Raw genomic sequence first — 56,025 nt, 5'->3', positions numbered from 1 at the left:
GCGGCGCGTCCGGGCCGGCGGGCCGCGTACCGCAGCAGTGCCCAGCCGACGCCCGCGCCGCCGTCCGCGAATCCGGGTACCCCGTCGGCGTCGGCCGCCGTGGCCAGCAGCCGGTCCGCGACCGCGTCCGCCAGCCGCAGGGCGGCGGTCGCCCCGGTCGCCTCGTGCACCGCGACCGCGGCGGCCAGCGCTCCGGCCGTACCGCCGGCCAGCCCCGGATCGGGGCAGGCCGCCACGGCGTGGCCCAGCGCGGTCAGTGCATCCGGCAGACAGTCCGTCAGGTTCCCGTCCAGCAGGGCCGACAGCCGCACCAGGGCGTACAGGATGCCGCCGAGCCCGTCGTACGCCCCGGGACCGGCCGCCGCACTCGACTCGGGATCGGCGGCCAGCGCCTTCAGCAGAGCCGGCAGGGGCGTCACGGCCTCCCGCGCCAGCGGCGCGTACCTGCCGCCCCCGGCCAGCGCGTCCGCCTGGGCCAGGAACAGCGCGACCCCGCAGTAGCCCTGCGCCAGTCCGGCGCCCATCGGCAGCACCGCCCAGTGCGGGCCCGAAACCCGCTCCAGACCCAGCCAGTTGGTCCGGCCTTCCGAACGCACCGCACGGGCGGCGATCTCGTCGGCGATCCCGCAGGCCGCGGCGAGCAGCCGGGACGGCTCGGGCACGACCGCGGGCACCGGTGCCACGGTCAGCTCGGACCTGGGCCGGTCCTGCGGAGCATGGGCGCCGCGGGCCGCGAGCGTGGCGGCCACGATCCACTCCTGGTCGTGGCAGTCCACCTCGTCCATCCGGGCGATCTTCTCCCGGACCGCGGTCAGACTCGCCACCGGGAGCAGACCGGGAAGCCAGGTCCCATCGGCCGCCCGGACCCCGGTCCCGGACGGCCGATGGGCGAACAGGGGTACGTCGCCGCGCCAGAGGTCCGCCGTCTCGTGCTCGACGAGCCGCCGGCGCGCCTCGTCCTGTTCGGACTCGGTCCACAGGACGGCGAACACACCTTCCCGGGCCAGTGCGTCACCGAGCAGCGACGGATGGGTGGACTCCTCCAGCAGCGTCGCGTACAGCCGGGTCGAACGGACGATGAGGCGCGCCGGGCTGTCCGCCCGTGCGGCCAACGGCCCATCGACGCCGACCAGTTCACGGCCGTGTGCGGCGATGGCCGCGTAGCCGGTGCGGAAGCCCTCCAGCAGGGCGGCCCGGTGGTCGGCGCCGTCCAGCGGACGACCGTCGGGCAGCGGCTGGTTCTGCGCGGCCGGGCTGAGCACCGGGGCGCGCACGGCCCGCATGGTGTCCGTGCCGCTGTCCACCCAGCGCAGCCCCTCGCTCGGGTAGGTGCCGTCGGTGGACCGGCCGAGCGCGGAGATGTCGAGCGCCCCGTGCTCTCCGATCAGCAGGTGGGGCAGCAGGCAGGTGCGGTGCACGGAGGCGTGCAGGGCGTCCGCGGCCGGGTCGGCACCGGCCGTCATGGCCTGCGCGAGCCCGGTGTGCAGCAGCGTCTCGGCGTCCACCAGGACCGGCTGGTCGCCGCAGGCGATGACGTTCTCGTAGTGCATGTCCGCGCCGTCCACCGCGTACAGCAGCGCCAGCAGCGCGCCCTGCCGCCGGTAGAAGGCGTCGGTCTCGGTCACCGACCGGCACCAGCGGTGTTCCACGAACTCCAGCCAGCCGTAGCCGTCCCGGCGCAGTCCGCGCGGGCTGCGCAGTCCGAGCCCGGGCACCCTGGCGTTCAGCCAGGCCACCAGGTCGTCCAGGAGAGCGTGCTGCTCCAGCGGCCGGGGCTTGTACACGACCCGGTCGCCGCTCGCGAAGTACAGGATCGCCACCGCCCGGTTGCCCTGGTGCGCGTCACCCAGGCCGAGATCGGCGCGGGTGAGCGCGCCGGGGACCCGGCCGTGGAGGAGACCGGCGGTCAGGTCGTCCCGGTCGGCCCGGAACCGTCGTACGAGTTCGACGGCGGCCTCGGCCGCGTCCAGCGCGGTCTGCCCGAGCATCCGGGCCAGCACCGGGTAGGCGGCGAACAGCCCGCCCAGACCCTGCCGGGTGCGGGTCAGGGAGAGGAACGAGGTGAACCGCTCGCGCGGTCCGGCTCCGGCCAGCCGGCCGGCCCGCCGCGCCGCGGTGAGCTCGTGGACCAGGGTGCGTGCGGCCTGCCGGACCAGCTGGTACGTCAGCCGCTCCTCGAACGCGCCGCGCCAGACCGCCCGTTCGGCCTCCGGCAGCCCCTCCAGCAGGCTGTCCAGCCGAGCGGCGGCCGGGGCGACGAGCGGCCGTACGACAGGGGCGAAGGCATCGGGTCCCGCGCCGCCGTCCGTGCTCCCCTCCACCGCCTCCTCGGCGGCCGCGTCCAGGGACTGTTCGACGTAGCACGCCCAACGGGGCCTGTCCGCACGGGCCGCCAGCCGCTCGGCGGGCTCCAGCGCGAGCGCCGCCGCCGTGCCCGCGTCCACTCCGAGGTGGGCGAGCCGAGCGGCGAAGCCCTCCGCGTCACCGACGGCCCAGGGGGCGCGGACTGCGGCGGGCCCGGCCGGCGCCTCGGGAAGGTCCGGGGCGGCGAGCCGTTCCGCGAGGGACAGCGCCGGGGCCCACCAGTCGAGCGGCAGGCCGGCGCTCCGGGGAGTCGGGAGGCAGGCGGTCTCAGTCACGAGACGAAGGTCGCAGAACCGGTACGCCCCCCACATGGGGAAGTGACCCCCATATTCTCCCGGGGCCCCCACCCCACTGGGGGACGGCCCCACCCCGGGCGGAAGAAACCGCAGGCCGGCACGGGTGCCCGCGTAACCCCCAGGTACGGGTGCCGAGTTCGCCCCGGGCTCGTGACGACCCGGCTCACCCGCCGGTACGGCCCCCGCACCCGCCCCTCGGACGGCGTGCGACCCCCATGTCCCCGCACTCCGCACCCCCACCAGGCCTTCGCGCAACCTCCCCGGACTCGCTCGACACCGCCGTGACCGGCTCCCTCCCGCCTTCCGCCGGGGGCAGGCACCCACCGGTCGGGAAAGGTGGGGGACTACTACCGATGCTCCGTACCGGCCGGCGCAGCAGGGTGTTGTGCAGTACCCCAGACCGCCCGCCGTTCTGACGACCGGGCGGACGACCTTCCAAGGAGAGCAGATGGGAGCACCCGTACCCGTCGGTGTGGTCGCCCTCGACCCGGTGCTGGAGGCCGGCACCCGCAGTTCCCTGCTCGTGTGCCCGGGGCTGGCCGTGTGCGAGCCCGGCGACGCACGGGTCGCGGTCCTGACCGTGGACCGGCTCGGACCCGCCGAACTCGACATGGTGCGAACGACCCGCGCCCACCCGAACCGCCCGGCCGTCGTCCTGGTGGCCGGCGCCCTCGCCTCCGGCGACGCCCTGCACGCCCTCGCCGCCGGCGCCCGCGGCCTGCTGCTGCGCCGGGAGGCCGACTCCGCGCGCCTCGCCCACGCGGTGCTGGCCGCCGCCCGGGACGACTGCACCCTGCCCCCCGATCTGCTCGAACAGGTCCTCGACAGGCCGGGCTCGGCCCGGCACGCCACGGGTGGCTGGGCGGGCAGCGCCCTTTCGGAGCGCGAGCGCTCGGTCCTGCAACTCGTCGCCGACGGCCACGAGACGGCGGAGATCGCCCAGCGCCTCGCCTACTCCCCGCGCACGGTGACCACGGTCGTCCACGACATCACCCAGCGCTTCCGGCTGCGCAACCGCGCCCACGCGGTCGCCTACGCACTGAGGGCGGGCCTGCTGTGACGACTGCCTTGACCGCCCCCGCCACCGGCGGTGCGCTCCGCATGCGCGTCCTGTCGCCGCGCCACGCGGACCGCGTCCGCACCCTCGCCCGCCGCGCCGGCCTGCACCAGACGCCCGGCCCCGATTCCCCCGCCCCCACGGTGATCGTCGCCGACGATGCCGAGCAGGCGCTGCGGGGAGTCCGTGACCCCGGACCGCTGCTGCTCGTCTGCGACAACGTCACGCGCAGGGGCCTGATGCTGGCCCTGCGCGCCGGAGCGGTCGTGCTCAGGGCCGCGGACCTCACCGAGGACACCCTGACGGCAGCCCTCCGCAGCACCGGCCACCCGTACCGGAGCATCCCCTACCCGGTGCTGTCCCAGGTCCTCACCAACGGTCCGCAGCCCGGCGCGCCGGCGCCGACCGGGGCGAATCCCGCCCTGACGGCCCGGCAGACCTCCGTGCTGCGCCTGATGGCCGAGGGGAACGCCAACGCGGACATCGCCCGGCTGCTGTCCTGCTCCGAACACACCGTCAAGAACGTCATCTACGAGGTCATGTCCCGCCTCCAGGCCCGCAACCGCGCCCACGCGGTGGCCCACGCGGTACGCCACGGCCTCATCTGATGCCGTGCCGCCGGCCTGCCGACGCCCCGAAGGCGCCTCAGAACGACGGCGTCGGCAGCAGCCGCGGCTCGATGCGCTCCTCGACCGCCCGATCGCCCTGCCGGGAGACCAGATAGGCGCCCTTGCCCGGCAGTTCCGTCACGGCCTCGACCAGCTCGGTTCCCCGGTAGACCAGCCCCACCCCGTCGTCGGTGCAGTGGGAGGCCGGCAGGGTGCCGTCCGCGACGAGGCGGTGGATCAGCGGGCGCCGGCCCTCGTCGGAGTCGTAGTGCACGCCGTTGCCGTACGGCAGCAGGCCGAGGGCGTCGGTGACCGGACGCAGCTCGGGCCCGTAGGAGTCCGTCGCGCCGCCCCGGAACCAGCAGATGGAGCCCGCGCTCACCCCGGCGAGCACCACGCCCGCACGCCAGGCGCGGCGCATCACGGTGTCCAGGCCGTGCACCCGCCACACGGCGAGCAGGTTGGCCACCGAGCCGCCCATCACCCAGACCACGTCATGGCCGAGGACGGTGTCCTCGACGTCGTCGACGTTCGGCATGGGGAACAGCTGCAGCGGCGTGAGGTCGAAGCCCGCCACCCGGGCCGCCTCGGACACCCGCGCCGTGACGTGTTCCGCGTCCCCCGTGGCCGTGCCGACGTACAGGATCCGCGGGCGCCTGCCGTGCACGCCGGAGAGATCGACCGCGTGGTGGACCAGGGCGTCGAAGAGCACCCGGGTGCGCCCGCCGACGCGGTGCCCTCCCGAGGTGGCGAGGATGGTCGGTTCGGGTGCCGTCACGTGCGTGATCGTATCGCGGTGACTCCGGGGCAGACATGGAGGAATCGTGGAGGTGAACATCACGAGGTTCGGGTGTCGCGCTCGAACAGCCCAGTGGGGGCCGGTCGTCGGACCGGCCCCCACTGCTCCCCTCCGGTGAGCTTCTCCTACGGACTGCGCAGGGCCACGGCGGCCGCGTACCCGGCCGGCACGAGGACGTCCCGCAGGGTCCAGTCCGCCGCCGGTGCGACCGGCAGCGGTCCGGTACCGACGTAGTCCAGCGCGGGATCGCGCACCAAGCCCGTGCCCAGCCCCTTCAGATAGGCCTCCTTGCGGACCCAGGCCCGGGTGAACGCCGCCGGACGCTCGTGCGCGGGCAGCAGGGCCAGCTCGTCCCGCTCCGCCACGTGCAGCGCGGACTGGGCGCTCAGCACCGCCTGCGCCGTGGCCAGCCCCTCCACGTCGACGCCGACCGGAGCGGCGGCCAGCGCCACCAGCACCAGACCCCCGCTGTGCGACAGGGAGAAGTGCACCCCCGGCGTCCGCAGCGCCGGCCGGCCGTGCGGTCCGCCGCAGCCCGCGCACGGTTCGCGCACCAGCGGCAGCGTATCGGCCCGTATGCCCAGCAACACGCTCAGGACATTGCGCAGCGCCGCGTGCGCCACCACGTAGGCGTCCCGGTCCCGGGCGTGCCGGAACGCGCGGGCACGCGCCCGCTCCTCCGCGTCCAGCAGCTCCTGCGCACAGCGCAGCGCGTGTTCGTCCAGGGCACCGACCTGAGCCTGGTACAGCTCCAACGGCCCGTCCAGCGTCCGGGACCGAGGCACGTACGCCTGGCGCCGCAGACCCGACAGGTCCAGCACGGCGGGGCAGAGCCGGCCCGGCGGCGGGGCGTTGGCGGGGCGGGTCAGGAGCGGACCCGGGAGGCGCTCAGACATCAGCCCCGGCCAGCCGGCGGCGCAGGCTGAGCGGGCGCATGTCCGTCCAGATCACGTCGATGTGGTCCAGGCACTCCTGCCGGCCGCCCCGCCGGCCCTCCGGGTACCAGCCCGCGGGCAGTTCGCGGTCCGCGCGCCAGATCGAGTACTGCTCCTCGTCGTTGCGCACCACGAGGTACACGTCGTCGCTGTCCGGCCCGGCCTCCTCGCCGCCCGTACCGGTCGCCAGGTTGTCGTGCGTCACGGTGAACCTCCCGCAGATGATGGGCCGGCCGCAGGTCAGGGGCCGACGAGGTCAGCGTGCCCGCGGCCGCGCACCCCGGGCAGGGACGAACGCGCCGATCCGGTGGCGCGCGTTGCTGCCGGATCTTCTCTGGTGGCGGGTGGCCGTACCGCGGGACGGTGCTGACCGGTCGCGGGGAGCCCGGTACCCGGAACACCCCCGGCGGCGCCTGCCGCCCGGCCGAGCCACGCGATTCCCGCGCACCCCCTTTCCGGAAGGAGCCACGCGATGTCGGACGAGCACGCACCTGTCCTGCTGCCGGGCGGAGGCTGGCGGCTGTGGGAACAGTTCGCGCTGCGAGGCCCGGGCTTCCCCGCCGACGGCGTCCTGCGCCTCGCCCCGCCCGGACTGGCCGAGGCCGCCGACAAGTTCGGCCCCGACACGGAGCTGTCCGGCACCGAGTGGCAGGCGTTCGCCCAGGACGTCGCCGAGGCTGCCGTACGCACCGCCCGCCACCTGCAGGAGATCGCCGCCCAGCCGCGCTTCCAGACGGCCCTGGCCTGGCAGAACCCGGCCGTCCTGCGTACCGGTATCGCCCCGTTCCTGCGCTGGACGCCGACGGCCGAGAGCCGTAGCAGCATGCCGCGGCAGCGGGAGGAGCTGGTCGCGCACTACTGGCAGAGGTTCTGCGTGAAGAACGACACCATCGGCTTCTTCGGCCCGGTCGGCTGGGGCCGCTGGGACCTGTCCACCCCGCAGGCCGTCGCCGTCGACCCCGGACAGGGCTTCCTCGCCGCGTCGGAGGTGTACTTCTCCGGCTGGGCGATCGACGCCCTTGCGAAGGTGCTGGCCGAGGACCGGGACCTGATGCGCTGGATGCCGCCCCGCCGGGTGTCCTTCGTGCGCGGCGCGGACGGCGCGGTGCGGGTGCCGGGGCGGCCGGCCCAGCAGATCGGCGCCGCCGAGCTGGCCGTGCTGGAACTGTGCGACGGCACCCGCCACCCGGACGCGATCGCCGGCGCCCTGGGCATCGAGCCGGGTGAGGCGGCCCGGATCGTGGGCGAACTGGTCTCCCGCCGCTGGGTGCACTGGAAGCTGGAGGTCCCCGCCGCCACCCACCCCGACCGCGCCCTGCGCCGCATCCTGGAGCGGGTACCCGACGAGGCGGCCCGCGACCGGGCGCTCGCCAAGCTCACCGTGCTGGAACGGGGGCGGGACGCCGTACGGGACGCCGGTGCCGACGCCACCGCGCTGACCGCGGCGGTCGGCGCCCTGGAAGCCGACTTCGCCGCGCTCACCGACAGCGAGGCCCAGCGGGCCAAGGGCGAACGCACCGCGCCCTGCCGGGGGCTGGTGTACTCCGACGCCCGCCGGGCGGCGACCGCCACCGCCGGCGCCGGACTCCTCGCCCAGCTGGAGCCGCTCCAGCTGTGCCTGACCGCCGCCCGCTGGATGACCAACCGCTTCGCCGAAGCCATCCGGACCCGCCTGCGCACCGTCCACGACCGGCTGCACGCCGACGGCGCGCCCGTGGACCTCGGTTCCCTGTGGCTGCACACCCTGCCCTCCCCGCATCCGGACGCCGGCGACCTCATCGACACCGCTCAGGCCGAACTGCGCGCCAAGTGGGCGAGGATCCTCGATCTGCCGCCGGGGGCGCGCCGGGTCCGGCTGTCCACGGCGGAGCTGGCCGAGCGGGTGCGGCGGGAGTTCGACGAACCGGGCGACGGCTGGTCGCTGGCCCGGTACATCAGCCCCGACGTCCTGGTGATGGCCGAGGACGACGAGGCCCTCGCGCGCGGCGACACCGAACTGGTCCTGGGGGAGATGCACTGCGCGCTGAACACGATGGGCGCCTCCCTGTTCGTCCACCAGCACCCCGACCGGGAGGCGCTCCTCGCCGAGACCAGCCGCGACTTCCCCGGCCCGCGCCTGCTGCCCATGCTGCCGAAGGAACTGCCCCTGAAGTGGTCCTCGCGCAGCCGCCCCGCCCTGGACCGGCCCGAGGACCACTACGTCGCCCTCGTCGACCAGACCGGTGACCCGCACCGGCCCCGCACCGTGCTCGGCGCGGACGTCACCGTCGAGGACCGGGCCGGCCGGCTCACCGCCGTCCTGCCCGACGGCACGGCGTACGACCTCCTCGACGTGTACGCCAACACGCTCACCCAGCGCGTCATGGACCGCTTCACCCTGCGCCCGGAGGGCGAGCACACCCCGCGCATCACCGTCGACCGCATGACCATGGCCCGCGAGACCTGGCAACTCCCCGTAGCCGGAGTGGACTTCGCCGACGAGAAGGCGGAGGCCGCCCGCTTCGTCCGCGCCCGCCACTGGCAGCGCCGACATGACCTGCCCCGGTTCGTCTTCGTCGTCTCCCCGACCGAACCCCGCCCGTTCTACGTCGACTTCGACAGCCCCGTATACGTCACCATCCTCGCCAAGGCGGCCCGCAGGCTCGCCCGCAAGGACCCCGGGGCCCGGCTCAAGGTCAGCGAGATGCTGCCCACCCCGGAACAGGCCTGGCTCACCGACGACGAGGGCCGCCGCTACACCTCCGAACTCCGGTTCGTGGCAGTCGACCAGACCGTCGTCGGCACCGGGGAGGCGTGATGCGCACCGTAGCCGACGACATCGACGCCCATGCCCGGCGTCACCCGCGGCGGATCGCGCTCACCACGCCGTCCGGTGACGTGCCCTACGCCCGACTCGCCCGGCACATCGAGGAGACGGCCCGGATCCTGCGGGCCCACGGCGTCGGCCCGGAAACGGTGTGCGCCGTGGCCGTCGGGCACGGCACCCGGGCGGTGGCGGCCATGGCAGCGGTCCTGCGCTGCGGGGCGGCCTTCCTGACGCTCGACGTGGGTCAACCACGCGATCGGCTGGCCGCGTTCACCCGCAGCGCGGACGCCACCCTGCTGCTGACCACCTCCGGCCTGGCCCCCGCCCTGGGCCTGCGGATGCCGACCGTCCTCCTCGACCAGCCGCACCCGGTGACCCCGCACCACACACCGCCCGGTCCCGTCGACCCCCGCGCCCTCGCCTACGTCAGCCACACCTCGGGCAGCACCGGGGAGCCGAGTGCCGTCCTGGTCGAACACCGAGGTCTCGACGCCTACTTGCGCGACACGGCCTCCGCGTTCGGCCTCGGCGAGGACACGGTGGCCCTGCAGACGGCACCCCTCGGGTACGACGCCTCGATCCGGGACACCTTCGTCCCGCTGCTCGCCGGCGCCCGCCTGGTGATCGTGGACCGGGCCCGGCTGCTGCGCCCCGAGGAGTTCGTCCGCACCGTCCGCGAGAACGGCATCACCGCCGTGCTGAGCACCACCCCTTCCTTCCTGTCCCATCTGCTGGGGCAGCAGGGGCCGGGCGAACCGCTGGCGGGCGTCGGCCTGGTGGCGTCCAGCGGGGAGTCGCTGCGGCCCTTCCTCGCCGCGGGCGGCCGCTCCCTCGTGCCCGGCACGCTGGTCAACCAGTACGGCCCGACCGAGTGCACGATGACGACCACCCGGTACGCCGTTCCCGCCCGGCCCGACCCGTCCGCCGACCCGGTGGGTACGCCCCGCGCCGGAGCCGTGATCCGGATCCTGGACGCGGGCCTGGCGCCCGTTGCCGACGGAGCGGTGGGCGAGGTGTACATCGGCGGAGCGGGCCTGGCCCGTGGCTACGGCGGGCGGCCGGGCCGGACGGCGGAGTGCTTCGTGCCCGACCCCTACGGTCCGCCCGGCGCCCGCCTCTACCGCACCGGCGACCTGGGTCGGTGGGGACCCGAGGGCCTGCACTACGCCGGCCGCACCGACCGGCAGGTGAAGATACGCGGCTACCGCGTCGACCCGGCCGAGATCGAGGGCGCGCTGCTGGCCCACCCGGCGGTCACCGGAGCCGTGGTCACGCCCCACTCCGACGACCGGGGCCGCGCGTATCTCCTCGCCCATGTCACGGGTGAGCTGACCGGCACCACGGACACCGCGCTGCGCGCCCATCTCGCCCGTCTGCTGCCGCCGCACCTGATGCCCCGCCGCTTCGCACGACTCGACACGCTGCCCACCACACGAGGCGGTAAGGCGGACCGCAGGTTCCTTGCCGACGCGGGGAGGGGCAGGAGAGCGGGAAATGCAGGGAGTGCCGGGAACGCGGGGAGTGCGGGGCCAGTCGGGACAGCCGAGCGAGCCGGGAGCGCCGGGCGAGTCGGGAGCGCCCGATGACCGCCACCGACCTGCGCCAGGGGGAGGCCGTCCGCCGCCCGGCATCGGCCGAGGTGGGTTCCGCCCTCCCCGCCCGGCCCTCCGCCCTCCCCGCCCGGCCCTCCGCCCTCCCCGCCCGGCCCTCCGCCCTCCCCGCCCGGCCCTCCGCCCTCCCCGCCGGGCCCTCCGGCCCGGCCACTCCACCCCTCGGCCCCGCCGACCTGCGTGCCGCCGCCGAGCGCATCGCCCCGTACGTCCTCCGCACCCCCTTGCTGCCCGGCCCGGCGACGGCGGTGGACGGCCCGCGTCTGCTGCTGAAGGCCGAACACCTCCAGCCCGCCGGCTCGTTCAAGGTGCGCGGCGCCGCCAACGCCGTTCTCGCGCTGGGCGCCGACCGGGTCGTCACCGGATCCTCCGGCAACCACGGCATCGCGCTGGCCAGGCTCGCCCGCACGCTCGGCATCCGGCTGACGGTGGTCCTGGCGGCGGGCGCGGCTCCCGCGAAGGCCGCCGCCATCCGGGCCCTGGGTGCCCAGACCGTGCGGGTGGGCGGCGGGGTGGCCGAGCGGGAGGAACGCGCCCGCGCCCTGGCCGGCGAGCAGGATGCCGTCCTCGTCCCCTCCTCCGACCATCCGCTGGTCGTCGCCGGACAGGGCACGGTCGGCGCGGAAGTGCTCGCCGACGCCCCCGACACCCGGACGGTCTACGTCCCGACGGGCGGCGGCGGACTCCTCGCGGGAGTCTGCCTCGCCGCCGCCGGCCACCCGGTGCGTGTGGTCGGTGTCGAGCCCGCGGCCACCCCTCGCTACGCCCGTTCCCTGGCCGCGGGCCATCCGGTCCAGCTGGCACCCAGCGCCACCGTGGCGGACGGGCTGCGCGGACAGCGCCCCGGATCCGTTCCCTATCCGATCATCCGAGACCGCGTCGACGACCTGATCGCCGTCGGCGACGCGGAGATCCTCGCCGCCGCGGCCCTGCTGCGCCGGTACGGCATCGACGCCGAACCCAGCGGGGCGGTGGCCCTGGCCGGTGCCCTGCGCGCCGGCCGCCGCGAACGCGCCGTGGCCGTCGTCTCCGGCGGCAACACGCCCGCCCGCCTGCACGACCTGCACCTCACCCACCCTCACCCGAAGGAGCACACGTCATGACCACGAACACCGCCACCAGCACCCTCGACCTGCTCGTCGGCATCTTCCAGGACGTCCTGGCCCTCGCCGACCTCACCGCCGACACCGACTTCTACGAGGCGGGCGGCGACTCGCTCACCGCCTTCCAGATCACCGGCCGGCTCCAGGAGGCACTCGGCGTGGACCTCCCGGTCTCCCTGGTCTTCGCCTACCCCACGCCCCGCGACCTTGCCGAGGTCGTGGACACGGACTACGGCGCCGCCTGACGGCCCCGGGGTGCGGTCGCCGGGTCGCACCCCTCACGGCCAGGAAGGCCAGGAAGGCCAGGAAGGCCAGGAAGGCCAGGAAGGCCAGGAAGGCCAGGAAGGCCAGGAAGGCCAGGACAGTCCACCCGCGTTCGTCAAGGAGAGCCCTGCCATGACCGAAGACCTCGTGCCGTCCCTCGGCCGCTGGCGGCTGTGGGAGCAGTTCGCCCTGCGCGGACCGGGCTTCCCCGCCGACGGTGTGCTGCGCCTCGCCCCGCCCGGACTGGCCGAGGCCGCCGACAAGTTCACCGCCGGTGACGCCCTGGACGGTGTCCGCTGGACGGACTTCGCCCACCTCTTCGCCGAGGGCGCCGTGGAGACCGCCCACGTCCTGCAGAACATCGCCCGCATCCCCGCCTTCCGGGAGGCGGTCGCCTGGCAGAACCCGACCGTGCTGCGCACCGGTATCGCACCGTTCCTGCGCTGGACGCCGACGGCCGAGAGCCGTAGCAGCATGCCGAGGCAGCGGGAGGAGCTGGTCGCCCACTACTGGCAGCGGTTCTGCGTGAAGAACGACACCATCGGCTTCTTCGGCCCGGTCGGCTGGGGCCGCTGGGACCCGGGCGCACCGGGCGTCGCGCTCGACACCGGGCGCGGCCTGATCGCCGACTCGACCGTCTACTGGGCCAGTTGGGGAATCGACGCGCTGGCGAAGACCCTGGACGCCGACCCCGCCCTGCGCGCGTGGATCGCACCCCGGCGCGTGCCCTTCGTCGCCCTGGACGGGGATGGGGACGAGTGCCGGGTCAGGGTGCCGGGGCGGCGCCCGGTGACCCTGCCGGCCGAGGCCGCGGCCGTCCTGGCCCGCTGCGACGGCACCCGCCCGGCCCGGCACATCGCCGCCGAACTGCCGGACACGGATGTGCCCGCCGTCCTGGAGGACTTGGTCGCCCGCCGCTGGGTGGTGTGGCGGCTGGAGGTGCCCGCCGACACCCATCCGGACCGCGCCCTGCGCTCCTGGCTGGAGTCCGTCGGGGCACCCGAGCCGCGCCGCCGGGGCCTCGCGGCCCTGGACCGGCTGGAGGAGGGCCGCGCCCGCGTCGCGGCGGCCCGGGACGTCGACGAGCTGGTCGAGGCCATGACCGGCCTGGAGCGCACGTTCGTGGAGCTGACCGACACGCCCGCCGTGCGCGAGAAGTCCGCGTCGACCGCTCCGTGCAGGGCGCTGGTGTACTCCGACACACGCCGGGCGGCCACCGTCCGCATCGGCCCGGCCGTGCTCGACGCCCTGCGCCCGCTGCGGCCCCTCATGGACAGCGCCGGCTGGCTCACCTCCCGCCTCGCCGAGACGGTGACGGCCGAGGCGCAGCAGGTGTACGCACGGCTGGCCGCCGAGGGTCCGGTCGACCTGGCGTCCTTCTGGTTCGCGTGCCTGCCCGTACTACACGGCCCGGCGCGCACCGCGGCCGTCGAACTCCAGCGGGAGTTCGCCGAGCGCTGGCAGCGCGTCCTCGCCGTGCCGGCCGGGGCCCGCCGCGTGGACGTACGACTGGCCGACATCGAGGCCCGGGTCGGGGAGGAGTTCGGGACGACGAGCGGCGGCTGGACGGCCGCCCGCTATCTCAGCCCGGACGTGATGCTGGCCGCCGACGGCGCCGAGTCGGTCGCGCGCGGCGACTTCACCCTCGTCCTCGGTGAACTCCACGTCGCCGCCAATACGTTGGGCGCCTCGCTCTTCACCCACCAGCACCCCGACCCGGACGAACTGCTCCGCCTCACCGACCGCGACCACCCCGGCCCGCGCCTCATGCCCCTGATCCCGAAGGAGCACCGCTCCCGCCTCTCGGCCAGGATCCGCCACACCCTCGTACGGCCCGAGGATCATCAGGTGGCACTGGCCGACTTCACGGCGGACCCGGCCAGGCCCCGCACCGTCCGCAGTGCCGACGCCACCGTGGAGGAGCGCGACGGCGGACTCCTCGTCCGGCTCCCGGACGGCTCGGCATTCCCTGCGACGGACGTCTTCTCCCACGTCCTGACGACCTTGGCGATGGACCTGTTCCGGATTCTCCCGGAGAGGGACGACCACTCGCCCCGGGTGAGCGTGGACCGCCTGGTGATCGCCCGGGAGACCTGGCGGGTGGCCGCCGCCCGGGCGGAGTTCGCCGACGACAAGGACGAGGCCCGCCGCTTCGTCCGCGCTCGCCACTGGCGCACCGAACTGGGCCTTCCCCGCTTCGTGTTCGTCGTCTCCCCGACCGAATCCCGGCCGTTCTACGTCGACTTCGACAGCCCCGTCTACGTCACCATCCTCGCCAAGGCCCTGCGTCGTCTCGCCCGCAAGGACCCGGACGGCACCGTCACGATCACCGAGATGCTGCCCACCCCGGAAGAGACCTGGCTCGCCGACGACGAGGGACGGCGCTACACCTCGGAGCTGAGGTTCGTCGCCTTCGACACCGAGCGGAGGCCGTAGTGTTCGACCGCATGCGCGAGCCGGGAGGTGCCTTCATGGCCGAGGAGTCGACCGATCCGCTCCGGCCTGGAGGACGGGGGACGCACCGGGCGGGCTACCCGTGCCGCGAGGGCGGCACGGGGCCCGCGAACGGGGGCAGCTGCCGGAAGCGCTCGTCGAGGGTGACCGTCGGCGTGACGCGGTGAAGTGCGGCTCGCACCCGGGTGAGGGGGTGGTCGGGGAAGAGCGTGTCCCACTGCTCGTCGTCGGCGACGTGAGACGGCAGTCCGCCGAACCGACCGCCGGCGGAGTACGGGTGGGGACGGAAGTAGGCCTCGGGCCCCACCTGGGCCATCACCGTGGCCTCGCGCATCCCGGTCATCGCGCCCTCCGCGGCCTGCACCTTCAGGACGGTGCTGCAGCCGCCCTTCGGTACGGTCCACGAGCCGAGGAACACCTGCCCCTGCGGCCCGCCCGGCCGGGGCACCTTCACCAGCTGACGGACCGCCGGGACGCCGTGCACGGTGCCGGTCACCGCCTCGATGAGCCCGCCGCCGGCCCGTGCCACGCCCGCCGCGAGCCCGGTCCGCAGGTGGTCGAACTCGTGCAGCGGGGCGGGCAGATCCGGGACTTGAGGAAAGAAGTGGACCGACAGGACGAGTCCCGCCGCATCCGTCCACACGCCGGGCTCACGCTCGGTGAAGCCGGTCAGATCCAGGCCGGTGATCGGAGTCATGGTGATCATGATGCCGGGTGCGGAGGACCCGCCGGCGGCCGGGGCTCAGTCGTCCTCCTCCTCGTCGAAGGTCTCGAAGTCCGCGAACTCGACCGGGTCGTCGTCCTCGTCCAGGACACACAGGCCGGCCGTGCCGAGCCGCCCGCGCTGCCAGGCCAGCAGCGTGTCGATCAGGCCCTGTTCCAGCGGCGGCCCCTGGTCCGCGTGCCGGGGCCAGAAGACGAGCGGCCAGTCGTCGGGGCGGTCGCCCTCGGTGAGCCAGCCCAGGTAGTCGCCGTCGATGGAGTCGGCGAAAGGCAGGAAACCGCCGGGCGCCGGAAAGGTGGCGAGGGGATACCACTCCGGGTGGCCGGACTTCAGCGACTCGTAGGCCTCGAGCGTCTCGTCCACGAAGGCGGTGAAGCGCGGTGCCGTCGTGCGCAGCGGCTCCGGGAACCGCAGCCAACCGCTCCAGCAGCCGCTGCCGTACGTCTCCATCAGCCGCACGTACTCCCCGGGCAACCGCGTGCCCAACTGCTCGAACAGCCCTTCCCAGGTGCCGTCGCCGAGCCGTGCCTCGGCCGGTGGCGGAGTCAGCAGGCGCAGAGCGTCCAGTCCCGTGCCGGTCTCCAGGGCGACGTGGCGCTCCGCCTCGGTGAGCCGGGGCGGGGCGGGGACGGGCGGGGTCCACGGTCCGGCGGTGGCGAGGAAGGCGGTGCGCGCGAAGGTGCCGGGCAGGGGGCCCATCAACGGTCCCGGTGGGGAGGGGAGTTCCCAGCCGGCGCGGACGGTGTGACGGAGATACTCGGTGAGCGTGAGGTCGTACCGGTGCCAGGGGAGCAGTCCGCTGCCGGGCACGGGCCCCTGGTGGGTGACGACCACGGTCCACTCGTCGGGGTCGTCGGACACCGAGGTGTCCCAGAACAGCGTGTCGGAGCCCCGGCTGCAGCCCCAGGCGAGCAGTCCGTCCGGTTCGGGGTACAGCAACGGCCGCTCGTCCGCCGGGAGTTCACGCGCCTCGATGCGGGCCTCGCGCTGCGTGGCCTGCAGCCACTCACCGTAGTCGAACCTGCCGGGCTGCACGCACGGCACATGGATCCAGAGGAACTCCCCGAAGTCCATCGGTCCGTATCGGTCGGCCAGCCGCTTGTAGTCGGTGGGTAGCCGCTTCCCCAGCCACTTTTCCACGGCCGCCCAGTCGACGGGCACGGGAGCGGGCGTGCGTGCGGCGTCCGGCTCGGCGAACTCGGCCAGGTCCACGGTCACGTGCGTCCTCCGGGGTGATCATCGGATGGGCAGGATTCTGCCACCGGCGCTCACCGTCGGTGGCCACACCCCTGCGGTCGGCCGCTACGCCGGGATCACGGTACGGTCGGCCCGCGCCCCGCACGTCGACTGGACCTCCGGACCCGCCCTCAGCCTGGTCGCCATGGTGGCCGGCCTGCTGACCGCCGGGGCGAGCGGCCGTTTCCTGCTGAAGGCAGACCTCGCCGGCGGCCGGACGGCGGGCAGCGCCTAGCAAGGAATTAGGCTCGGAGCGTGCCCCCTGTGGAAATCGTCCAGCTGCTGGTCTCGCCCGCTCACCGGTTCGAGGGCCGTCCGGGCGACGGCCTGCCCGAGCTGCCGCCCGACGACCTGGTGAAGACCGCCGAAGTCCGCGCGGGGCTGGGCATCGTCGGGGACCGGTACTTCAACCACCCCGCCCACCGCAACGCGTCGGTCACCCTCATGGCCGTGGAACGGCTGCCGCAACAGGGCCCGGGCGAGGCGGGCCTGCTGCGCACACGTCGTAACGTCCTGCTGCGCGGCGTGGACATCGACGCGTACATCGGATCGACGGTGTTCATCGACTGCGGCACCGGACCCGTGGACCTGGAGGTGCGCAGCGCTGCCCGGCCCTGTGCCTGGATGGACACCACGCTGGGGCCCGGAGCGCAGCGGGCGCTGCGCGGCGGCGGGGGAGTGCGCTGCCGGCCGCTGACCGACGGGATCCTGACGGTGGGACCCGCCGTGTTCGGGGTGCGGGAGGCACCGGAGACGTAGGCGAACCAGGCACGGCGGATGAGTACGACGACTCAGGCGTTGCTCTGCGGAGATCATGAAGCCTGAGGGCATGACAAGCCCCTCGCCCGACCACTCGCCGATCGCCCCGCTCCCGTACCCCGCCCGGGCGCCGCAGTCCACACCGCAGCCCGCGCCGCCCCGGCCACGCCGTCGGCTGCTCGTGGGCGCGGTGGCGCTGGTCCTCGTCGCCGCGTGCGCCGTGGCCGCCCTCTGGTGGAGCCAGGGTGGGAAGAACGACCCGCTTGCGGGCCGTCCCCGGGTCACCGACACGCGCGCCGGACTCTCCTACGCCGTGCCGGAGGGCTGGAAGCACGACGCGGCCAAGGACAAGGACCTGATCGACGCCTTCTCCTCGACGATGAGCAGGACGTCCGGCGCGGCGTCCTCGGGCGGCGGCACCGTACTGGCCGGGCGGGCCGGGCAGGCCGTACCGCGCGACGGGCTGCGCCGGGCGGCCGAGAGCGCAGCCCGCTCCAACGCCGAGTTCTTCTACCCCGACCGGCCGGTCGCCCTGGAGGAGTCGCACCCGACCGAGGTGGACGGCCGGCCCGCCCACACGGCCGTCCTGCGGATCCGCAACGGCCAGGACGGCCTCGCCCGTCTGGAGATGACCCTGGTGACCGTCGACGGGGCACGCACCGCCTTCCTCCTCGGGGTCACCACGGACGAGTCCGACACACAGACCACGGCGGACATCCACGCGGTCGTCGCCGACGCCACCGTCGGCTGACGGCACCGACCGGCCGCTGTCCGCCGGGCGACGGCCCGGTGTGACCTGGTGTCCTGCGGCGCGGAGGCCTCACCCCAGGTTCGGCGGTGTCCAGTCGGCGTGGCGCAGGATGGCCCGGACCGTCACCCGGGACGGGGCGAGTCGCAGGGCCGTGTTGCGCAGGGCGACGGCCGCGGGACGGGACAGCTGCTGGCCCATCCGGCCGGCCTGCCGGGCCGCGCGGGCGACCGACTGTGCGCGGGGCCGGCGCTCGGCGTCGTACCGGGCCAGTGCCGCTGCGACCGTGGGCGCGTCGGCCAGCGCCGCGGCCAGTGTGACGGCGTCCTCCAGGGCCTGGCAGGCGCCCTGGCCGAGGTGCGGGGTCATGGCGTGGGCCGCGTCGCCGAGGAACGCGATGCGGTCCGCGACGAACGCCGGCAGGGGTGTCACCAGCTCGTGGATGTCGTGGTGCAGCACGGCCTCGGGCCGGGTCGCATCCAGGAGCGCCGGTATCGGTTCGTGCCAGCCGCGGAAGCGGTCGCGCAGCATGCCGAGCGGGTCCGTATGACGCACTCCGGGCGGGGAGTTGAGCACCGCGTGCCACTCGGCGCGCCCGTCGGCGAAGGCGATGTGGCCGAACTCCGTTCCCTGTCCCCAGGTCAGCTCGAAGTCGCTGCTCAACTCCACCGGGAGCGCGGTGACGGCGCGCAGGACCGTCGACCCGCTGTGGGCGGGGCCGGGATGGTCCGGGAACACCTGACCGCGCAGTCGGCTGCCCACGCCGTCCGCCGCGACGACCAGGTCCGCTTCCAGGACACCCGCTTCGGTCGGCACTCCGATCCGGTCGGCCGCCGAGCGGTCGAGCGAGGGCACGGTGACGCCCGTGCGCAGGCACTCCGGCGGTAGTGCCGCGCGCAGCAGGCGGTGCAGGGTGGCACGTGGGATGCCGACGATCGGCGTGCCCAGCTCGCGCGCGAGCGCCGCTCCGTCCATGCGTGCCAGCAGGCCGCCCGAGGGAGTGCGGGTGCCCCCGCTGTACTGCGGCCGGCCCGCCGCGCGCACCGCCGCGCCGACGCCGAGGGCGTCCAGTGCGCGCAGTCCGTTGGCGTGCAGGGAAATGCCCGCACCCGCGTCGGCCGGGGTGACGGCACGTTCGAGGACCGTCACCGCCCAGCCGATCCGGCGCAGGCCGATCGCCGCCGACAGCCCCCCGATCCCGCCGCCGACCACCACCGCGGTACCGCCCATGCCGGTCCCCTCCCCGTGCGCAGGTCTTCTACAGATGTAGAAGGAGGGTACTCGGGCCTTCTACGGCTGTAGAGGCGGGGGTGTAGAAAGAGGGGGTGTCCACCGATCGACGTACCCTGCTCGCCGACGCGGCCATCGGCGTGCTCGCCGGCGCCGGCATGCGCGGACTGACGCACCGCGCCGTGGACCGCGCGGCGAACCTGCCGCCCGGCACCACCTCCGCCTACTACCGCACCCGCCAGGCGCTGCTCACCGCTCTGGTCCGACGCCTGGTGGCACTCGACCAGGCCGAGCTGCAGGAGATCGGGAGCAGGACACCGGCGATCCGCGATGCCGCCGAAGTGACGGCGGGCCTCCTGGCCTTCACCGCGCTGCGGCTCGCCGGGGAGGGGCGGCGGCGGTCCCTCGCACGGTACGCGTGCGCCATCGAGAGCGTGCACCAGCCCGAGCTGCGCGAGATCCTCGTGCCCCGCGAGAACACGGCGCGCCAGGCCTTGGAGGACTTCCTGGCCGGGCAAGGCGTGGCGGATGCCGCAGAACGTACGGTCACCCTGCTGAACTGCGTGGACGGGCTGGTCTTCGACCGGCTGGTGAACGGTGGGACCGTGACCGGGCCGGAGATCCACGGCCTCGTGGCGGCGGCCCTGCGCTGAGCCGTACGACGACCACGACGCGGGCTCACGCGCTCCGGCCCGTGAGCGGCCGTCTCCCTCGCGGACGGCGGGATTCCTCAGGGCCGGAGGGGAGTTGTCGTGCCCGTGGTCAGGGCGGCACCGCCCGCACCGCGCGCAGTACCGCCCAGACGACCGAGATGAGCGGGACGGCGACGACGGCTCCGATCACCCCCGCGACGATGCTGCCCGCGATGACGGACACGGCGACGACGAGCGGGTGCAGCCGGACCGCCCAGCTCATCACCAGCGGGTGCAGCACATGCCCTTCGAGCTGGCCGATGACGACGATGAGCACGAGCACCGCCGCGGCCGTCAGCGGCCCGCGCCCGGCGAGGGCGACGATCGTGGCCACGCCGAGCGCGACCGGCGAGCCCACCAGGGGCACGAACGCGGCGAAGAACTCGAGCAGCGTCAGCGGCAGCGCGAGCGGCACCCGCAGCACGAACAGCGCGATGCCGACGAGCACGGCGTTGGTGGCCGCCACGATGATGATCCCGCGCGTGTACCCGGCGAAGGTCCGCCAGGCGGCGCTCCCCGCCCGGTCCCAGGCCGGCCGGGCGGTGCCGGGCAGCAGCTGGTCGCGCGCCCAGCGCCACATGCGCTCGCCGGAATGCATGAAGAAGGCGGAGGCGAACAGCGCGAGCGCGGCACCCGTGACCACCTCGACCACCCTGCCCAGCCCCGACAGGGCGCTGCTGAGCAGGCTGGCCCGGTGCGCGGAGACGTAGTCGGTCACCTGGCGCTGCAGATCGGAGAACCGGCCGGGGCTGAGCCGGAACGGCGGACGCTGGAGCCACAGTTCGATGCGGTGGATGCCGCCCCGGAACTCGCCGGTCAGCCTGGCCGACTCGCCCGCCACCGCGTTGCCCACGAGCGCCAGCAGGCCGAGCAGGATGAGCAGGCTGCCGACGAGTGCGAGGGCGACGCTCACCGGCCTCGACAGGACGCGGTCGAGGAAATCGACGATGGGGCGCAGCACCGAGGTGACGACGAGGGCGAGAAACAGGGCGACGGCGATGAGCTGGAAGCGGCCGAGGATGGTGAAGACGCCGTAGACGACGATGCCGACGAGGATGAGGCGCCAGGCGTAGGCCGCGGCGATCCGCAGCCATGGCACCGTGCGCCCGCCGGCCGGGCCGTCCGGCTCGGACCGGGCGATTGCCGGGAGTCGCACGGAGTGCGCCGGCCGGCTGCCGAGTACCACCGCACCGGAGCGACGTCCGCCGCCCGTCCGCCGACCCGCACCGCCCACCAGGCCTCCCGCCTCCTCCTCGCACCCGCATCCCGGCTGCCGGGCACATTCAGAGAACGGTAAGGGCTGGCCGGACCAGGGGGCGGCGCAACGCGCGGTAACGAGGACTTCACAACCCGTGGGCGCGCTCCACGGGCAGCAGCTCCCTGATGTCCGCCGGCAGGGCCCCCGCGATCCGCTCGGTCAGCTCCGGAGCCAGAGCGGCGTCCAGCACTTCCAGCACGGCCGCGGCGTCGCGCAGGGCCGTGTCCTCGTCGGTGCCGGCCCGGTCGGCGATCCGTCCGGCGAAGACGGGCAGCCCGAACCGCTCACCCGCGGTGCCCGAGTCGGCTCCGCCCGACGTGTCCGCCGCCAGCCGCATGTCGGCCGCCAGGTCCGGCGGCAGCTGAGCGGCCACATGGCGGGCGAGCCCGGACGGCAGCCGTTCCGAGAGCGTGCTCACCACGGCGTGCGTCGCCCGCTCTGCCGTCCCCCGGTCGGGCAGCTGGGCGAGCGCCTGCACCTTTCCGATGATCTCGTCGTGATGCATGAGGCCGGTTCCTTCCTCACGCCATGGGATCACTTCCAGCGTGGGGGCGGGCCCGTCGGGAGCCCGGCCCGTCCTTCCATCGTGCCGCCGGGGCACGGCCCGCGCATCCGCGCCCGCGCAGCCCCGGGACCGCACCGAACACGATCCGGATGGAGGAAGTGGCCCCGCCGCGGCGAACGAAACGCCGCAGGGGTTCTTCACGGCTCCCCCGAGAGGGACGAACATGCCGTGTCATGGACATTTTGCTCGTGGCCAGCGCGTTCAACAGCCTCTCCCAGCGGCTGTACGCCGAACTCTCCGACCTGGGACACCGCGTGGACGTCGTACTCGCCACGCACGGCGTGGACCCGGTCCGTGCCGCCGTACAAGAACTGCGCCCGGACCTGGTCGTCGCGCCGATGCTGAAGACGGCCCTGCCGGAGGACGTCTGGCGGGAGCGGACCTGCCTCATCGTGCATCCGGGGCCGCCCGGCGACCGCGGCCCGTCCGCGCTGGACTGGGCCATCGCCGACGGGGCGCCACGCTGGGGCGTGACAGTGCTCCAGGCCGAGGGGGCCATGGACGCCGGGGACATCTGGGCCGCGGAGCCGTTCCCCGTGCCGTCCGTCGGCAAGAGCGACCTGTACCGCAACGAGGCCTCCGACGCCGCCGTGGACGCCGTCCTGCTCGCCGTACGCAGGTTCGCCGACGCCTCGTTCAAACCGCGCCCGCAGACCGGCGACCCCGACACCTCCCAGGCCCCCGTGCACGTCGTGTGGCGCGACTCCTTCCGGCAGGAGCGGCGGCGGATCGACTGGGCGCACGACAGCACCGAGACCGTGCTGCGCAAGCTCCGCGGCGCCGACTCGCAGCCCGGCGTCCTGGACGAACTCCTCGGCCACGAGGTGTTCCTGCACGGCGGGCACCCCGAGGACCGGCTGCGCGGCCGCCCCGGCGAACTCCTCGCGACCCGGGCGGGCGCGGTCTGCCGGGCCACCCGGGACGGCGCCGTGTGGATCCCGGAACTGCGCCCGCGCAAGAACTCGGGCGACCCGGCGCCCTTCCGCCGCCCCGCCGCCTCCGTGCTCGCCTCGCTCACCGGCACGCTCGAACTCCCGGAGGCCACCGTTCCGGTCGAACTGTCCCCGCGCCGCCGCACCTGGACCGACATCCGCTACCGGCAGCGCGGCGAGGTCGGCTTCCTCGGCTTCTCCTTCCCGGGCGGAGCGATGAGCACCGACCAGTGCCGCAGACTGCTCGCGGCCTACCGGTACGCGCAGGCCCGCCCCACCTCCGTCCTGGTGCTCGGCGGCGCCCGCGACTTCTTCTCCAACGGCATCCACCTGAACGTCATCGAGGCCTCCGCAGACCCGGCCGAGGAGTCCTGGACCAACCTCACCGCCATGGACGACCTCGTGGAGGCCGTGCTGCGCACCACCGACCGGCTGGTGGTGGCCGCGCTCGCCGGCAACGCGGCCGCCGGCGGCGCCATGCTCGCCCTCGCCGCCGACCAGGTCTGGTGCCGTACCGGTACCGTCCTCAACCCGCACTACCGGCGGATGGGCCTGTACGGATCCGAGTTCTGGACGTACTCGCTGCCGCGCCGTGCCGGGGCCGACACCGCCCACCGGCTGACCGAGGAGGCCCTGCCGCTGAGCGCCGCGTCGGCCGCACGGCTCGGACTGGCGGACCGGCTCGTGCCCACCGGGCCGGGGGAGTTCGCCGCCGAGGTCGAGCGACTGGCCGCCGCCCTCGCAGCGGCCCCGGACCTCGGGCGGCGCATCGCCGCCAAGGCCGCGGCACGCCACGCGGACGAGCAGGTACGGCCGCTCGCGGACCACCGGCGGGACGAACTCGCCCGGATGTACGCCATCTTCTTCGACCCCACGGCCCCGTACCACGCCCTGCGCTCGGCCTTCGTCCGCAAGCAGCCCACCGGCGACGCCCGCCCCCTGGCACCGGCCGTCGGAGCCGTCAGGTGAGCCCCGCACGGTCTCCGCTGCTCGTCGCGGGCGTCGGCAACATCTTCCTCGGCGACGACGCGTTCGGCCCCGAGGTCATCCGCGCCCTCGACCGGCGCCCGCTGCCGCCCGAGGCGCAGGTGCGGGACTTCGGCATCCGCGGCATGGACCTCGCCTACGCGCTGCTGGACGGCTGCGCCACCGCCGTCCTGGTCGACGCAGCCCCGCGCGGACACAGCCCCGGCACCCTCACCCTGGTCGAGGCGGAACCGCCCGACGACGACGCGGTGCCCGAGGCGCACGGCATGGACCCGCAGAAGGTGCTGGCCCTGGCCGCACACCTGGGCGACGAGCCGCTGCCCAGGGTCCTCGTCCTGGCCTGCGAGCCCGGTGTCCTGCCGAGCGGCGACGAGGACGTCCTGCCCGGGATCAGCGCACCTGTGCGGGAGGCGGTCGACCGGGCCGTGGACGCGCTGCACATTCTGGTCCCCGTACTGCTGGCCGACCCCGCCGCCCCCGCACCGCCGTTGGGCCGCACGATGGAATCCGGGCCCCCGCACGCGGCTGCGCTGCCCGGACTCGGGGCCGACGGAGCCGAAGATCGGTGAGACCCCGGGCCGTACCTGACACGGCCGGGGCTTTGCCGCACGACTCCGAGGAGCTGCGCCCATGTGCCGGTCCGACGTCAAGCAGGCCGTCCTGGCGAAGAACGACGACCTGGCCGCGAGCCTGCGCGACGATCTGACGCGACAGGGCGTCGCGGTGGTCAACCTGCTGTCCAGCCCGGGCAGCGGCAAGACCGAACTCCTCGGGCGGATCCTGGCCCGAGCGGTGGAGCGCGGCGTTCCGGTCGCCGCGCTCACCGCCGACCTCGCGACCGAGAACGACGCCGTCCGGCTGGCGCGTTCGGGCGCCCCCGTCCAGCAGCTGCTCACCGACGGACTGTGCCATCTGGAGGCCCGGCAGGTACGCGGGCGCCTGGAAGGCTGGCTGCCGGCGGACACTGCGGTGCTCTTCGTGGAGAACGTCGGCAACCTCGTCTGCCCGGCCTCGTACGACCTCGGCGAGACCCTGCGGATCGTCCTCATGGCGGTGACCGAGGGCGAGGACAAACCGTTGAAGTACCCGACCGCGTTCGGCTCGGCCCACCTGGTCGTCGTCACCAAGACCGACCTGGCCGAGCCGGCCGGCTTCGACGAGATGACCTTCCGGGCGAACGTCCAGCGGGTCAACCCGGGGGTGGAGATCGTACGGTCGTGCGCGCGCACCGGCGACGGCGTCGACACGCTGCTGGCCCACACCCTCGCCGCCCGGCACGGCGCCCCGCCGCACCGGCCTCCGCTCGCCCCGCATCCCCACGGTCACCACCACGCCGCCTCCGCCCCCGTCTCGTGACCGCACCCGTCTCCGGCCCGGTCCGCCGCCGGATCACCGTGCGCGGCACGGTGCAGGGCGTCGGCTTCCGGCCGTACGTGCACCGGCTGGCCGCCGACCTGGAGCTGGCCGGGTTCGTCAGCAACACCGCGAACGGCGTGCTGATCGAGGTCGAGGGCCCGATGGGCGAAGTGGGCCGGTTCTTCGACCGGTTGACCGAGCAGCCGCCCCCGCTGGCGGCCGTGACGGGCGTCGGCTTCGAGGACGTCCCCGCCACCGGCACCACCGGCCCGTTCACCATCCGCCCCACCGAACAGTCGGCGGGCCGCACCCAGCTCCCGCCCGACACCGCGACCTGCGCCGACTGCCTGCGCGAGCTGGCCGCCCCGGCCGACCGCCGCCACCGCCACCCCTTCATCACCTGCACCCATTGCGGCCCCCGCTTCACCATCGCCACGGGGATGCCGTACGACCGCGCGGCCACCACCATGGCCCGGTTCCCGATGTGCCCCTCCTGCGCCCGGGAGTACGGCGCCCCCGACGACCGGCGCTTCCACGCCCAGCCCGTCGCCTGCCCCGACTGCGGCCCGCGGCTCCGCCTGATCCCCGCCGACGGCACCGGCGTCCGCCCGGCCCGCGACGCGGACGCCCTGGCCACGGCACGGGCGCTGCTGGCCGCGGGCCGGATCGTCGCCGTGAAGGGCGTCGGCGGCTACCACCTGGCCTGCGACGCCACCGACGCACGCGCCGTCGCCACCCTGCGCACCCGCAAGGAACGCGGCGGCAAGGCCTTCGCCGTGATGTGCGCCGACCTCGGGACGGCGGAACACGTCGCGGCCCTCTCCGACGCCGAACGCGCCGCACTCACCAGCGCCCGGCGCCCCATCGTCCTGCTGCGCAGACGCACCCCCACGGACGGGCTCCGCCTCGCCGACCAGGTCTGCCCGGGCAGCCCGCACGTGGGCGTGATGCTGCCCTACACCCCCGTGCACACCCTGCTGTTCGGGCTGCCCGGCGATCCCCCCGGCCCCCGGGTACTGGTCATGACCAGCGGCAACCGTTCCGGCGAGCCCATCGTCACCGACGATGCCGAGGCGCTGACCCGGCTGGCCGGACTCGCCGACGCCTGGCTCGCCCACGACCGGCCCATCGCCTCCCCGTGCGACGACTCCCTGCTGCGGGTGCGCCCCGACGGCACCGAACAGGTGCTCCGGCGCTCCCGCGGCTACGTCCCCCGCCCGCTGCGCCTCCCGCTCCCGGTCCGTCCCACGCTCGCGGTCGGCGGCGACCTGAAGAACGCGCCCTGCCTGGGTGAGGGGGACCTCGCCTGGTTCGGGCCGCACATCGGCGACATGGGCGACCTGGCCACCCTCGAAGCGGCCGAGAGGGCCGAACTGCACCTCGGCCGCCTCACGGGAGTGACCCCCGCACTGGTGGCCGCCGACCGGCACCCCCGTTATCACTCGACGGGCTGGGCACGGACACGATCGGCCCGACTCGGACTCCGGTCACCGACGCTGGTCCAGCATCACCACGCCCACATCGCCTCGGCGATGGCCGAACACGGCCTCGACGGCACCACCCCCGTCATCGGCGTCGCCTTCGACGGCACCGGGTACGGCGACGACGGCACCGTGTGGGGCGGCGAGGTGCTGCTCGCCGACTACACCGGCTACCGGCGCTTCGCCCACCTCGCCCCGGCCCCGCTGCCCGGTGGGGACGCGGGCGTCGCCAACCCCTGCCGGCTGGCGCTGGCCCGGCTGTGGGCGGCGGGTCTGCCGTGGGAGCGGGACCTGCCGAGTGTCGCCGCGTGCTCCGAGACCGAACGCGCCGTGCTGCGCCAGCAGTTGGAACGCCAGGTGGCATGTGTGCCCACGTCCGGCATGGGCCGCCTCTTCGATGCCGTGTCGTCTCTGGTCGGCGTGTGCCAGCGCGCCGGGTACGAGGCGCAGGCCGCGCTGGAACTGGAGGCCGCGGCGACGGAGGCGTGGCAGGCGGACACCGGGGCGTACCGCTTCGGTTTCCGGACGCTGCCGCCACTCCACGAAGTCCCGTCCGTCCGGCCTCTCGGCGCACTGACCCGGGCGGGCAGATGGGAGATCGCACCCCCGCTGCAGGCCGTCCTCGCCGACCTGCGGCGCGGCACCCCCACCCCCGTTCTCGCGGCCCGCTTCCACCGGGGCGTGGCCCGGGCCGTCACGGAGATCTGCCGGCGGGCCCGCGGAACGACCGGCCTGACCACGGTCGCCCTCACCGGAGGCGTCTTCGCCAACGCCCTGCTGGAGGAGGAGTGTGCCGCCCTGCTGGCCGCGGACCGGTTCACGGTCCTCCGGCACCGCGAAGTACCCCCGAACGACGGCGGGTTGGCACTCGGTCAGCTCATGGTCGCGGGAACAGCAACCAACCACGAGACGGAGTGACCCATGTGTCTGGCAGTGCCCGGCAAGGTCGTGGCCATCGACGACGGCGCCGACCCGCTCACCGGGCTGATCGACTTCGGCGGAGTGCAGAAGCAGGCGTGCCTCGAGTACCTGCCCGATGTGCGGGTCGGGGAGTACGTCATCGTCCACGTCGGGTTCGCCCTGCAGCGCCTGGACGAGGAGTCGGCCCGGGCGTCCCTGGAGCTGTTCGAGCAACTCGGACTGCTGGAAGAGGAGTTCGGCGACGCCTGGGAGCAGGCGGCCCGGCAGGAGAGCGGGAGCGAGGTCCAGTGAAGTACATCGACGAGTTCAACGACCCCGATCTGGCACGCCGGTTGCTCGACGAGATCCGGGCCTCGGTCACCCGCCCCTGGGCGCTGATGGAGGTCTGCGGTGGCCAGACCCATTCCATCATCCGGCACGGCATCGACCAACTCCTGCCGGAGGAAGTGGAGTTGATCCACGGTCCGGGCTGCCCGGTGTGCGTCACACCTCTCGACGTGATCGACAAGGCACTGGAGATCGCCTCCCAGCGGGACGTGATCTTCTGCTCGTTCGGCGACATGCTGCGGGTGCCCGGCACCGACCGGGACCTGTTCCGGGTCAAGGGCGAGGGCGGTGACGTACGGGTGGTGTACTCGCCGCTCGACGCTCTCGAACTCGCCCGCAGGAACCCGGACCGGCAGGTCGTCTTCTTCGCGATCGGCTTCGAGACCACCGCCCCCGCCAACGCCATGGCCGTGCACCAGGCCCGCCGCCAGGGCGTGGACAACTTCAGCCTGCTGGTGTCCCACGTCCGGGTCCCCCCGGCGATCGACGCCATCATGTCGGCGCCCGCCTGCCGGGTGCAGGGCTTCCTCGCCGCCGGGCACGTGTGCAGCGTGATGGGCACCGCCGAGTACCCGGACCTGGCCGAGAAGCACCGCGTCCCGCTCGTCGTCACCGGCTTCGAACCGCTCGACATCCTCGAGGGCATCCGCCGCGCCGTCCACCAGCTGGAGCGCGGTGAGCACCGGGTGGAGAACGCCTACCCCAGGGCCGTACGCGAGCAGGGCAACCCGGCGGCGCTGCGCATGATCGAGGAGGTGTTCGAGGTCACCGACCGCAACTGGCGCGGCATCGGGCCGATCCCGGTCAGCGGCTGGCGACTGACCGACGCCTTCCGGGCCTACGACGCCGAGCACCGCTTCGACGTCGCGGGCATCCGCACCGAGGAGCCCGCCGCGTGCCGGGCCGGCGAGGTGCTGCAGGGCCTGATCAAGCCGACCGAGTGCGCCGCGTTCGGCACGACCTGCACCCCGCGCACCCCGCTCGGCGCCACCATGGTCTCGAGCGAGGGCGCCTGCGCCGCCTACTACCTGTACCGCCGGATGACCGACGCCCCGGCACGGCAGGGATCCCGCATCCCGCAGGAGGAGATGAACCCCGTTGGCTGACCTCGCCACCGAAGCGGCCGAAGCGGCCGTCGACCCCGCGAACTGGACCTGCCCCGCACCCCTGCGCGACCAGCCGGTCGTGGTCATGGGCCACGGCGGAGGCGGCGCGCTGTCCGCCGAGCTGATCGAGCAGGTCTTCGCCCCCGCGTACGGCAACCCCACCCTGGCCGCCCTCACCGACTCGGCCGTCCTGGACCTGGGCGGCGCCCGGCTGGCCTTCTCCACCGACTCCTACGTCGTACGGCCGCTGTTCTTCCCCGGCGGCTGCCTGGGCGACCTCGCGGTCAACGGCACCGTCAACGACCTGGCCATGAGCGGCGCCCGCCCCGCCTACCTCTCCACCGCCTTCGTCCTGGAGGAGGGCGTGGAACTGTCCGTCGTCGGCCGGATCGCCGGCGCCATCGGGGCGGCGGCCGAGGCGGCGGGCGTCACCGTCGCCACCGGCGACACCAAGGTGGTCGAGTCCGGGCACGGCGACGGCGTGTATGTCACCACCGCCGGCATCGGCCTCGTCCCTGACGGCGTCGACATCCGCCCGCAGCGCGCCCGGCCCGGCGACGCCGTCATCGTCAGCGGCCCCATCGGCCTGCACGGCGTGGCCATCATGAGTGTGCGGGAGGGGCTGGAGTTCGGGGTCGAGATCGCCTCCGACACCGCGCCGCTGGCCGGCCTGGTGGCGGCCATGCTGGCGGTCACCCGGGACATCCACGTGCTGCGCGACCCCACCCGGGGCGGGCTCGGCGCCTCGCTCAACGAGATCGCCCGCGCCTCCGGCACCGGCGTACGGCTGCGGGAGCGGGCCATTCCGGTCCCGGACGAGGTCGCGAACGCCTGCGGCTTCCTCGGCCTGGACCCGCTCTACGTCGCCAACGAGGGCCGGCTCGTCGCCTTCGTGCCCCGGGAGGAGGCCGAGGCCGTGCTCGCGGCGATGCGTGCCCATCCACAGGGCACCGGCGCGACCCTCATCGGGGAGTGCGTCGAGCAGCATCCCGGCATGGTCGTCGTGGCCACCGGACTCGGCGGCACCCGGGTGGTGGACCTGCCGTTGGGGGAGCAACTGCCCCGCATCTGCTGAGCAGGCCGGACAGCGGTCGGCCCCGCCGGAGCCCGGGCTCCGGCGGGGCCGACGGCCGTCAGGGCCGGGCCGTGGCCGCCTCGACGTCCGTGATCTCCAGTTCCCTGCCGCTGCGCAGGTCCTGCGAGGGCCGGTCGCAGCGCGGGCACCAGAAGAACGGCGGCATGCCCAGCGCGAACTCCTCCGCGCACTCGCCGCACCAGGCCCGCGCCGTCACCTGCTCGACCACCAGCCGGGCCGCGGCGAGGGCCGTACCGTCGCGGGCCACCTCGAAGGCGAAGTGGAGCGCGTCCGGCACCACACCGGCCAGCTCGCCGACCCGGACGGTCACCGACGAGACGTCGTCGGTGCCGTCCGCCCGGGCGATCTCCTCGGCCTGCTCCACGATCGCCGTGGCGATCGACAGCTCGTGCACGGCCGGATCAGGGGTAGCGGCGGTTCGCGCGGACGCCACCGGTCATCCGGTAGATCCGCAGCTCACGCACCACACCGGGCAGCTCCTTCACGAACAGGGCCAGTGCCAGACCGCCCACCAGAGCGGCCTGCGCGAGCAGTACCTGACGTCCGGACACAGCCGACCTCGCTTTCTTCGCCGTTCGGCAGCGTTTGTTCACGCTCTCTCCCTGCTCTCTCATCCCGGTGAGATGTTCGGCATCACGTCCAGCAGGGCGTCATGCCGCTTCGAGTGGATCCCGGTGGAGCGGCGCGCGTCGGCGGTGCCGTCCTCGTGGTGTCCGCTCTGGTGCTGGTAGGGGCCCCGGTTGCCCTGGTGCAGGCCCGGCACATGGCTGGGCGTGTCGGGCCTTGCCTGGGGGCGGCCCACTCTGATGCTGCCCATGTCTGTTCTCCTTCCAGGTCCTCACGAACGCTCGGTGAGCTCCGCGAAGAACCGCTCCACGGCCGGCCAGACCCCGTCGCCACCGGACAGGCCCCGCCACTCGCGGCGGACGAGGGCGACCATCCGGAAGCAGTCGTCGACCGGCACGATCCAGTGCTCGTCGAGGCCCCGCACGGTGTTCATCAGCAGTGCCTCCACGTCGGGTGCCATGGAAGCGAGCTGCGGAAACGTGGCGGTCAGCCGCTGCCAGGCCGCCGTGTCCACCTCCCAGCGCATGGCCCCGGCCGGGCTCGGCCCCTGCGCGGTGACCGTGCCGTCGGAGCGCGGCACGAAGAACACCAGGCCCACCGGCACGCCCAGCACGGCCGTGTCGACCGGCGGCAGCCGCAGCCGGCGCCGGGGCACCAGCCGGTAGTGCCCCTCGCCCGCCCCGTCCCCGGCGAACAGCACCGAACACGGGCCGCACACGCACTGCACCTCGGCGGCCTCGGTGTCGTACAGGTGGGGGTGCGCGTCGGCCACCGGGGCGGCACACAGCTCGCACACCTCGGCCTCGGCGGTCGCCGTGCGGCCGGCCGCCGAGCGGATGACGCGGGCCAGCGCCCCGTCCGTGATCACCGTGTCTCCTGCGGCTGCTGCGCGGTCCGGCGCGTCAGCGTCGTCAGGGGTACGAAGGCCGGGGCCGCCCGCCGCTCGTCGGCGACCGGCTCCACCGCCTCCAGCTCGGGGGCGGCGGCCAGTACCGCCGCGCGGACGGCCGCGGTGACGTCGGCCGACCCGCTGCCGCACCCGGAACCGCAGCCGCCGCCGGTGCCGGTGCTCACCCGCACCCGGGCCACCCGCCCCTCCACACCGGCCCACTCCAGGTCGCCGCCGCGCTCGCGCACCGCGGGCCGCAGCCGTTCGACCGCGCGGGCGGCCCGTGCGTCGGCGGACTCGGGGTGGATCGCGTGCAGCACCAACAGGTGCCCCACCAGCTCGTCGTCGGCCAGCAGTCCGCGCAGATGCTCGTCCGCGTGGTCCAGGACCCGGGCGAGCGCCTCGCCGTAGACCTCGGTCAGCAGCGTGACCGACTCCAGCGCCTCACGGGCGGCCGGGCCGGGCACGGACTCCAGCCCGGCCAGCACCTCGTCGAGCCGGGCGAGCCGCGCCTCCACCGCCGGATCCGGGAGCCGTACGGCGGGATCAGGCATGTCCGGCTCCGTACGTGGGCGAGTGCACCGTCGACAGCGTCTTGCCCTTGCCCATGTACATGTGCACCCCGCAGGGCAGACACGGGTCGAAGCTGCGCACCGTGCGCATGATGTCGACGCCCTTGAAGTCGTCGGGCCCGTTCTCCTCGAAGATCGGCTGGCCCTGGACGGCGTCCTCGTACGGACCCGGGGTGCCGTACATGTCGCGCGGGCTGGCGTTCCACGGGGTCGGCGGGTACGGGTGGTAGTTGGCGATCTTCTTGTCGCGGATCACCAGGTGGTGGGAGAGGACACCGCGCACGGCCTCGTGGAAGCCGCAGCCGATCGCCTCGTCGGGCACCTCGAAGTTCTCGAACACCTTGGAGTCGCCGTCGCGGAGCATGCCCATCGCCTCCTCCAGGAACTGCAGGGCCATGGCGGCGGCGTAGGCGACGAAGTACGGCCGGGCACGGTCCCTCTCGATGGTGTTGCTCCACTTGGGGATGTGCCACTCGAGCGTGGTCTCCGGCAGCGTCTCGCCCTTGGGCAGCGAGATGCGCACGCTGCTGCCGGTGGCCTTCACGTACGGAGTGTCGACCAGGCCGCTCAGCGCGGTCGTCCACAGCCGGGCGAGGGGCCCGCCGCCGGTGTCGAGGGCGAGGTGCTCGCCGGTCCCCGAGTGGTGCCAGCGCGGGCTCATCACCCAGCTGTACTTGCCGTCGAAGTCCCGCTTCTGCGGCACCGGCACGGTGGTCTGGTTCCACGGGTGACGCATGTCGACGGGGTTGCCGAGCGGGTCGTGGGTGACGAACGGCTGCTCGTTGACCCAGTCCTCGTAGAAGGAGCTGCCGAGCATGATCCGCAGGCCGAGGTTGATGTCGACCAGGTTGTTGGTGACCAGTTCGCCGTCGACGACGATGCCGGGGGTGACGTACATCGCCTTGCCCCACTCGTTCATCGTCGCGTAGCGGTAGTCGACGACGTCCGGGTTCTGCCAGGCGCCCCAGCAGCCGAGCAGGATGCGGCGCTTGCCGACCTCCTCGTAGCCGGGCAGCGCCTCGTAGAAGAAGTCGAAGACGTCGTCGTTCATCGCCACGGCCTTCTTGACGAAGTCGATGACGCGCATGAGCCGGCTGAGGTAGTCGGTGAAGGTGTTGGGCTGCGGCATCGTGCCGACCCCACCCGGGTACAGCGTCGACGGGTGGACGTGCCGCCCCTCCATGAGGCAGAACATCTCCCGGGTGACCCGGCTGACCTTCAGCGCCTCCTTGTAGACCTCGCCCTCGAAGGGGTTGAAGGCCCGCATGATGTCGGCGATGGTCCTGAAGCCGTGGACGTCCCCGCGGGGCGCGTTCGTGCGCTCGGCACGGGCCAGCACAGCGGGGTTGGTGGCCTTGACCATCGCCTCGCAGAAGTCCACGAACACCAGGTTGTCCTGGAAGATCGTGTGGTCGAACATGTACTCGGCCGCTTCGCCGAGGTTGGTGATGTGCTCGGCCAGCTTCGGGGGTTTGACGCCGTAGGCCATCTGCTGGGCGTAGTTGGAGCAGGTGGTGTGGTTGTCGCCGCAGATGCCGCAGATGCGTGAGGTGATGAAGCCGGCGTCGCGCGGGTCCTTGCCCTTCATGAACACCGAGTAGCCGCGGAACAGCGACGAAGTGCTGTGGCATTCCACGACTTCCCGGTTTGCGAAGTCGATCTTCGTGTAGATGCCCAGGTTGCCGATGATCCGGGTGATGGGATCCCAGGACATGTCCACGATCTGCTCGGGTTTGCGTTTGGTGGACCGGGAATGGGTGGTCGTCATCTGCGGCACTGCCCCTTGCTGTTCGGATGCGGCTGGTCGGAGGCGGGATGCGGGACGAGCGGCGTCGTGGCCGGCGTCACGGGCGGTAGCGCGGGTCGTAACCGCTGGTCAGCTTCTGCTTGTTGTGACGCCACTTGGGCTCGTGGTTCACCATGTCGTTGGTCAGGCCGCGCAGGCGGCGGATGACGGCGCCGTAGGGCTTGATGACGAGGGAGGACAGAGTGCCTCCCGGGGGCTCGTCCATGAACGGCATGAAGGCGTCCGGGAAGCCGGGCATCGTGCACCCGATGCAGATCCCGCCGACGTTCGGGCAGCCGCCGATCCCGGACATCCAGCCCCGCTTGGGCACGTTGCAGTTGACCACCGGCCCCCAGCAGCCCGTCTTCACCAGGCACTTGGGCGAGTTGTAGTCGAGGCCGAAATCGCCCTGCTCGTAGTACGAGCCACGGTCACAGCCCTCGTGCACGGTCCTCCCGAACAGCCACTGCGGACGCAGCATGTGGTCGAGCGGGGGCGGGGGAGCGGCACCGGCCGCGTGCTGGAGCACCCAGATCAGGGTCTCCATGAAGTTCTCGGGCTGGATGGGACAGCCGGGCACGTTGACGATCGGAAGCCCGGCCTGCGACTTGAACTCCCAGCCCAGATAGTCCGCGAGGCCCATGCAGCCGGTGGGGTTGCCGGCCATGGCGTGGATGCCGCCGAAGGTCGCACAGGTGCCGGCGGCCACCACCGCCCAGGCCTTGGGCGCCAGCTGGTCGATCCACCAGTTCAGCGGCAGCGGCTGGCCGGTCTCCGGGTCGTTGCCGAAGGACGTCCAGTAGCCGTCGCCCTCGATGATGTTCTGGTTCGGGATCGAGCCCTCGATGACGAGGATGAACGGGGCCAGGTCGCCGCGCGCCGCCGCCCGGTAGGGGGCGAGGAAGTCCTCGCCGCCCAGGCTCGGCGAGAGCACCTTGTTGACCAGGTTGACCTTCGGCAGGCCCGGGATGAGGCCGAGCACCACGTCCTCGAGGGAGGGCTGGTCGGCGGCCGTCAGGGAGACGGTGTCGCCGTCGCAGCTCATGCCCTCGGAGATCCAGAGGATATGGATCTCGTCGATCGCTTCGCGCTCCTGGGGGGCACTGGTCTGGGTGGTCATGTCGTCCGCCTTTGCTGCGGTCGGTCGGGGAGTCGGTGAGCGGCGTGCGCCGGCAGGTCAGGGGTGTCCATCGAGCCGTCCCTCCTCCGGCCCGTCGGCCGGACATCGGGGCCGCGGGGACTGCGGCCGGGGTGGGTGGAGAGGGTCGGCGGGACCCGGCGCGGGCGCGCCGGCGAGCGGTTCGACCTCGTCGGGCCGGAAGTAGTGGAAACGGCCGTACCAGCCGTGCAGTTCGGCCGCGGGATCGTCGTCGACGGTCACCGCGAGGTGCACGCTGCCGTCCACGTCGTGGAAGACGGCAGCCACCTGCGCGGTCCGCCCGTCCAGGAACATGTCCTGGGCGTCGGCGCCCCGGCCGCGCGGCCGCAGCCGCACCCGGCTGCCACCGGCGACGGGTACGCCGTCCACGAGCACCGTGTCGGTCGTCGGGGACAGCCCCTGGTCGGCGCCCTCCTGCCACCATGCGGGCCGTTCGGCCGGGTCCTCGGCGACGGCGGCGGGTGTGACCGGAGTGAGTGAGCGGATGGCGCCGTGCAGCCGGGCGAAGACCTCCTGGGGCATGTTGTCGACACGGTCCAGGATCTGCGCGGCCCGTGGGTCGGTGGCCCGCGCCTCGGCCTTCTCCTCGTCCGTCAGGAGCATGGTGCGCAGCGTCAGGATCTCGTCGATCTCCGCCGCGTCGTGCAGGTCGCCCGGGCTCTCCGGCGCCACCTGCGGACGGTCCGGGAGGATGATCGGGGAGGACAGGACGACCCGACCGACCGGTCCCGTCTCCTGCGGTTCGCCGCCCAGGACAGGAAAGGTGAACGCGTTGCGGCAGTCGCGCACGGGGGCCTGCAGCTCCGCGGGCGGATCGATGAGCGAGACGAACTCCATGCCCTCGCCGCCGAGCAGGGTGTGCGCGGCGAGCAGCGCATGCCGCAGCGCATCGCCCCGGGCGGCCCGGACGTCCGGTGCGCGCCCGGTGTTCTCGGTGCGCACCCGCAGCCGGCACACGTCGTCGGTGACCCGCTCGGCCACGACCGTCGTGCGGGCCCGGACCTGTTCGCGTCGCCGCACGACGCGCCCGGCACCCCCGGGCAGCGGCTCCGTCCGCTCACCGGGCGGCGCCCCGGCCTCGGCGCGGCACTCGCCGCGCAGCAGATCGGCGAGCGGCCACTCGAAACCGACCTCGTGCGGCACCGCCTCGTCGAAGGTGAGATGGGCCGTGCCGTCGTCGGTCCGCAGCGACTCGACCGGGCGGTACTGCCCGTCCGTACCGGCCGCTTGCACCTGCTTGTGCTGCATCTGGAGATACCGCACCCGCACCCGTACGACCGCTCCGGGCTGCCGCACACGCACCAGGCACTCGGTCTGCTGGTACCAGGAGTCCGCGGAACCGGAGAGACCCGGGGTGAGGGGCCCGTCCGCCTCCACCCAGTCCCGGGGCAACAGCACCCCGAACTGCCAGCGGACGCGGTTCTTGGCCGAGGAACGGCGGTACGGGTAGAGCAGATAGCCCTCGTAGAGGACGGCATCGGCGACCGCGCTCACCTGCGCGAAGGCGTCGCCGGACGGGTCGTTGCCCGTCACGGCGGTACACGCCACGCCACTCACGCCGCCCGTCCCGGCCATTCCGCCTCCTCGCCACAGGTGCACCCGCCGATTCCTTCCACCACGGTCACACCCCTCACGGCTGCTCGCCCTTCCGGCGGACCGGGATTGGGCCGGGCGGGGGACAAAGCCGCGTGCGAGGTGCGGGGCCGGGCGGGCCCGGCGGTGTCCGGGAGGCCGGATCGGGTTACCGGCCCAGGCCGGCGTTCACGCCTGTCCTGCCAGGTCGAGGCAGCAGCGGACGAAGTCCTTTACGACCGGATTGCGGTCGTCGGCGGGTGCCCGGGCGACGCCCACCCGCGTCGGGCTCACCCCGGTGACCGGTCGGTGCACGATGCCGGGCCGGGCGTGGAACCGGGCGGCGGACTCGGGCGCGAGGGCGATCCCGTAGCCGCTCGCGATGGCGTTCAGCCAGTCGTCGGGCTGCCGGAACTCGCCTACATCCCCGTCACCTGTGCGGCCGTCCTGGCCAACGCCGGCATCGCGGCGGCCGATCTGGCCGGGGCGCCGTTCGTCCTCGCCAACTCGAGAGAGGTCGGCGTGCCGGCGGCCTGGCACCCACCCCTGGCTGTGCTGTAGGCCGCCGGGGCCGCGGGACTCCTGCCGGGACTGCTGGGCCTTCGCCCCCTGGGCGTTGCCGCCGGTCTCGGCCTGGTGCTGTTCTACATCGGCGCCGTGGCCGTCCACGTACGGACCCGTGTGCTCCACAACATCGCGTACCCGGTCCTGTTCCTCGCACTGGCCTCGGGAGCGCCGGCGATGGCCGTGATCGTCTGGCGTGGGCGCCGACTTCCCGGCGGGGCTCGGCGAGTGGCCTTCGGAGAAGGCGGTGGACGCGCTCCGCGAGGTCTTCGTCGAGCTGAGCAGTCGTCACTCCCGGCCGTGCTTCGGAGGGTTGCAGGTCACGCACGCGGATGTGGCCGGCTCGCCCCTCGACGCCTGAAGGCGCTCTCACGGCAGCCGCTCCAGTGCCACCAGCGCCGCGTCGTCGCCGAGGTCGCCGTCGACGTGGTGCAGGAGGGCTCGGCGCAGGGCGGAGACCATGGCGGGCAGCGGGCGGTCCGCGTGGGCACGGGCGTGGGCGGGGAGGTCGTAGAACCAGCCCCGGCGGTCCCGGGCCTCGACGAATCCGTCCGTGTACAGCAGGAGCCGGTCGCCCGGGGCGAAGGGCACCGTCGTCGCGACCGGTTCCACGGCCAGGAGGTCGCCGAGTCCGAGCGGTGGCCCGGGCCGGTCGGGCAGGTGGGCCCGGACCCGGCCCGCGCGCACCACGAGCGGCTCGGGATGACCGCAGTGGACGATACGGGCGACCGCCTCGCCGGGCGGGAACTCCACCAGCAGGGCGGTCGCGAACCGTTCCGTGAACAGCGCCTGCCTGCCCTGGCCGTCCAGCGCCGCGATCTCCCGTCGGGCGCGCGAGTCCAGGCCCTGTGCCACCCTGGCCAGGGACGCCTCACGGTCGGCCAGCTCCCGGAACGCGCCGAGCAGGTTCGCGGCTGCCTCGACGGCCGTCAGCCCCTTGCCCCGCACGTCTCCGATGAGGATGCGGGTGCCGTAGGGCGTCTGCAGCGCCTCGTAGAAGTCGCCGCCGATCCGGGCCTCCGACTCGGCCGGCAGGTACACCCCGCACAGGGCCAGCGAGGGGAGCCGGCCCGGCAGCGGGTGCATCAGCGCACGCTGTGCTGTCTCCGCGACGGAGCGGACCTGCCGCAGCTGCCCCTCCCGGCGCCGGCGCAGCGAGCAGGTGGCGAGGGAGGCGAGCCCGACCACGGCCAGGGTGCCCAGGATGACGTCCGAGTCGGGCCGGCCGAGCTGCCCCGCGGCCATCTGCAGCAGCGCCGTCAAGGCGAGCGCGGCGCAGGCGAGGGTCGCCGTCGCCCACATGGGGAGCAGGGCGGCGGCCAGGACCGGCACGGCGGCCATCACCGGCGAGACATGCAGCCAGTCCGGCGTCAGCAGGTCGGCGAGGGCGACGGCCACCAGGAGCAGGACGGGGGCCGGGGTGAGAGGCAGCCGGGTCCGGACGGGCGGGGCGGGGCCGGTGATGTCGGTGGGCGCGGTGCAGTCGTGCGGGTGATCCGTGGGGTGAGAGGTCATCGTCGCTGTGCGGGCCGCAGCGGGCTGAGCACCCGGTGCTGCCGGGTCGGAGCGGGTACGGACGTGGTCAGGCAGGACAGGACCGCGTCCAGGTGATGGACGAGATGGCGGTCCTGCTCACGGTCGACCGGTGAATCACGGTCGGGTCTGTCCAGACGGGCGAGGGCGTGCCGGGCCGCCGGCAGCGCGGGATGGGGCCGCCCGCCCCGGCAGCCGTAGACGCACAGGGCCGTCGTACGCAACAATCCCGCGTACGGCCCGGCGAACCCGTCGGCTGCGGGAGCGCCCTCGCCCGGCGGACCGGGCCGGTTCACAGCGGGTCGCGTGTCGAGGATTCGTCCGGCCGCGCACACCTGCTGCTCCACGTCGGCCAGCGTCCCCATGACGCGACGGTCCAGGTGCCAGCGGCGGCGCCGAGCGATGGGGCGTACGTTCCAGCGCACGCTCTCGTGCGCCTCGTCCACGGCGGTACGGGCCTCCGTCAGCGCGACGTCGAGTTCCCGCTCCCAGCCGGAGCCGAGCACGTTCCGCGGCCGCTCCCGCCGGGCGACCGCGTCGGCCAGACCGTCCAGGTGGCGGGCGAGCAGAGTGCGCAGCCTCTCCACGGCGTGCTCCGCGGACCGGACCCGTACGGCCGGGAACAGCAGCGCGCTGCACGCCAGGCCGAACGCGATGCCCAGCATGATCTCGGCGAGGTGGGAGACCACCTCGGCGGGATGTCGGCCACGGACCAGGGCGAAGGTGATCAGTGCCGTCGTCGGCAGATGCAGCCCCTGGTGGCCGAGCAGCTCGTGCCGGGCCAGCAGCACCGAGGCGAAGACGACGAGACCGAGACCCGCCATCCCCGGCTCGACGTACAGGGCGGCGGGTACGGCGACGGCCACGCCGAGCAGGCATCCCGTGGCGTACCGCGTCGCCGCGGCGACCGTGCGCACCACCGTCGCCTCGACGATGAGCAGTGCCGCCACGGCGCCCACATAGGGATGGGGTGTGTGCAGCAGGTTCACGCACACCTGCCAGGTCAGCCCTGCTGCCACCGTCGCCCGCGCGGCGTCGGCGCAGCCGGCTCGTCCGAAGGGCATAGCGAGGGCGGATATCCGTGCGCTGCGCATGCCTTTCGTGCTCCTTCCCTCTGCCGGACTTCCCGAGCCCGCCCGGGCGGGCTCGGGGCAACAGCCCCCCAGGGTAATCGGACAAATGGGGCATATGGCAAATAGGGAGCGGATCGAGCTTGTGGTGGGCGGAGAGGGCAGGATTCGAACCTGCGTGGGCCCCGTGGGGCCCGACCTCGAGGCGTGCTCGTAGGTCCCCGATCAGCCACTCCGGGCACCTCTCCCTGTTCCCGGCTTCCGGTTTCCCGTGCCGTTCACATCAACTACGGTGCCGGAACCCGCTGACGCGACGGTGACGTCTCACTGACGTGCCCAGCCCGCTGCCGGGCCCACTCGCGGCGACCGCACTATGGGGTCCGGCCCCATAAGCGCAGCCGTGCCAGGCTCCTAGCATCTGCGGCCATGCAGACCAGAGCCGCACGCCTGACAGCCGCCCTGGTGGCCCTCGTGGCCGCCTTGGCCGCCGGACTCCTCACCCCCCGCACGGCGGCCGCTGCCGCCTCCCTCGGCGAAGTCACCGGGTTCGGTTCCAATCCCGGTGCGCTGCGCATGTTCCGCTACGACCCCCCGGACCTGCCGGCGAACGCCCCCGTCGTCGCCCTGCACGGCTGCACCCAGGACGCCGGGTACGCCGTCAGCAGCGGCTGGACCACGCTCGCGGACCGCTGGCACTTCTCCGTCGTGGTCCCGCAGCAGTCCGCGGGCAACAACCTCGGCAAGTGCTTCGACTGGTTCCAGTCAGGGGACATCGAGCGCGGGAACGGCGAGGCCGCCTCGATCGCGCAGATGGTGGACCGCCAACTCGCCGACGTCCAGGGCGACCCCTCGCGGGTGTTCGTCACCGGCCTGTCCGCCGGGGGCGGTATGACGGCGGTGATGATGGCGGCCTACCCCGAGAAGTTCCGCGCGGCCGGCATCGTCGCCGGGCTGCCGTACGGCTGCTCCGAGGCGGCCGGTGGACCTTACCCGTGCATGTACGGGTGGGCGAACCAGACCCCGGCCCAGTGGGGCGACCGGGTGCGCAAGGCCCGCCCCGGATACACCGGCCCCTGGCCCGTGCTCACGGTCCTCCAGGGCTCGGCGGACGGCACGGTGAAGCCGTCCAACATGACGGACCTGGTCAGGCAGTGGACCGACGTCCAGGGTGCCGATCAGAGCGCGGACGTCTCCGACACCGTGGCGGGGTACCCGCACCAGGTCTACCGGACCCCCGCCGGGCAGGCCGTGGTGGAGACCTACAGCGTCACCGGAATGGGGCACGGGCAGCCCGTCGACCCGGCGACCGGGTGCGGCACCGCTGCCCCGTACATCCTCGACGTCCACCTCTGCGCCGCCTACCGGCTCGGCCTCGCCTGGGGGCTCGGCTGACCACGGTCAACTCTCGGTCCGACCGGAGGCCCGCCGCTCGCGCCGCGTTCGGCGGGCCTCCGCCAGCAGTGGCAGCAGGGAGACGGCGACGATGAGCGCGACCAACGGCAACAGGTAGTCGTCGACGTGGGACACCGAGGAACCCAGGAGATATCCGGCGAGTACCAGGCTCTGGGACCAGAGCAGGCCGCCGATGGTCTGCCAGACGGTGAACGTCCGCACGGGAACGCCGAGTGCGCCGGCCGCCGGGTGGAGCACGGAGCGCAGCATCGGGACGAAGCGGCCGAGCACCAGCGCCTTGCGGTATCCGTAGCGGGCCAGCATCCGTTCCGCCCGGGCCGTGCCCTCCTTCACCCGCCGCCGCGAGGTGCGGGCCAGCAGGGGTCGCCCGCCGTGCCGCCCGAGCAGGTAGCCCGCCTGGCCGCCCGCCACGGCGCCGACGGCCGCGCACAGCAGGACCTGCCAGAGCACCAGCCGCGCAGGGTGCTGAGCGCTCGCCGCGCACAGCACACCGGCCGGGAACAGCAGCGTGTCGCCCGGCAGGAAGAAACCGACGACCAGCAGGGACGACTCGGCGAAGATCACCACCAGGACGCCCAGCGCACCGAAGGCAGCGAGCAGTGAGGCGCTGTCGGTCGGATTGACCGCGATCACCGCCCTCGCCTCCCGGCCCCGCTCGTCCGTCGCTTCCCTCAAGTGTCACGTGGTCGGGGTCCGGCTGCCCGGACAGCGGAGTGGACGGGACCGCAACGGGCGGGAAACTCCTTTGCCGGGCCCCGGTTCCTGGGCCATCTGGTCGACGGTGCGTCCATGGGACAGCTGATCGGCATGGCCGACGACGCCGGTGCCCGGGCCAGGGGCACCGCGCTGCACGGCTGCCGCCGACCTGGACGCGACCCTGGCCCCGCTGCTGGACGACGCCCGTACCGTCGTCGCGCTGTCCGAGTACGGCATCACCGGGGTGAGCCGGCTCGTCGACATCAACCACGCGCGGCGCCGCGCGCGGACTGCTGGAGGTGCACACCCAGGACGGCATCGACCCGTCCGGATCATTGTCCGGACACCCTCTGTCAGCTCCGTGGCCCCGGCCTTACACTGCCGATCCGCAGTATTTCGGGGGAAGTTGACGGGGGGGAGACCAGCATGTCCGATCCGTACGGTCCGTATCAGGGATTCGCCGCACCACCGATGCCCTCGGCGCCACCGCCCGCGCCGCCGGACGGCCGGCGGGCGGCAGCCGTCGCCGTACTCAACCTGAGCGGACTCGGCCTCGGGTACGCACTCCTGCGAAGATGGGTCCTGACGGCCGCCTGCCTGGCGGCGACCGCCGTCCTGCTGTTCGTGGCCCTGCCCGCCGACGCCGACGGCGTCCCGGGGGCCGCGCTCACCGTCTACGTCCTGCTCCTGCTGGCGGCCGCCGTCCACGGTGCGATCGCCGGACTGCGCACCCGGCTCACCTGGCCGGGCCGCGCGCCCCTCGCCCTCCTGCTCGGCGTACTGCTGCTCGCCGTACCTGCAGGTGGCGTGGTCTGGTACGACGGCGCGCACGAGGAAGCCGTGCAACGGGCACTCCTCGACCGGCTGGACCAGGCCGACCAGCTGGTGACCAAGGCCGGCCGGCACAGGTTCGCCACCGCCCGGGGCGACTACGGCGCGGCTCTGGAGATCTACCGGGACCTGGCGGCCGAGCACTCCGGCTCCCGCGCCGCCGCCCAGGTGCCCGACCGCATGCGGAGCTTCTACACCACGGTCGGAGCGGCCTACGGGCACCAGGAGTACTGCGACGCGATCGAGCCGCTGAAGTACCTGCGCACGGTGCCCCGTTTCATGCCGAAGAAGGAACTCGGCTCGCTCGGCCGGTGGCCCGACGACCGGCTCGCCACCTCGTTGTACGAGTGCGGATGGGCGGGCCTGACGGCGGGTCAGGCGGACTGGGTCACACGCTTCGACGACCTGCTGACCACCTTCCCGCAGTCCGGGTCGGCGGCCAAGGTCGCACCCGCCGTGGACGCGGCGGTGAAGAAGGCCGAGAAGGACGTCGACGGCGGCGCCCCCTGCGCCGCCGTCGAGAAGCTGCGCGACCTGAACACCCGGATCACGGACCTCTCGGGGTCGGCGGGCAGTGCGGCCGGCGGTCTCACCAAGTCCGCCGACAGGGCCGACCGGAGCGGCGACGCGGGGGAGTACGCCTGCGGGGTCGACCAGTACCGGGACCGCGACTTCGACGCGTCCCAGAAGACGATGGAGCAGTACGTCTCCGACAACAAGAACGGCAAGAACCGGGACCGGGCCAAGAAGATCGCCATCGGAGCCGAGGTGGCCCAGACCCTGCCGGCCGCCGGGAAGAAGCTGCCCACCACCGCCTCCGGCGGCGGCATCACCGTCACGGTCAAGAACGACAGCCCCCACGACGTCACCGTCCTCTACACCGGACCGGTCACCGGCAGCTTCACACTCAAGGGGTGCGGCAGCTGCAAGTCGTACGGCCTCGCCGACACACTGAGGATCGGCTTCAAGCCCTGCAACGGCGGCAAGAACTACCCGCAGCGGACGCTCAGTCTCCCGGTCGGCACCACGTACTTCGTGCACAAGCCGCACGGTGACAGCACCGCGACGCCGGCCTCGGACACGGCCAAGATCCGGTCCGGGTACATCTACACGGAATGCGCCTACACGACACAGACGCTGGGCTCCAGCTACTGACCGTGCGGGGCGGGCCCGAGGCCCGCCCCGCCGCTCGTCAGTCCCGTCGCCCGGCGCGCCGGCGTGCCACCAGGACGGTGCCCGTGCCGAGGACCACGGCCCCGGCCGCGGCGACCGCGAGCGGCAGGACCGAGCCGGTACCGGTGCTCGCCAGGTTGCCGCCCGTGGCGGAGGATCCCGAGGTGCCCGTGGTGGCGCTGCCGTCCGCGGTGCCGGAGGAGGATCCGGAAGCCGACCCGGACCCGGTGCCGGACCCCGAATCACCGGTGGACCCCGTGGCGGAGCCTCCGGTGGAGCCGCCCGCGGAGCCCGTCGAGCCGCTGCCACCCGTGGAGCCGTCACCGGAGACGTCGAGCAGGATGTCCGCTGTGTCGTTCGCCTTGTCGGCGTCGAACGGCCGGGGCTCTCCCGCCAGTGCCACCGAGCCCTTGGCCCCGGCCACCAGCTTGTTGATCTTCAGCCGGAACTCGTACGTCTCGCCGCTGTTCTCGTCGACCCACGCCTCGCTGGTGCCGCACTCGTACGTCCGGGACCCCACGCTCTTGCAGAACCCGTCGGTCCTGGCGACCGACGTACCGGCCGGCACCGTGATGTGCACGCGGGTCGCACCCGCGCCGATCTCGCGCAGCACCCAGCCGGGCCCGGCGTTGGTGAACTTCACCACCAGCGGGACCGTGTCCCCGACCCTTCCCTCGAGCCGGGCGCCGGTCACCTGGAAGTCGGCCGTGTTCTTCGCGGTCACCTTCACGGTCGCCGCGTCCCACTCCTCGTGCCGGGCGGAGCCGGGTGCGGCCGGAGTCTCGTCGGGCCGCTCGACCAGTTTCACCGCCGGGCCCGTACCCCGCACCGGCGGCGGGCCGGCGTCCGTGAACGCGGGGTCGTACGTGGCGACCGTCACCCGCAGCTCGTCGTAGAGGGCGCGGTCGAGTGCCTTCAGGGTCAGGGTCCGGTCGGGCGCGTAGACGACACCGGGCTTCACCTGCTGGTCGAACTCGCAGACCACGTCCGAGGAACTGGGCGCCTCGTCGAAGGACGGGATCTCGTAGCGCAGGCAGTTGGCGGGCACCTCGGTGTGGCTGAGCCCGCGGGTGACCGAGTAGGACATCCAGACCTTGCCGAGCGCCTCGGCACCGGTGTTGGTGAAGGAGGCCGGGACCGTGACCTCGCTGCCGGGCCGCACTCCGTCGAGCGGCGCGATCCTGCCCAGCACCAGACCGGGTCTCACGTCGGCGGCACCGGCGGGCGCGGCCCCGAGCGCGATCAGGGCGACGGCCCCGAGAACACCGGCGGTCTGGCGGAGTAAACGGGGGCCGGAGAGCGTGGGGGGCATGAAATCCTCTGTGTGAATCGACTGCCACGGACAGCTGAACCGTGCGGGAACGCGCGTTCCAGCACGGGAGACCTCCGTCACCGCCCGATGGTTGTACGCAGCCCGGCCGCAGGTCACCGCCTCGCGTGCCGAACCAGCCACTCAAGGGCCGCGGCCGCGTCGCCCAGGACGGAGAGGTGGCCGTCGTCCGGTCGCAGCCGGAGTTCCGAGCGCGGGCAGCGGTTCGCCAGCCACTCGCCGTGGGTGCTCGGCACGATCCTGTCCCGAGCCCCGTGCAGGACGAGGACCGGCGCGGTGACCGACCCCGGGTCGCAGCCCCACGCGTCAACGTAGGCCAGGTCGTCGTCGACGAGTCCGCCAGGGCCTGCGGCCACGGCCGGCCTCACGACCTCCTCGAACCAGGACCAGTCACCGGCCAGGGCCGCGTGGTCGGCCGAGGTGAACATCCCGGGGTCGTAGACCGCCTCCGCCTCGTACCGCTCCTTCGCCTCGCGGCCCGCCGCGGCCGCGGTCAGTGACGCCCGGCAGGATGCGGCCATGCCGGCGAACCAGTCGAGCCCCTCGGCGTCGAACGGGGCCAGACCCGACACCTCGACCACGCCGAGCACCCGCTCCGGCAGTACGGCGGCACACGCCAGGGCGTGCGAGGCGCCCCCGGAGTGACCCATGACGGCGAAGCGGTCGATGCCGAGCGCATCGGCGATGCGGGCGACGTCGGCGGCGGCCGATGCGATGCCGCGGCCGTCGAGCGGGGTCGAACCGCCGTATCCGGGGCGGTCGTACGACACCCAGCGGACCCCGAGCCGGGCCGAGGCGGGGAAGAGGGGCCTGGGCGGCAGGCCCACGTTGGGTGTGCCGTGATGCCAGAAGACGGGGAGAGCGCCGGATCCGCCGGCGCCGGTGTCGTAGACGTGCAGACTGCGCCCGTCGGGCAGCTCCAGGTCCGATTCGGTCACGTGGATGTTCGTCACTGCGCGGTCCTTCCGTGCGGGTGCCGGGCGCTCGACGCGTAACAGACCCCGCGTACTCCCGGAACTCATCGCCCGGCCGAGCGGGCGACAGTCCGTGGGCCCGGCGCCCTCAGGTCCGCACCGGGCGGAGCGGCCGGGCCGGTGGTCCGGGTCTTCGGCGCTCCAGCCATTCCTGATACGCCGGGGCCTGGTGGGCCGCCTCCCAGTAGGCCTCCTCCAGCTCTCGGGCGCCGTGGTCGAGTTCGGCCGCCGTCCGGGCCGCGAGCAGCAGCCGTACCCCTATCGGGTCGCCCTGAAGCGGCCGGATGGCGAGGTCGGGGCGGGGGCGCGCGGTCGGCTGGCTGACCGTGACGACCTCGCCGATGGCGGCCAGGGAATAGGCGCTGAGATAGTCGCCGTGCAGCAGGTCGGGCTCGATTCCGGCCTTGCGCAGCACCCGGCACAGACCGTCCCACTCGCCGTCGACGGAGGAGTCGATCATCCAGCGCTCGTGGGCGAGGTCGGTCAGGGGTATCTCGCGCTGCGCCGCGGCGGGGTGGTCGGCGGCCAGGGTGACGAACTGCGGTTCGCGCTCCACCAGTACCCGCAGGCGCAGCCCGGCCGGGACACGCAGCGGGCTGCCCTCGACCTCGTGCACGAAGGCCAGGTCGAGCCCGCCCTCGGCGACCATCCGCAGCAGTGCGTTCGCGGACACGTCCATCCGGAGGCTGGGGTCGACCGCCGGGACCCGGGCGCGCAACCGGCGGAGCCAGCCCGGCAGGGCCCGGCTGGCCGTGGCGCCGATGCGCAGCCGGGGACCGCCCGCCGCGCGAGCGGCCGCTGCCCTCGCCTCGGCCACGATCGCGGCGAGTTCGGCGACGAGCGGCCGGGCGCGGCTGACCACGAGGTGGCCCAGCGGGGTGAGGCGGCTGCCGGTACGGTCACGGGTGAAGAGCCGGCCGCCGAGCGTCTGCTCGATGCGGCGCAGCTGGGTGCTCAACGAGGGCTGGGCCATGCCCAGTTCGCGAGCGGCCTGGTGCAGACTGCCGGCGTCGGCGATGGCGCACAGAACGCGCAAGTGCCTCACCTCGAGCTCCATGCACGGAGCGTAAGGGCAGGGGCTGATGAGGCGCCAGATGTTCAAACGCCAACGGAACGGCTGGAGTTGGGCGTGATAGCCGGGCAATATCCCCGGTTGCCATCATCCGCCGGCCGCCGGGGCGGCGGAAACTCAGGGGCAACCGATCGTTCACCACCCCACACGAACGAGTAGGAGCACCCCCCCACATGACGTCGATCCGTACGTCCTCCCCTGCCGCGAAGGCCTCCAGGAGAGCGCTGGCGCTCGGCCTGGGCCTGGCGTTCGCCGCACTGGGCACCGCGATCCCGGCGAGTGCCCAGACCACCGGCTCCACCGCCTCGCCGCACGCCCGCTACACGGGCCACGCCGACGAGGCTGGCAACAGCAAGGCGTTCTTCGAGGCCGTGCTGGCCTCGGTCGCCGAGAAGCAGGCGGCGCACCCGAACCTGCGGTCGGTGACCGTCTACTACGACGCCTCCCAGGCGCCGAGCTTCCGTTCGCAGATATCGAGCGCCGCGTCGATATGGAACAGCTCCGTATCGAACGTCAAGCTGCAGGCGACCTCGGGCGGCGCCGACTTCGCCTACTACGAGGGCAGTGACCCCGAGGGGTCCTACGCCTCCACGGACGGCCACGGCAACGGCTACATCTTCCTCGACTACGCGCAGAACCGGCAGTACGACTCGATCCGCGTCGCCGCGCACGAGACCGGTCACGTGCTGGGGCTGCCGGACCACTACAGCGGCCCGTGCAGCGAACTGATGTCGGGCGGCGGCCCGGGCCCGTCCTGCACCAACCGCTACCCGAACTCGGCCGAGCGGGCCCGGGTCAACCAGCTGTGGGCCAACGGCCTCGCCAAGGCGCTCGACAAGCTGAACAAGGTGCACTGACCCCGCGACGAGGCGCACCGACCGTCTGAGAACCGTCCACCCGCGACCGGAGGCGGGCCGTGCCATCCGGGTACGGCCCGCCTCACGCGGGTTCGTGAACCGTCTCACCCACGACGAGGCGACGCAGGCGCCGCTCCGTCCTCACGCCCGGTCGAACCAGGCGAGTGCCGCGATGCGCCAGCCGTCCGGAGTGCGCACGAACTGCAGGGTCTTGGTACCGCCGCCCTCGTAGGGCTCGCCGTTCATGATTCCGGACTTGCGGTACTCACTCACCCGGGAAGCGATGTCGCCCGCGATCTCGGTGTGTTCGGAGGTCTCCCACTCCGAGAACTCGACGAGCCGGCCGTCGGAGAGCAACCGCCGGCGGGGCTCGATGAACTCGTCCACGGTGTAGACGGTGAAGTCCGGTCCCGTCATGACGATGACGCCGGAGGGGAGGACGAGCCTGCGGATGCGTGCCACGTCGGCCGGTCTGCCGCCGCGGTTGTCGAAGGCGCCGAAGAACTCGGCCGTCACCGCGTCGATCTCGATCTTGGACACCGTGTGAAGCTACCACGCACCCGAAGGTCCGCCAACGGAACCGCAGTTGGGGGAGGGTGCCGCCCGGTCGCCGTCGACCGGGCGCTTTCCCTACGAGTGCTCGGCCACGCGCTGCGGGCGGGCCTGGCCCAGCTGTGCGGTGAGGAGGTGCGCGTCCAGCAGGGCCACGTCGGCCGTGCGGTTGGCGCGCGCGTAGCCCGCGAACATGCGCTTGGTCAGGGTGAGGGCTTCGGGTGAGCGCCGCAGGAGCGGGCGTACCCAGGCGTTGACGGCCGCGTCCAGTTCGTCGAGCGGGGCGACCTTGTGCAGCAGGCCGAGCCGGTGGGCGGTGGCCGCGTCGAAGGTCTCGCAGGTGAGCATGAGTTCACGGATCCTGGCGGCTCCGCCCTCGACTATCAGGCGGCCCATGGCGCCTCCCCAGGCCGGCGGCAGGCCGAGGCCGATCTCGGGCATGCGGAACCGGCAGCTGTCGGCTCCGGCGCGCAGGTCGCAGAAGGAGGCGAGCGCGAGACCGGCGCCCACCACCTTGCCGTGGAGTCTGGCGACGGTGACCGCGTGCGTGTTCTCCAGCGCGTCGCACACACGGTAGGCCTTGTCCGCGATCCGGCGCATGGCGGCTCCGGTCGGGTCCTCGGCCAGCGCCGCCTGGTACTCGACCCGGTCGGCGCCGAGACAGAAGTCCGCACCCGCGGCGGAGAGGATCAGCACCCGGATGTCGGGCCGGTCGTGGAGGCTGTGGAGGAGGGTGGCGAGGTCGTCGAGTGCGGCGACGGTCAGCGTGCCGTCCTGTGCCGGGGGGTTGAGACGGACCCGGAGGACCGGCCCGTCGTGTTCGACGTGCAGCGCCTTGTAGGGGAAGTGGGGGGAGGTGTTGATCATGTCGGTCATGAGAGGGCGACGTCCAGGTTCAGCAGGCGCCTGAAGGCCACACGCGGTGCCCAGGTCGGTCTGCGTACGAGGGTGAGGCGGGGGAAACGCCTGACCAGCTGGTGGAGCAGGGTCTGTGCCTCCATACGGGCCAGGGGAGCCCCGAGGCAGTAGTGGATGCCACCGCTGAAGGCGAGGTGCGCCGGTTTGCGGTGCAGGTTGAACAGTTCGGGATCCTCGTGCTTGGCCGGGTCCCGGTTGGCCGCGCCCACCATGAGGTGGACCATCTCGTCCTTGCGGACCTCGACGCCGCCGAGGACGCCGTCCCGGGAGGAGACGCGGCTGATGACATGCGTGGGCGGGTCGTAGCGCAACGATTCTTCGACGGCGGCGGGCACGAGTTCGGGGTGGACGGTGAGCCAGTCCCACTGCCGGGGATGTTCCAGCAGCAGGAGCGTCATCGTCGACAACAGCGTGGCGGTCGTCTCCAGCGCAGCCAGCAGTACGAACAACGCCAGGAAGTAGACGGCCTCGTCCGCCTTGTCCTGGTCGCCCTCCATGGCGTCCCACAGCGTGATCCACCGCGAGACGGGGTCGTCACCGGGGTGGGCCCGGCGCCGGCGCACCAGGTCCATGAAGTAGGTCCGCAGCTCCGCCGTGGCCGCGTCCGACTTCGCCAGCTGGCTGGCCGACGGCAGCAGTTCCTGGGTGAAGACCTGGTCGTGGGTCAGCTCCCGCAGCCGGGGGAAGTCGGCGGTGGGCAGCCCGAGCCAGTGCCCGATGGTGGCGACGGGCAACTCCTCGCCGACCAGGGCGTTGAAGTCCGCCTCGCCGTCGTGCAGCCGCTCGGCGAGCGAGTCGAGGAGCCGGGTCGTGCTCCGGCCCACCGTCCCGCGCAGCTGCTCCAGGGTGGTGCGGTCGAACATGCCCGCCGACCGGCGCACCCAGGTGTGCTCCGGAGGGTTGAGCGCGGGCAGTGTCCGGCTCATCTCGCGCGAGGACGGGGCCGTCCAGCGCGTGCCGTCTCCCTGCTGCTCCCGCCAGCGCGCGTCGGGCTCCAGCCAGTCACGGCTGCGCAGCACCTGGTCGCACACGTCGAAGGAGGTGACCAGATGTCCGCCCCAGGGGGCTGCGACGACTCCGCCCCTCGACCGCAGCTCCCCGTAGATCGGAAAGGGATTTGCCTGGCCCTTTGCGGTCCGTAACCGAGAGAACAGCGAGACGGCAAATCGTCTGTCGACGGGCGGAGTTATCGCAATCTCCACGATGTCCCCTTCTTGCTCTCACGTATCAGCCGCCATGCATACCCCCCCGTTTGCTGATACATACAAGATGACTATTCGTGCGAAGAGTTGCCTACGTCACTCTCCCCTGGTCCATGCCAGGAACCGGCTGAAGAGGCCCGGTTTGGGCTTGGACGCGGCCGGCGCCGCAGGCTGCGGCACGGGGCTCGGGGCGTGGTGCGCGGCGGCCGCGGCAGGCTGCTGCGGTGCCTGAGCAGGAGTCGGCGCCACGGCGCGCGGCGTGAACCGCACCGGCAGCGCCACCAGGGACCGGCTCCAGGGAGCGGGCACCCAGTTCAAGTCCTTGAAGGGAACCCGGACTTCGATGTCGGGCAGCCGGTTGAGGAGGGACTCGACGGCGGTGACGGCGATCACGAACGCCGGGTCCTTTGCGGGGCAGGCGTGCGGCCCGGCACCGAAGGACAGATGGGCCTTGGCGCTGAGCTGCTCGCGGTGCTCCGCCAGCCGGGGATCGGTGTTGGCGGCCGCGAAGGAGATCACCACCGGGTCGTTCGCGCGGAGCATCCGGCCGCCCAGCTCCACGTCGTGAGTGGGGTAGTGGGCCGCGTAGTTGGCGATCGGCGCGTAGTTCCACAGGGCCTGGCCGACCGCGTCCTCGACCGGCAGACCGGCCTGCCAGTCCTCGCCGAGGATCAGCGCGCTGCTGGTGCCGATCGCCGCCGACAGGGGCGCGGTGCCGCCCGAGAGCAGCGTCACGAGCTGGTGCAGCACCTCCTCGTCGGTCAGTGCCGCGGAGTGCTCCATCAGGCGGGTCGTCAGGTCGTTGCCGGGCCTGCGCCGCTTGAGCGCGATCAGCTCGCCGAGCGCCTCGCCCAGCACCTGGTCCGCACCGGCCGTGCCGTCGAAGATGCCGCTGATCCCGACGATCACCCGGTCACCGATCTCGGGCGGGCACCCGAACAGGTCGCTGAAGACCAGCAGCGGCAGCGGCTGCGCGTACTCGGCCATCAGCTCGGCCTGCCCGAGGCGGTCGGAGTTGAACCGGCTGACCAGGTAGTCGGCGGACTGCTGGGTCTGCCGCACCAGCTGGATCTCGTTGACGGTGGCGAGACTGTCGGTCACGGCCTGGCGGAGGCGGGCGTGTGCCGCTCCGTCGCTGAACAGCGCGTTGGGCCGGTAGCCCATCATGGGGAGTGCCGGGCTGTCCTCGGGTACCCGCCCTTCGTTCAGCGCCCGCCAGCGCCGCGAGTCCCGGACGAACGAAGCGGGGTTCTGCAGGATGTACAGGGCGGCGTCGTAGCTGGTGACCAGCTCGACCTCCACGCCCGGGGCGATGTCCACCGGCGCACTCGGGCCGAGGCTGCGCAGATACGCGTAGGTGGCGTCGGGATCGGAGCCGAACTGCGGGCCGTAGAGGGGGACATTGCCGTGCGCGGGGCAGCCGGGCGGTGGCCCTTGTATGCCGGGACGCTGCTGCATGTGGGGGAGGCTCCTAGTCGAGAAGGGACAGTAGGTGGTGGACGAGGGTGATGAGGGCCTGCGCCGACGACTGCTGGTCCCGTACGTCGCAGGAGACGACGGGGGTCCGGTCGGACAGGTTCAGCGCCTCGCGGATCTCCGCGAGCGGATAATTGGTCGCGTCGTCGAAGTGGTTGACGCCGATGGCGTACGTCAGGCCGAACCGCTCGACCAGGTCCAGGACCGGGAAGGACTCCGACAGCCGCTCCGGGTCGACCAGGACGAGCGCGCCCAGTGCCCCCCTGGACAGCTCCTCCCACATCTCCTTGAAGCGCTCCTGACCCGGCGTGCCGAAGAGGTACAGCACCACCTCGTCGCTGATGGTCAGGCGGCCGAAGTCCATGGCGACCGTCGTGGTGGTCTTGTCCGGAGTCCCTGACAGATCGTCAAAGCCCACGCTGGCTTCGGTGATCTCCTCTTCGGTCCGCAGGGGCTCGATCTCGGAGATGCTGCCGATGCATGTGGTCTTCCCGACCCCGAAGTGCCCCACCACGAGGATCTTCACAGCGGTGAGGACACCTGAATCCAGGTACACGAATCACGCTCCGAATCGGGCTTTGAGGCCGTCGAGTACGGCGTTGAGCACTTCTCGGTCGACACGTTCGGCGCGGGGCACGGGCTTCCGCGCGATGATGAGACCGCTCTCCTCCATCTGCACCAGGAGAATCCGCACGATCCCCAGCGGCAGATGTGTGTGGGCGGCCACTTCGGCGACGGAGAGAAAACCTTCCGTCACCAGCTCCAGAACCTGCCTCGCCTCCGGGGAAAGCGTGCGAGCCGAAGCAGTGGCACCCTCTTGGGCGGACACCAGGGTGGTGCGCTCGTAGGCATTGTCCGGGGGCAGGGCCCGCCCGTTCGTGATCACGAAGAGCGGGACTAATGCTGACGTCAGCTCAAGTTCCTGATCCGGCCCGTCATTCACGTACGGCTCGCCTCCCCGCGTGGTGCCATATATGAGCTCAGCCGTGGCACCACCTGATGCAGCCGGGTGGTGAACTCCTCGATATCGGCATCGTGTTCGGCGGCCGCGGCCAGGAACGCCCCACGGCCGGCCGAGATCAGAAAGATCCAGCCGTGCTGAAACTCGATCACCGTCTGCCGCCACTGCGCGTCCTGGCCCACACCGGCGAACTGCGAGGTGGCCCGGCTGTAGGCGTGAATCCCCGTCATGGCCGCGGAGATGGTGTCCGCCAGGTCCTGGCTCATGCCCGTGGTGGCACCGCGGGGCAGGCCGTCGGAGCCCAACAGGACGGCGTGGCGGGCGCCTTGCACCTCGGCGACCGCTTCGTCGAGGTCCGCGATCGGGATCCCCTGGCCGCCCGCCCCCTGCTGTGCCCGGGCTCCGCCGGACCGCCCGGCGAGGCCGTCCGCGTTCACCCGGGGCGGCGAGGTGAGGTTGTTGCCGAGCCGGGCGACCAGCCGGTGCATGCGGAAGGAGATCTGCTGCATGTCGACGTCCGGCGCCGCGGCCGCCGCCAGATAGGCGCCCTGCCCGGCACCGATCAGGAAGATCCAGCCGTGCGAGAACTCGATGATCGTCTGGTTCCACTGCCTGTCTTCCCCCGGCCCGGCGAAGTGGGAGGTCGCACGGCTGAGCGACTGCATGCCGGCCATGGCGGCGGAGATCGTCCGCACGTCCTGCTGGGCCATGCCGTCGGTCGCGCCCCGGGGAAGGCCGTCCGCGGACAGCAGGACGGCGTGACGCGCCTTCGGCACGTTGTGCACGATGTCCTCGAGCATCCACGACAGGTCTGTGGTCATGCGTCATCGGACCCTTCGGACGGAGCCGAGGCGAGATTGCGGCCCGAGAGCGTGCCGCGCTGGAAGGCCCCGAGGCTCCGGCCCGCGGCGCGGCCGGCGTCCTCCGGCGCCGCGGCGGGCGACTGTGAGCTGTCCCGGTCGGGAACGCTGGCGATGGGCACCTGGCGGGCGCCACGCCGCGGCAGGCCGTGCGCGGTACGGCTGACGGGCTCCGGCCGGCCGACTGTGCCACGGATACCGCTGACCTGGGGGTCCTCGGCCGGGGCCGCCTCCTCCTCGGTCCACAGCTCCTGCGGCAGCAGTACGACGGCGCGCACGCCGCCGTAGCGGGACACACCGGTCACGTCCACCCGGAACCCGTACTGCTGCGCGAGCAGGCCGATCACGGGGAAACCGAACTTCGGCTGGTTGCCCAGATGCGAGAGACGGGGCCGGAAGTCACCGGAGAGCAGTGCGGAGGCCTTCTGCCGGTCCTCGTCGTTCATACCGACACCGGCGTCGTCGATGACGATGCACAGGTTCTTCTGCACCCGCTGGAAAGTGACCTCGATCGGCGAACCCTGCTGAGAAAAACTGGCAGCGTTGTCGAGAAGTTCGGCGACCGCGAGCGCGACCGGAGAAACGGCGGACGCCTTCAATGCAAAACCGGTCTGCTGCATGATTTCGACGCGCCGGAAGTTACGAATCTGACCCTGCGCGCTGCGCACCGCGTCATAAACGCTGGCGGGCCTATTTCGGCGGCCCAGCGGAGCACCGCACATAACTGCAATGCCTTGTGACTTGCGAGCCATCTGTGCATTGGCGTGACTGACTTCCAGCAGATCGCTCAGGACGGAATGGCCGCCGTACTTGCGCTGGATTTCCTCAAGAAGCGCGAGCTGTTCCGCGGCAAGGCTCTGCAGAAAGCGCGCGGAACCCTTGAGGACAGCCTTGGTGCTTTCCTCGGCCGCCTCTTCGGCCTCTTGGATGGTCTTGTCGTGCTCGTCCTGGTGCTGCTGCAACTCCGCTCTTAAAGCGGCCAGTTGCACGTCGGCCTCGCTCAGCCTCTGCGTGAGCGCGGCCTCTGCCTGCTGCTTCTTCGCCGCTATGGCCTTGTTGCGACGACTGAGCACCAGGGCCGCGGCGACGGCGATGGTCGTCGCCGCAACCAGGCACCACACGAGTGCGTCTCGATTCATGGAAACCTTTCCTATATGTAGCCTGCAGTCGTCGGCGGACGGATCGGGGGAATCCGTGGCGCAACCGCTTGGCACGACTCGGTCGCCGTCGCGTTGAGAACCGGCCCGATCTCAAAACAGCGCCGGAGCCGAGTGGACCAAGGTCGCAGACGCGGGGATGCTATCACTGAGATAGGGGAACCTTCACAACGCGGAGTCGTCCGGTAACCGTTGCGTGTTCGCCGCAGAGGTTATTGATTGAACGACAGCCAACGGCAGTGCGGCCGAGTCGTGATGGTGTGGGGTATTTATTCGGCACCATGAAGGACTGATTGCCCTTTATGGACTTAACGGACGGCGAGGTGCTGGACGGCCCGGCTCAGGACCACCACGCCCATGACGATCAGCACGGCACCGCATATTTCGGGCACCAGCCACCAGCCCGTGCGGACGCGTTCGTGGAACAGGGCGATTCCGAGGGCCAGGCTGACCATCGCGTCCCCGATGGTCAGCGCGGGCTGCGCCGCCGCCAGCGGACCGGCCTGCAGGGCGTTCTCCAGCAGCAGCACGGCGACCGCACCCGTGACCGCGAAGCCGTACGTCTGCCAGGACCGCAGGAACGCCGGAAGGCCGTGCTCGGCGAAGGTCCCCGCGGCCGACTTCAGCAGCGCGGCCGTCAGCGCGTTGCCCGTGGCCGAGGCGGCCGCCAGCAGCGCGGCACGGCGCACCGCCGCGCGCCCCCGGCCGGCCAGCAGTACTGCGACGGCCATGGCGCCGAGGCACAGCGCGAGCGCCGGGATCCACCGGTCGAGTGGCGCCTGGGAGGTGGCACCGTGCGGTGCGGCCGCCACGAGCAGGACGGCCAGGCCCGCCACCACACCGCCGACACCCCACCAGCCCGAGCGCCGGAGCCGACGGTGCATCAGCAGCCCGGCCACGAGCAGGGCGAAGGGAAGCTCCAGGATGAACAGCGGCTGGACCAGTGCGAGCGGGCCGTTGACGAGGGCGAGGCTCTGGAACAGCGCGGCGCCGACCACCCCGGCCATGCCGATCAGCCAGGCCGGCCGGCGCAGCAGTTCCGCCAGGAGCCGTAGCCCACCGCGGCTGCTCGCGGAGGCGGCCTTGCGCTGGAAGGCCGTGCCCACGGCGTTGCTCGCCGCTCCCGC

General features: G+C 73.0%; 54 protein-coding genes and 4 pseudogenes (2 of these 58 running past the window's edge). 24 read left to right on the top strand and 34 right to left on the bottom strand.

The features are described from left to right. Positions 1–2,639 carry the 5' portion of a type 2 lanthipeptide synthetase LanM family protein gene (locus AC07DS_RS37710; RefSeq protein WP_479152863.1) on the bottom strand. The gene continues 454 nt to the left of window position 1, outside the view, so only the first 2,639 of its 3,093 coding nucleotides appear in the window; its start codon is at positions 2,637–2,639; its stop codon lies beyond the left edge, outside the window. A gap of 469 nt (positions 2,640–3,108) precedes the next feature. Between AC07DS_RS37710 and AC07DS_RS37705 the strand changes: the two genes are divergently transcribed. Further along, positions 3,109–3,720 (top strand): helix-turn-helix transcriptional regulator, encoded by a 612-nt coding sequence (locus tag AC07DS_RS37705; RefSeq protein ID WP_145884530.1) that lies wholly within the window; start codon positions 3,109–3,111, stop codon positions 3,718–3,720. Further along, a complete protein-coding gene (locus AC07DS_RS37700; protein ID WP_479152861.1) occupies positions 3,717–4,325 on the top strand; it encodes a response regulator transcription factor in 609 nt (202 codons plus the stop codon). Before AC07DS_RS37705 ends, AC07DS_RS37700 begins: the two co-directional genes overlap by 4 nt. Before the next feature lie 37 nt (positions 4,326–4,362). Here AC07DS_RS37700 and AC07DS_RS37695 read toward each other — a convergent pair whose 3' ends face one another. The 3 genes from AC07DS_RS37695 to AC07DS_RS37685 all read right to left on the bottom strand — a co-directional run bounded on the left by AC07DS_RS37695 (position 4,363) and on the right by AC07DS_RS37685 (position 6,249). After that, positions 4,363–5,103, bottom strand: coding sequence for a Type 1 glutamine amidotransferase-like domain-containing protein (locus AC07DS_RS37695; protein WP_479152859.1), 741 nt, complete (start codon positions 5,101–5,103; stop codon positions 4,363–4,365). 146 nt (positions 5,104–5,249) lie between these two features. Further along, complete coding sequence (locus AC07DS_RS37690) at positions 5,250–6,020, bottom strand: 4'-phosphopantetheinyl transferase family protein (RefSeq protein WP_479152857.1); 771 nt, start codon at positions 6,018–6,020, stop codon at positions 5,250–5,252. Then, on the bottom strand, positions 6,013–6,249 hold the full coding sequence (locus AC07DS_RS37685) for an MbtH family protein (RefSeq protein ID WP_145884624.1): 237 nt from the start codon (positions 6,247–6,249) through the stop codon (positions 6,013–6,015). Before AC07DS_RS37685 ends, AC07DS_RS37690 begins: the two co-directional genes overlap by 8 nt. Positions 6,250–6,531: 282 nt before the next feature. Between AC07DS_RS37685 and AC07DS_RS37680 the strand changes: the two genes are divergently transcribed. From AC07DS_RS37680 to AC07DS_RS37660, 5 genes are all read left to right on the top strand, one after another. Continuing rightward, positions 6,532–8,856, top strand: coding sequence for a lantibiotic dehydratase (locus tag AC07DS_RS37680; RefSeq protein WP_479152855.1), 2,325 nt, complete (start codon positions 6,532–6,534; stop codon positions 8,854–8,856). Next, positions 8,856–10,451, top strand: coding sequence for an amino acid adenylation domain-containing protein (locus AC07DS_RS37675; RefSeq protein ID WP_479152853.1), 1,596 nt, complete (start codon positions 8,856–8,858; stop codon positions 10,449–10,451). The genes AC07DS_RS37680 and AC07DS_RS37675 overlap by 1 nt, the downstream gene beginning before the upstream one ends. Beyond that, positions 10,448–11,578, top strand: coding sequence for a threonine ammonia-lyase (locus AC07DS_RS37670; RefSeq protein ID WP_479152851.1), 1,131 nt, complete (start codon positions 10,448–10,450; stop codon positions 11,576–11,578). The genes AC07DS_RS37675 and AC07DS_RS37670 overlap by 4 nt, the downstream gene beginning before the upstream one ends. Next, entirely contained in the window at positions 11,575–11,823 is a 249-nt protein-coding gene (locus AC07DS_RS37665; RefSeq protein ID WP_145884536.1) for an acyl carrier protein, read from the top strand. Before AC07DS_RS37670 ends, AC07DS_RS37665 begins: the two co-directional genes overlap by 4 nt. A 151-nt stretch (positions 11,824–11,974) precedes the next feature. Next, complete coding sequence (locus tag AC07DS_RS37660) at positions 11,975–14,278, top strand: lantibiotic dehydratase (protein ID WP_479152849.1); 2,304 nt, start codon at positions 11,975–11,977, stop codon at positions 14,276–14,278. A gap of 94 nt (positions 14,279–14,372) precedes the next feature. Here the strand turns inward: AC07DS_RS37660 and AC07DS_RS37655 are convergent, their stop codons facing one another. Beyond that, positions 14,373–14,993 carry a hypothetical protein gene (locus tag AC07DS_RS37655; RefSeq protein ID WP_479152847.1) on the bottom strand — a complete coding sequence of 207 codons (621 nt, stop codon included), beginning with the start codon at positions 14,991–14,993 and terminating at the stop codon, positions 14,373–14,375. A gap of 45 nt (positions 14,994–15,038) precedes the next feature. Beyond that, positions 15,039–16,238 (bottom strand): SMI1/KNR4 family protein, encoded by a 1,200-nt coding sequence (locus AC07DS_RS37650; protein WP_479152845.1) that lies wholly within the window; start codon positions 16,236–16,238, stop codon positions 15,039–15,041. A gap of 25 nt (positions 16,239–16,263) precedes the next feature. Between AC07DS_RS37650 and AC07DS_RS37645 the strand changes: the two genes are divergently transcribed. From AC07DS_RS37645 to AC07DS_RS37635, 3 genes are all read left to right on the top strand, one after another. Then, positions 16,264–16,491, top strand: a complete 228-nt coding sequence (locus AC07DS_RS37645) for a hypothetical protein (protein ID WP_479152843.1) — start codon at positions 16,264–16,266, stop codon at positions 16,489–16,491. Between the two features lie 20 nt (positions 16,492–16,511). After that, positions 16,512–17,015, top strand: coding sequence for a molybdenum cofactor biosysynthesis protein (locus AC07DS_RS37640; RefSeq protein WP_479152841.1), 504 nt, complete (start codon positions 16,512–16,514; stop codon positions 17,013–17,015). Positions 17,016–17,085: 70 nt separating this feature from the next. After that, the gene (locus AC07DS_RS37635) at positions 17,086–17,766 is read left to right on the top strand and encodes a hypothetical protein (protein ID WP_479152839.1); all 681 of its coding nucleotides are present in this window, start codon (positions 17,086–17,088) and stop codon (positions 17,764–17,766) included. Positions 17,767–17,835: 69 nt separating this feature from the next. Here the strand turns inward: AC07DS_RS37635 and AC07DS_RS37630 are convergent, their stop codons facing one another. Then, positions 17,836–18,993 carry an FAD-dependent monooxygenase gene (locus AC07DS_RS37630; RefSeq protein WP_479152837.1) on the bottom strand — a complete coding sequence of 386 codons (1,158 nt, stop codon included), beginning with the start codon at positions 18,991–18,993 and terminating at the stop codon, positions 17,836–17,838. A 95-nt stretch (positions 18,994–19,088) separates the two neighbouring features. Here AC07DS_RS37630 and AC07DS_RS37625 point away from each other — a divergent pair, with 95 nt between their 5' ends. Further along, positions 19,089–19,646 carry a TetR/AcrR family transcriptional regulator gene (locus tag AC07DS_RS37625; RefSeq protein WP_479152835.1) on the top strand — a complete coding sequence of 186 codons (558 nt, stop codon included), beginning with the start codon at positions 19,089–19,091 and terminating at the stop codon, positions 19,644–19,646. Between the two features lie 109 nt (positions 19,647–19,755). Here AC07DS_RS37625 and AC07DS_RS37620 read toward each other — a convergent pair whose 3' ends face one another. Together AC07DS_RS37620 and AC07DS_RS37615 are read right to left on the bottom strand one after the other, a co-directional pair. Beyond that, positions 19,756–20,922, bottom strand: coding sequence for an AI-2E family transporter (locus AC07DS_RS37620; protein WP_479152891.1), 1,167 nt, complete (start codon positions 20,920–20,922; stop codon positions 19,756–19,758). Between the two features lie 106 nt (positions 20,923–21,028). Continuing rightward, positions 21,029–21,448 carry a DUF2267 domain-containing protein gene (locus AC07DS_RS37615; protein WP_479152833.1) on the bottom strand — a complete coding sequence of 140 codons (420 nt, stop codon included), beginning with the start codon at positions 21,446–21,448 and terminating at the stop codon, positions 21,029–21,031. 233 nt (positions 21,449–21,681) lie between these two features. Here AC07DS_RS37615 and AC07DS_RS37610 point away from each other — a divergent pair, with 233 nt between their 5' ends. From AC07DS_RS37610 to hypE, 7 genes are all read left to right on the top strand, one after another. Continuing rightward, positions 21,682–23,409 carry an enoyl-CoA hydratase-related protein gene (locus tag AC07DS_RS37610; protein WP_479152831.1) on the top strand — a complete coding sequence of 576 codons (1,728 nt, stop codon included), beginning with the start codon at positions 21,682–21,684 and terminating at the stop codon, positions 23,407–23,409. Further along, positions 23,406–23,996, top strand: coding sequence for a hydrogenase maturation protease (locus AC07DS_RS37605; protein WP_479152829.1), 591 nt, complete (start codon positions 23,406–23,408; stop codon positions 23,994–23,996). The genes AC07DS_RS37610 and AC07DS_RS37605 overlap by 4 nt, the downstream gene beginning before the upstream one ends. 61 nt (positions 23,997–24,057) lie before the next feature. After that, the gene (gene hypB, locus AC07DS_RS37600; protein ID WP_479152828.1) at positions 24,058–24,783 is read left to right on the top strand and encodes a hydrogenase nickel incorporation protein HypB; all 726 of its coding nucleotides are present in this window, start codon (positions 24,058–24,060) and stop codon (positions 24,781–24,783) included. Beyond that, positions 24,780–27,182: a carbamoyltransferase HypF gene (gene hypF, locus AC07DS_RS37595; protein WP_479152826.1), complete on the top strand. Its 2,403-nt coding sequence runs from the start codon at positions 24,780–24,782 to the stop codon at positions 27,180–27,182. The genes hypB and hypF overlap by 4 nt, the downstream gene beginning before the upstream one ends. Positions 27,183–27,185: 3 nt before the next feature. Beyond that, positions 27,186–27,476: a HypC/HybG/HupF family hydrogenase formation chaperone gene (locus AC07DS_RS37590; protein ID WP_479152824.1), complete on the top strand. Its 291-nt coding sequence runs from the start codon at positions 27,186–27,188 to the stop codon at positions 27,474–27,476. Continuing rightward, entirely contained in the window at positions 27,473–28,618 is a 1,146-nt protein-coding gene (hypD, locus tag AC07DS_RS37585; RefSeq protein WP_479152822.1) for a hydrogenase formation protein HypD, read from the top strand. Before AC07DS_RS37590 ends, hypD begins: the two co-directional genes overlap by 4 nt. Further along, on the top strand, positions 28,611–29,693 hold the full coding sequence (hypE, locus tag AC07DS_RS37580) for a hydrogenase expression/formation protein HypE (RefSeq protein ID WP_479152820.1): 1,083 nt from the start codon (positions 28,611–28,613) through the stop codon (positions 29,691–29,693). The genes hypD and hypE overlap by 8 nt, the downstream gene beginning before the upstream one ends. A gap of 58 nt (positions 29,694–29,751) precedes the next feature. Here hypE and hypA read toward each other — a convergent pair whose 3' ends face one another. The 9 genes and pseudogenes from hypA to AC07DS_RS37535 form a co-directional block, all read right to left on the bottom strand. Further along, entirely contained in the window at positions 29,752–30,108 is a 357-nt protein-coding gene (gene hypA, locus AC07DS_RS37575) for a hydrogenase maturation nickel metallochaperone HypA (RefSeq protein ID WP_479152818.1), read from the bottom strand. A 7-nt stretch (positions 30,109–30,115) separates the two neighbouring features. Next, the gene (locus tag AC07DS_RS37570) at positions 30,116–30,265 is read right to left on the bottom strand and encodes a hypothetical protein (protein ID WP_186581817.1); all 150 of its coding nucleotides are present in this window, start codon (positions 30,263–30,265) and stop codon (positions 30,116–30,118) included. Between the two features lie 59 nt (positions 30,266–30,324). Then, positions 30,325–30,531, bottom strand: a complete 207-nt coding sequence (locus AC07DS_RS37565) for a hypothetical protein (protein ID WP_479152817.1) — start codon at positions 30,529–30,531, stop codon at positions 30,325–30,327. A 21-nt stretch (positions 30,532–30,552) separates the two neighbouring features. Beyond that, complete coding sequence (locus AC07DS_RS37560; RefSeq protein WP_479152815.1) at positions 30,553–31,149, bottom strand: DUF5947 family protein; 597 nt, start codon at positions 31,147–31,149, stop codon at positions 30,553–30,555. Continuing rightward, positions 31,146–31,724, bottom strand: coding sequence for a NifU family protein (locus AC07DS_RS37555; RefSeq protein ID WP_479152813.1), 579 nt, complete (start codon positions 31,722–31,724; stop codon positions 31,146–31,148). Before AC07DS_RS37555 ends, AC07DS_RS37560 begins: the two co-directional genes overlap by 4 nt. Further along, complete coding sequence (locus tag AC07DS_RS37550; RefSeq protein ID WP_479152811.1) at positions 31,717–33,510, bottom strand: nickel-dependent hydrogenase large subunit; 1,794 nt, start codon at positions 33,508–33,510, stop codon at positions 31,717–31,719. Before AC07DS_RS37550 ends, AC07DS_RS37555 begins: the two co-directional genes overlap by 8 nt. Before the next feature lie 76 nt (positions 33,511–33,586). Further along, positions 33,587–34,648 (bottom strand): NADH-quinone oxidoreductase subunit B family protein, encoded by a 1,062-nt coding sequence (locus tag AC07DS_RS37545; RefSeq protein WP_479152809.1) that lies wholly within the window; start codon positions 34,646–34,648, stop codon positions 33,587–33,589. Positions 34,649–34,705: 57 nt separating this feature from the next. Further along, positions 34,706–36,262, bottom strand: coding sequence for a hypothetical protein (locus tag AC07DS_RS37540; RefSeq protein WP_479152806.1), 1,557 nt, complete (start codon positions 36,260–36,262; stop codon positions 34,706–34,708). A 186-nt stretch (positions 36,263–36,448) separates the two neighbouring features. Beyond that, positions 36,449–36,667, bottom strand: a pseudogene (locus AC07DS_RS37535) (LysR substrate-binding domain-containing protein); the annotation flags it as partial. Positions 36,668–36,841: 174 nt separating this feature from the next. On the opposite strand from AC07DS_RS37535, the pseudogene AC07DS_RS37530 reads away from it, so the two are divergent. Continuing rightward, positions 36,842–36,928, top strand: a pseudogene (locus tag AC07DS_RS37530) (DoxX family protein); the annotation flags it as partial. 91 nt (positions 36,929–37,019) lie between these two features. Continuing rightward, positions 37,020–37,184 carry a hypothetical protein gene (locus AC07DS_RS37525; protein WP_479152805.1) on the top strand — a complete coding sequence of 55 codons (165 nt, stop codon included), beginning with the start codon at positions 37,020–37,022 and terminating at the stop codon, positions 37,182–37,184. A gap of 8 nt (positions 37,185–37,192) precedes the next feature. Here AC07DS_RS37525 and AC07DS_RS37520 read toward each other — a convergent pair whose 3' ends face one another. The 3 genes and pseudogenes from AC07DS_RS37520 to AC07DS_RS37510 form a co-directional block, all read right to left on the bottom strand. Then, positions 37,193–38,338 carry a PP2C family protein-serine/threonine phosphatase gene (locus tag AC07DS_RS37520; protein ID WP_479152803.1) on the bottom strand — a complete coding sequence of 382 codons (1,146 nt, stop codon included), beginning with the start codon at positions 38,336–38,338 and terminating at the stop codon, positions 37,193–37,195. Then, on the bottom strand, positions 38,335–39,450 hold the full coding sequence (locus AC07DS_RS37515; RefSeq protein ID WP_479152801.1) for an FUSC family protein: 1,116 nt from the start codon (positions 39,448–39,450) through the stop codon (positions 38,335–38,337). The genes AC07DS_RS37520 and AC07DS_RS37515 overlap by 4 nt, the downstream gene beginning before the upstream one ends. Positions 39,451–39,579: 129 nt before the next feature. After that, positions 39,580–39,674: pseudogene (locus AC07DS_RS37510) on the bottom strand. A 178-nt stretch (positions 39,675–39,852) separates the two neighbouring features. Here AC07DS_RS37510 and AC07DS_RS37505 point away from each other — a divergent pair. Further along, positions 39,853–40,818 (top strand): extracellular catalytic domain type 1 short-chain-length polyhydroxyalkanoate depolymerase, encoded by a 966-nt coding sequence (locus AC07DS_RS37505; RefSeq protein ID WP_479152799.1) that lies wholly within the window; start codon positions 39,853–39,855, stop codon positions 40,816–40,818. Positions 40,819–40,824: 6 nt separating this feature from the next. On the opposite strand, the gene AC07DS_RS37500 is transcribed toward AC07DS_RS37505, so the two are convergent. After that, positions 40,825–41,472 carry a DedA family protein gene (locus tag AC07DS_RS37500; protein WP_479152889.1) on the bottom strand — a complete coding sequence of 216 codons (648 nt, stop codon included), beginning with the start codon at positions 41,470–41,472 and terminating at the stop codon, positions 40,825–40,827. A 196-nt stretch (positions 41,473–41,668) separates the two neighbouring features. Between AC07DS_RS37500 and AC07DS_RS37495 the strand changes: the two are divergent. Next, positions 41,669–41,870 (top strand): annotated as a pseudogene (locus AC07DS_RS37495) (alkaline phosphatase family protein); the annotation flags it as partial. A gap of 91 nt (positions 41,871–41,961) precedes the next feature. Continuing rightward, entirely contained in the window at positions 41,962–43,521 is a 1,560-nt protein-coding gene (locus tag AC07DS_RS37490; protein WP_479152797.1) for a hypothetical protein, read from the top strand. A 37-nt stretch (positions 43,522–43,558) separates the two neighbouring features. On the opposite strand, the gene AC07DS_RS37485 is transcribed toward AC07DS_RS37490, so the two are convergent. The 3 genes from AC07DS_RS37485 to AC07DS_RS37475 form a co-directional block, all read right to left on the bottom strand. Further along, positions 43,559–44,851 carry a hypothetical protein gene (locus tag AC07DS_RS37485; protein ID WP_479152794.1) on the bottom strand — a complete coding sequence of 431 codons (1,293 nt, stop codon included), beginning with the start codon at positions 44,849–44,851 and terminating at the stop codon, positions 43,559–43,561. 113 nt (positions 44,852–44,964) lie between these two features. Further along, positions 44,965–45,813, bottom strand: a complete 849-nt coding sequence (locus AC07DS_RS37480; protein WP_479152887.1) for an alpha/beta fold hydrolase — start codon at positions 45,811–45,813, stop codon at positions 44,965–44,967. A gap of 118 nt (positions 45,814–45,931) precedes the next feature. Then, positions 45,932–46,900: a LysR family transcriptional regulator gene (locus AC07DS_RS37475; protein WP_479152791.1), complete on the bottom strand. Its 969-nt coding sequence runs from the start codon at positions 46,898–46,900 to the stop codon at positions 45,932–45,934. Positions 46,901–47,088: 188 nt separating this feature from the next. On the opposite strand from AC07DS_RS37475, the gene snpA reads away from it, so the two are divergent. Next, positions 47,089–47,772, top strand: coding sequence for a snapalysin (gene snpA, locus AC07DS_RS37470; protein ID WP_479152789.1), 684 nt, complete (start codon positions 47,089–47,091; stop codon positions 47,770–47,772). 141 nt (positions 47,773–47,913) lie between these two features. Here snpA and AC07DS_RS37465 read toward each other — a convergent pair whose 3' ends face one another. The 9 genes from AC07DS_RS37465 to AC07DS_RS37425 all read right to left on the bottom strand — a co-directional run. Continuing rightward, the gene (locus AC07DS_RS37465) at positions 47,914–48,312 is read right to left on the bottom strand and encodes a nuclear transport factor 2 family protein (protein ID WP_479152787.1); all 399 of its coding nucleotides are present in this window, start codon (positions 48,310–48,312) and stop codon (positions 47,914–47,916) included. A 90-nt stretch (positions 48,313–48,402) separates the two neighbouring features. Continuing rightward, positions 48,403–49,191, bottom strand: a complete 789-nt coding sequence (locus tag AC07DS_RS37460) for an enoyl-CoA hydratase/isomerase family protein (protein WP_479152786.1) — start codon at positions 49,189–49,191, stop codon at positions 48,403–48,405. Between the two features lie 5 nt (positions 49,192–49,196). Next, complete coding sequence (locus AC07DS_RS37455) at positions 49,197–50,444, bottom strand: cytochrome P450 (RefSeq protein ID WP_479152785.1); 1,248 nt, start codon at positions 50,442–50,444, stop codon at positions 49,197–49,199. A gap of 96 nt (positions 50,445–50,540) precedes the next feature. After that, on the bottom strand, positions 50,541–51,902 hold the full coding sequence (locus AC07DS_RS37450) for a cytochrome P450 family protein (protein WP_479152783.1): 1,362 nt from the start codon (positions 51,900–51,902) through the stop codon (positions 50,541–50,543). 13 nt (positions 51,903–51,915) lie between these two features. Continuing rightward, a complete protein-coding gene (locus AC07DS_RS37445; protein WP_479152781.1) occupies positions 51,916–52,476 on the bottom strand; it encodes a GTP-binding protein in 561 nt (186 codons plus the stop codon). A 3-nt stretch (positions 52,477–52,479) separates the two neighbouring features. Continuing rightward, on the bottom strand, positions 52,480–52,863 hold the full coding sequence (locus AC07DS_RS37440) for a DUF742 domain-containing protein (RefSeq protein ID WP_336115618.1): 384 nt from the start codon (positions 52,861–52,863) through the stop codon (positions 52,480–52,482). Then, positions 52,860–53,702: a roadblock/LC7 domain-containing protein gene (locus AC07DS_RS37435; RefSeq protein WP_479152779.1), complete on the bottom strand. Its 843-nt coding sequence runs from the start codon at positions 53,700–53,702 to the stop codon at positions 52,860–52,862. Before AC07DS_RS37435 ends, AC07DS_RS37440 begins: the two co-directional genes overlap by 4 nt. After that, entirely contained in the window at positions 53,699–54,880 is a 1,182-nt protein-coding gene (locus AC07DS_RS37430; protein ID WP_479152777.1) for an ATP-binding protein, read from the bottom strand. Before AC07DS_RS37430 ends, AC07DS_RS37435 begins: the two co-directional genes overlap by 4 nt. A 326-nt stretch (positions 54,881–55,206) precedes the next feature. Continuing rightward, a protein-coding gene (locus AC07DS_RS37425) for a DMT family transporter (protein ID WP_479152776.1) crosses the window boundary here: on the bottom strand, positions 55,207–56,025 show its 3' portion. 30 nt of this gene lie beyond the right edge of the window; only the last 819 of its 849 coding nucleotides appear in the window; its start codon lies beyond the right edge, outside the window; the stop codon is at positions 55,207–55,209.

It is taken from the genome of Streptomyces sp. NPDC044064, assembly GCF_056434245.1.
This window is presented reverse-complemented; position numbering and strand designations above follow the sequence as displayed.

Excerpts from the sequence above, each read along its gene's own strand:
- AC07DS_RS37675 (WP_479152853.1), top strand. The coding sequence starts at position 8,856 with ATGCGCACCGTAGCCGACGACATCGACGCCCATGCCCGGCGTCACCCG.
- AC07DS_RS37450 (WP_479152783.1), bottom strand. The coding sequence starts at position 51,902 with ATGCAGCAGCGTCCCGGCATACAAGGGCCACCGCCCGGCTGCCCCGCG.
- AC07DS_RS37630 (WP_479152837.1), bottom strand. The coding sequence starts at position 18,993 with ATGGGCGGTACCGCGGTGGTGGTCGGCGGCGGGATCGGGGGGCTGTCG.
- AC07DS_RS37545 (WP_479152809.1), bottom strand. The coding sequence starts at position 34,648 with ATGACCACCCAGACCAGTGCCCCCCAGGAGCGCGAAGCGATCGACGAG.
- AC07DS_RS37505 (WP_479152799.1), top strand. The coding sequence starts at position 39,853 with ATGCAGACCAGAGCCGCACGCCTGACAGCCGCCCTGGTGGCCCTCGTG.
- hypB (WP_479152828.1), top strand. The coding sequence starts at position 24,058 with ATGTGCCGGTCCGACGTCAAGCAGGCCGTCCTGGCGAAGAACGACGAC.
- AC07DS_RS37550 (WP_479152811.1), bottom strand. The coding sequence starts at position 33,510 with ATGACGACCACCCATTCCCGGTCCACCAAACGCAAACCCGAGCAGATC.
- AC07DS_RS37565 (WP_479152817.1), bottom strand. The coding sequence starts at position 30,531 with ATGGGCAGCATCAGAGTGGGCCGCCCCCAGGCAAGGCCCGACACGCCC.
- AC07DS_RS37705 (WP_145884530.1), top strand. The coding sequence starts at position 3,109 with ATGGGAGCACCCGTACCCGTCGGTGTGGTCGCCCTCGACCCGGTGCTG.
- AC07DS_RS37670 (WP_479152851.1), top strand. The coding sequence starts at position 10,448 with ATGACCGCCACCGACCTGCGCCAGGGGGAGGCCGTCCGCCGCCCGGCA.
- AC07DS_RS37615 (WP_479152833.1), bottom strand. The coding sequence starts at position 21,448 with ATGCATCACGACGAGATCATCGGAAAGGTGCAGGCGCTCGCCCAGCTG.
- AC07DS_RS37690 (WP_479152857.1), bottom strand. The coding sequence starts at position 6,020 with ATGTCTGAGCGCCTCCCGGGTCCGCTCCTGACCCGCCCCGCCAACGCC.
- AC07DS_RS37635 (WP_479152839.1), top strand. The coding sequence starts at position 17,086 with ATGACAAGCCCCTCGCCCGACCACTCGCCGATCGCCCCGCTCCCGTAC.
- AC07DS_RS37485 (WP_479152794.1), bottom strand. The coding sequence starts at position 44,851 with ATGCCCCCCACGCTCTCCGGCCCCCGTTTACTCCGCCAGACCGCCGGT.
- AC07DS_RS37655 (WP_479152847.1), bottom strand. The coding sequence starts at position 14,993 with ATGACTCCGATCACCGGCCTGGATCTGACCGGCTTCACCGAGCGTGAG.
- AC07DS_RS37590 (WP_479152824.1), top strand. The coding sequence starts at position 27,186 with ATGTGTCTGGCAGTGCCCGGCAAGGTCGTGGCCATCGACGACGGCGCC.
- AC07DS_RS37645 (WP_479152843.1), top strand. The coding sequence starts at position 16,264 with ATGGGCAGGATTCTGCCACCGGCGCTCACCGTCGGTGGCCACACCCCT.
- AC07DS_RS37660 (WP_479152849.1), top strand. The coding sequence starts at position 11,975 with ATGACCGAAGACCTCGTGCCGTCCCTCGGCCGCTGGCGGCTGTGGGAG.
- AC07DS_RS37515 (WP_479152801.1), bottom strand. The coding sequence starts at position 39,450 with ATGCGCAGCGCACGGATATCCGCCCTCGCTATGCCCTTCGGACGAGCC.
- AC07DS_RS37475 (WP_479152791.1), bottom strand. The coding sequence starts at position 46,900 with ATGGAGCTCGAGGTGAGGCACTTGCGCGTTCTGTGCGCCATCGCCGAC.
- AC07DS_RS37490 (WP_479152797.1), top strand. The coding sequence starts at position 41,962 with ATGTCCGATCCGTACGGTCCGTATCAGGGATTCGCCGCACCACCGATG.
- AC07DS_RS37555 (WP_479152813.1), bottom strand. The coding sequence starts at position 31,724 with ATGCCTGATCCCGCCGTACGGCTCCCGGATCCGGCGGTGGAGGCGCGG.
- AC07DS_RS37680 (WP_479152855.1), top strand. The coding sequence starts at position 6,532 with ATGTCGGACGAGCACGCACCTGTCCTGCTGCCGGGCGGAGGCTGGCGG.
- AC07DS_RS37540 (WP_479152806.1), bottom strand. The coding sequence starts at position 36,262 with ATGGCCGGGACGGGCGGCGTGAGTGGCGTGGCGTGTACCGCCGTGACG.
- AC07DS_RS37460 (WP_479152786.1), bottom strand. The coding sequence starts at position 49,191 with ATGATCAACACCTCCCCCCACTTCCCCTACAAGGCGCTGCACGTCGAA.
- AC07DS_RS37430 (WP_479152777.1), bottom strand. The coding sequence starts at position 54,880 with ATGAATCGAGACGCACTCGTGTGGTGCCTGGTTGCGGCGACGACCATC.
- snpA (WP_479152789.1), top strand. The coding sequence starts at position 47,089 with ATGACGTCGATCCGTACGTCCTCCCCTGCCGCGAAGGCCTCCAGGAGA.
- AC07DS_RS37435 (WP_479152779.1), bottom strand. The coding sequence starts at position 53,702 with ATGACCACAGACCTGTCGTGGATGCTCGAGGACATCGTGCACAACGTG.
- AC07DS_RS37610 (WP_479152831.1), top strand. The coding sequence starts at position 21,682 with ATGGACATTTTGCTCGTGGCCAGCGCGTTCAACAGCCTCTCCCAGCGG.
- AC07DS_RS37665 (WP_145884536.1), top strand. The coding sequence starts at position 11,575 with ATGACCACGAACACCGCCACCAGCACCCTCGACCTGCTCGTCGGCATC.
- AC07DS_RS37520 (WP_479152803.1), bottom strand. The coding sequence starts at position 38,338 with ATGACCTCTCACCCCACGGATCACCCGCACGACTGCACCGCGCCCACC.